A 56,265-nucleotide genomic window follows, 5' to 3' on the forward strand; every position below is an offset into this window, starting at 1 on the left:
CATCGCTCGAACGCTTCCGCCATCGCGGTCACCGAGGCGCCGCGATCGGCGCCGAACACGCCGGAGCCGCCGCGGCCGTGGTTCAGCGCGATCTCCTGCGCGGTGACGTCGCAGCTCGCCGCCTTGCCGCTGGTCGAGACGTCGACCAGCCGGGTGCGCAAGCCGCTACCCGCAATGATATCGCGGATGAATCGCAGCTCCGCGCCCTTGGTGTCGAGCGTGCCGACCACCAGCACGACGGGAGGCCCCGATGTCCTCGAGGTCGCCGGTTCGCGCCGCGTGCGGGTCGTCTCCTCGAGACGCGTGACGGCGGCGGATTGCGTCCGCGCCGCGGCCTCGATGCGGGCGATCGGTACCGGTTGCGACCAGCGCGTCGGCAGCACGGGATTGGAGACGTAAATGCGAGCCGGGCCCTTGCGCTCCGGCTGCGGCGTGCCGGCGGCTTCGGCTTTCGCCGGCGCCGCCTCGACGTCGGTCTCGTCCGAGCCGTGGGTGCCGACACCCAGCAACCGTTGCTGCAACTCGCGGTCGGTCGCAAGGCGCGCGGAGTCGATGATGCGGTTGATGCGGCCGTTGACCATGATGGCGACGTTGCGCGACACCGCCGTTGCCACGCCGATATTCTGCTCGATGACCAGTACGGACATGTCGGCTTCGTCGCCGAGGCGCAGCAGCATGTCCTCGACTTGCGCGACAATCACGGGCGCAAGGCCCTCGGTCGGCTCGTCCATGATCAGCAGATGCGGATTGGTCAACAGGGCGCGCGAGATCGCGAGCATCTGCTGCTCGCCGCCGGAAAGTTGGTTACCGCCATTGTTCTTGCGCTCGGCGAGGCGCGGGAAGGTGTCGTAGATGCGCTCGATGGTCCAGGCGCCGCGGCGGAGGCCGCCGGCCAGCGCGAGATGTTCGTCGACGGTCAGTGAGCGCCACAGCCGCCGGCCTTGCGGCACGTAGCCGACGCCGAGCCGGGCAATCCGCGCCGGGTTCAGCCGCGTGACCTCCTCGCCGCGAATCCGGATCGAACCGCCGCTGGCGCGCACCAGGCCCATGATCGCCTTGCACAGCGTGGTCTTGCCCATGCCGTTGCGGCCCACCACCGAGAACACGCCGCTATCGAGCGTGAGATCGACGCCCTGCAGCGCATGCGAATGGCCGTAATAGACGTCGAGACCTTTCACCTCGAGTGCGGGCGCGGCCCGGCGGTCATTCATGGCCGCCTCCGAGATAGAGCTCCTGCACCTCGGGATCGGATTCGATCTCGCGCGGCAGGCCTTCCTTGAAGATGCGGCCGTTGTGCATCATCGTCACGCTCTCGACGACGCGCAGTGCGACGTCCATGTCGTGCTCGATGATGATGTAGCCGATATGGGCCGGCAGCGAGGTCAGGATCTCGATCAGCTCGCGCCGCTCGGTCGGCGACAGCCCGGCCGCCGGCTCGTCGAACAGGATGAAGCGCGGCGCGCCGGCCAGCGCCAGCGCGATCTCGAGCTGGCGCTGCTGGCCGTGCGCGAGCTCGGCGACGCGCTGGTCCTTCACGCCGGCAAGATGCACGGCCTGCACCAGCGTCTCGGTCGCGTGCATCAGCGCATCGTTCTGCCCCGGGCGCAGGAACGAGAACCGTCCGCGCGAGACGCCGCGGCAGGCGAGGTAGACGTTGTCCTGCACCGTGAGGCCGGGGAACAGTGCCGAGATCTGATAGGTGCGGCGCAAGCCCCGGCGGATGCGCTCATACGGCGGGAACTCGGTGATGTCCTCGCCGAAGAAGCGGATCGTGCCGGAGGAGGGCGGGAAGTCGCCGGTGATGCAATTGAACAGCGTGGTCTTGCCGGCGCCGTTCGAGCCGAGCACCGCGCGGCGCTCGCCCGGCCGCACGGTGATGGTGACGTCGGTCAGCGCCGCCAGTGCGCCGAACAGCCGCGTCACTCCGCGCAGCTCCAGCGCCGCGCCGGCGCCGACCACCGACAGGCGCTGCGCGACGCTATCCATGGCGGCCTCCGCCCGAACGTTGCGTCGAGGATGCGCTGCGGCGCCGCCAGCGTTCCCAGAGGCCGATCACGCCGTCGGACGACCAGAATACGATGGCGAGGAAGCCGAGCCCGATCAGCAGCCGGAAGCGGTTGCCGTCGAGCCCGAGCTTGATCAACACGTCGAGCGCGAAGGTACGCAGCAGCACGAAGATCAGCGCGCCGATGAACGGGCCGATCGGCCGCGTGATGCCGCCGACCACGGCGATGATCAGGACGTCGATGCAGGCCCCGACGCTGACCGAGCCCGGCGAGATCTGCCGGTAGTTCCAGACCTGCAGTACGCCGCCGAGCGCGGCTATGAAGGCGGCGAAGGCGTAGGCCGCGATGCGGTGGGCGTTGGGATTGAAGCCGAGCGCCGCCATGCGGCGGGGGTTGTCGCGGACGCCCTGCAGCGCGAGGCCGAACGGCGCGCGCGAGACATACTGGACGGCGAAGTAGCAGATCGCGGCGACGCCGAGCGTCACATAGTAGAAGGCGATATCGGAGCGCCAGTCGACGCCCCAGAAATGCGGCGTCGCCACGGTGTTGATGCCGGTATGGCCATTGAAGATCGCCCAGTTCTGGTTGGTGAAGTAGTAGAACGCCGCGCCGATCGCGAGCGTGATCATGATGGTGTAGATGCCCTCGGTGCGTACCGCGAGCGCGCCGCCGAGCGTGCCGAACAGCGTCGCCAACGCCAGCGCCATTGGGGTTGCGAGCCACCACGGCCAGCCGAGGCTGATATTGGCATTGCCGCTCATGCCGAACACCGCGACCATGTAGCCGGCGAAGCCCGCGATCGTCAGCTGCATCAGGCTGACCATGCCGCCATAGCCGGCGAGGAACATCAGGCTCAGCGCGATGATGCCGAGGATCAGCGTGGTGGCGAAGATCTCGATCAGGAAGAAGCCGTTGGCGATCAGCGGCATGATCACGAGGATCAGCGCGACCAGCCAAGCCGCCGGATTCTGGAATTCGGGCCAGGCACGGATCAGGGCGCGACGGGTCGGGCTGACGGATGGATCGGGGCGGAACTGGGTGCTCTGCAGCAACGACATCTCATCGCCTCGCGAGCAGGCCCTGCGGCCGCAGCGCCAGCACCAGCACCATGATCAGGAAGGTGACGACGATGGCGTAGGTCGGGATGTAGACCGAGCCGAGCTGCTCGGCGAGCCCGATGATGACGGCACCGAGCGCAGCGCCCGGGATCGAGCCCATGCCGCCGACGATCACGACCACGAGCGAGGCCAGCAGGAAGCGGGTGTCTTCGCCCGGCGACAGCGACTGGAAGGTGCCGCCGACGACGCCGGCGATGCCGGCAAGGCCTGCGCCGAGCGCGAACACCAGCACGAACACGAGTTGGATCCGCACCCCGGTCGCGGCGAGGATGTCGCGGTCGTCGACCCCCGCGCGCACGATCATGCCGATCCGCGTGCGGTTGAGCGCGAGCCACATCGCGATGCCGATCACGACGGAGGCCGCGAAGATCACGAGCCGCACCAGCGGATATTGCAGATAGACCGGCTCGCCCGATGATTTGATCGCGGTGAGCAGCGGCAGCTGTACCGGGCCGATCAGCCAGCTCGGGGTCTGGACCTGGTAGAAGTCGCCGCCGAACACCCAGAGCATCAGATCGGCGAACACGATCGAGAGCCCGATCGTCACCATCGTTTGCCTGAGGTCCTGACCCTCCATGCGACGGAACACGGCGAGTTGCAGGATCACGCCGACCATCGCCACCGCGATGAAGGCGACGATGAAGGAGAGGATCCACGACCCGGTCCAGGCGCTGATGGCGTAGCCGATATAGCCGCCGAACAGATAGAGCGAGCCGTGCGCGAGGTTGACGTTGCGCATCAGGCCGAAGATCAGCGTGAAGCCGCTGGCCACCAGGAAATACAGCCCGCCGAGCGTGATGCCGTTCAGCACGGCGTTGAGGAACACGCGCTTGCGGCCGATCGCGGCCTCCAGCCCCGGCGGCCAGATCGCGAACACCAGCCACGCGAGCACCGCGACCGCGATGATCACGATCAGCGCCCAGGCCGGATGGCGTTCGATGAACCTGGCCATCTCCGTCGCGTTCCCTCAGTAGTCGCGACCGTCTGCTGGGCCGCGTGTGCAATATCCTACCGAGGGCGAAGGCGTCGGATTTGATCGAGAGTATCTTTTATCGTTTCAGGTGGAACCTTCGTTACGGCCGCAACACCTTGGCGGCACGGCGATAGTCGGTCGGGGCCATGCCGACATTTGCGGCGAAGAAGCGGGTGAAACCGCTCTGCGAGGAGAAGCCGAGATCGAAGCCGATATCGGCGATCGGCGCTTCGGTCGCCACCAGCGCATCCAGCGCCTGCTCCATGATCAGCGTATTCATGTAGAGGTGAGGGGTGACGCCGGTCTGGGTACGGAACAGCCGGTAGAAATGCGGCCGCGACAGGCCCGCTTCGCGCGCGATCGCGTCGAGCTCGATCTCGGCGCCGGGGCTTTCCGACATCAGCTTGATGGATTTGCGGACCCGGAAATCGGTCACCGCGGCGGCGGCGCGCGCATCCTGCGCCGCCTGCCAGCTCTCCTCGTAGCAGGAGTCGATCAATTGCCTGAGCTCGCAGTCGAGGCTGCGCAGCGACGGCGCGCCGCACACCAGTGCTGCGGTGCGGCGGATCAGCCGGTCGAGCGCCTCGGTGCGCGGAAAGAAGGTGCGGCCGAACCGCAGGCCCTGTGCGCTTGCGGGCTGCGGCGCAAACCATTCGGCATTGACGTAGAGCACGAAGAAGATCGCACCGTGGTCCATGTCGGTCGGCAGGAAATTGTGCGGTTCCCACGGATTGACCGCAACGACGGTGTCGTCCTTGAGCAGCAGCCGCTGCTCCGAGACGTCGATCTGCGCCGGCGTGCCGCCGACATGAAAGATCAGGTGCCCTTCGCGGTGCGCATGCACGTTGAAGGGGCGGTTCAACTGATAGACCGTCGCGCGACCGAACCGGCCGTGGAAGACGGCAAGCGCCCTGCTCATGCCTCCCCTCCCGCGGGATGTTCTTGTCTTTTCGACAAGCGTTCATCATCCGCCCGCGGAAAGCAAGGGCGAGCAGGGCTCCTGATGCAACCGCGCGCCATGTCGCGGCCGTTCTGCCTGCACTGCAACAAATACGTCAGTACTTCTTGCACTCCGGAACCGTGCGGCTCGGCAGGCCGATCTTGGCGAACACCGCCGGATCGTAGCCCAACGTCTGGTTGACGTTCGGGATCACCTTCACGACCTTGCTGAACAGCGCGCCCTTGCCGTCATCGACCACCTCGGTGACGAAGTTGGTGCCGATGGCCTGGCGATTGGCGTCGAGCTTGATCTTGCCGTTCGGGGCGTCGATCTCGATCTTGGCAAGCGCGTCCTTCAGCTTGGCCTGATTGTTGGAGAGATCGCCATTGACCTGCCGCAGCGCCAGGATCAGCGCCATGGTCGAGCCGTAATAATTGGTGGCGAGCAGCGACGGGCTCGGGAAGCGTTTGCTCTCCGGGAACGAGTCCTGATAGGCCTTCACGAATTTCTGCCAGCCCGGATCCTCCCAGGTATCGGCCTGGCCGCTCGCCGCGATGGTGCCGATCAGCGCGTTCTTGGCGCTGCCCTTCGACGACAGGATGGTCTGGTCGATCATGATCGAGCCGCCCATCAGATGCGCCTTGCCGCCGGCCTGCTGATACTGGTTGAGGAAGTTGACGGCGTCGGCGCCGCCGAGGCCGAGATAGATCGCGTCGACATCGTCGGGCAGCGCGGCGATCACCGAGGCGAAGTCCTTGGTGCCGAGCGGCACCCATTGCCGGTTGGTGACCTGGCCGCCGGCGCCGCAGAATTCCAGCACCAGGCCGAACACCTGGGTATAGATGAAGGAGTAGTCCTCGCCGACGGTCGCGATCTTGCGATAGCCCTTGGTCTCATAGGCGTATTTGCCGAGGCCGACCTGCCACTGCGCGCCGTCCATGTTGTAGCGGAAGAAGTTCGGCGCCGGATCGACATAGGTCGTCTCCTGCGCGCCGGAGGCGGCGTTGACGAAGGTCAGCTCCGGATGGGTTTTTGCAAAGTTCTTCACCGCGATGCCTTCGTCGCCGGACAGCGGCGACAGCAGGATCTGCACCTTGTCTTGCTCGATCAGCTTACGCACCGCGCGCACCGCGGAATCGGGCGTCGCGTCGGTCGAGGCGACGATGAATTCGAGCTCCTTGTCGCCGATCTTCTTGCCGAGCACGTTGAGCGCGGTCTGGTGGCCGCGCATGCCGTCCTCGCCGAGCACCGTATAGGTGCCCTCGAGCGTTGCGGTGACACCGACCTTGATCTTCTCCTGGGCGAACGCCGTGCCCGAAAGCAACAGGCTGCTCAACGCAATCAGTCCCAAACGGCCTTTCAACATCGCTCTCCTCCCTCTGTGTTGTCGCCGGCGTCCACATGGCCCGACGAAGGCGGATGGGCGTCCGGTTGTTGCCGGCAAAGCTAGCCGAAGGCAGGCGCGGCGCAGATGTCGTCGCCGCTTGGGTGCTTAACGGGCAGTCTCATTTTGATTGTTGCGCCGCAACGAGCTTCGCGGTGCAATGTCGCGGGGTTCGGCAAATGCCGACGTCGTCTCTTTTCGCAGGGACCACGATGAGGATGGGGTGCGTTTCAAGATTTCAGGCAACGCGGTGTCATCACCCGCGAAAGCGGGTGATCCAGTATTCCAGAGACAGCTGTGCTTGAGCCGAGGAGCCGCGGCGTACTGGATCGCCCGGTCGAGCCGGGCGATGACAGTTTTGATGGGGCCTTGCTACGGCATATGGTGGCCGGCGGCCTGTCCGCCGTCGACGTGGAGCACTTCTCCGGTTACGAAGCTGGCGCCATCGAGATAAAGCACGGCGTCGACGATGTCGGGGATCTCACCCATCCTGCCGATCGGGTGAAGCGCCGCCAGCGCCGGATGCGCCTCCGCCGGGTGCATCGGGGTCTTGATGATTCCGGGCGACACCGCGTTGACGCGGATTCCGCTTCTTGCATATTCGATGGCGAGCGCGCGGGTTGCGGCGTTCAAGGCGCCCTTGGTCAATGAGGCGAGGGCGGCGGGAACGCTGCTCATCGGCTGGTCGACGAGACTTGTCGTGATGGTGACGACGTGACCGTGGCCCTGCTTGCTCATCAGCTCCAGCGCGCGTTGGGTCATGTTGAAAAAGCCGGTCACGTTGGTCGAGATGTAGCTGGCGTAGTCATTCTGGGTGTAGGCCGTGAAGGGCTTCGCCATGAAGATGCCGGCGTTGTTGACCAGCGTGTCGACGCGGCCGAAGCGTTCCAGCGCCGCCTTGAACACATCCTCCGCCGTACCGGCTGCGCCGACATCGCCCGCCACCGTGACGATATCCGCATCAGTGGCCGGCTTGATCGAGCGCGACGTCGCAACGACGCTGCAGTTGCGATCCCTGAAGGCCTGAACGATGCCGGCGCCGATCCCCTGCGATGCGCCGGTCACCACTGCGACTTTCCGCTCCGTGCTCATGATTGCGCTCCTTGAGAATGCTACGCCGCACCGCTCGCGGCGAGCGGGCTGTAATCGCGGCTCTTGAACGTCGTGTGCAGTTGCCGCCGCCGGATGCCGAGATTGCCGCCGTCGAAGATCGGCAGCGCGAGCGCGTCCTGGAGCAGGCCGCCGAACGGGGCCTCATGATCGTAGCTATCGATGCCGACCACCCGCATCAGGTCGGTGATGACGCGCACGGCAGCTTCCGAGCCGAAGATCTTGGCCTGCACCGAAAGCTCCTCGGCCGCCGGCGACTGGGTGTCGAGTGCATGGCAGGCGCGCCAGCTGAGATAGCGTGCCGCCTCGATCGTGGTCTTGGCGTCGGCGAGCGCGTAGCCGACCGCCTGATGCTCGATGATGGGGTGGACGCCGCCGCGTTTTTCGCTGCGGGCAAAATCCAGCGCGAACGCGAAGGCTGCCCGCATCAGCGCGACGCCGAAGATTCCGACCAGCGCCGCGGTGCCGGTGAACGCCGCCGCGGTCAGCGCCAGACCAGCACCTTGCTGTCCGAGCAGATTGTGCTGCGGCGCCGCGACGTTCTGAAAGCCGAACTGCGGCACGAGATGCGCGCGATGACCGATGCTGTCGATGGCGCGTTCGAACACCAGACCGTTCACCGGTCCCTGCACGGCGATGATCGAGATGGCCGCATCGGGCGCTGCCGCCGGATCGGTGCGGCACACGATGGTCAGGAGATCGGCGCCCTCGCGATTCCAGCCGGTGGCCGAGGACACCCATTTCTTGCGGCCGTTGATCAGCCAATTGTCGCCCTCGCGCCGGGCTGTGGTGCGGACGCCCTGGCCGGGCGGTGGTGAGGCGGCGTTGGCGCTGCCGCCCGGTTCGCTGGAGCAGAACGCGGCGAGCGGCGCGCCGCTCGTCTTCAGGAACGGCGCGAGCAGGCGCTGGCACTGCTCCAGCGTGCCGCCGAGCAGCAGCGGCAGCAAGCCGAGCACGCTGCCGAGCATGGTGAGCGTCACGCTGGGGTTCACGCTGTAGAATTCCTCGGCCAGGATCGCCATGTCGATCATGCCGGCATTATCGCCGCCCGCCGGCGCCGGAATGCACTTGCGCAAATAGCCGGCCGCAACCATCGCCTCGTAGGTCGGTTTGGTGGCGAGAAAGCGCTGCTCCGGCGTTGCCAGCAGTTCGGCCGTCCTGGCCTCGGCCAGCACCTCCCTGGCGAATTTGCGGGACGTGAGTTGCAGTTCGCGCTGCTGCGCCGTGAGCGTGAAATCGATCGCCATGCCAATGCCCTCCGTGTCGGCCGTCTGGGCAATGGCTATCCCGCTGCGGTCGGGAAATCTTGGACGGCAGCGCCAGATTTCTTGGCGCCGAGTGAACCGCAGCGCCGAACAAGTGGAGTGCAGCTCTAACTGAGACACCAGGCGCGAGGCCCTAATTCATCGCAGCATGTGAAGTTAGCCGACAAGCGAAGGAGACAGGGCATTCCGGCGTTGAAGCAGATGCATTTCGCGAATTCAGATTTTCACTATCAGGCTGGGACCACGCCACGAACTACACGGAACATCATCGGAAATGACCGAGGTCCATCGGGCAAGCCAGCTAGATACCCGGATCGAACATGTCGCTCGATCGAACCTCGGACTTCGGTCGACAGCGTCATTAAAGCGCCCGAGATGATCCCTTGGCCGCTGGTGAAGGTCGCCCAATAATCTGCAAATGATGGGTACTCGCAATCCACGACGACAGGATTCTCGGTCACATCGGTAAGGCCAATCTTCCGCCACAGCAAGGATTGGCCGCCAGGCCAGAAGTGCTGGCGCCCGGCCCGCCTGGATCTCAGACTATCGAAGCCGGCGTCGAGCACGGCAGCGGTGTGAATGACGAGGTCAAATGCGGGCATACCGCCAAAAAACTGATGAATACCGGATGCGACCACTCCGCCAGGACGGGTCACGCGCTTCATCTCGGCAACTACTTGCTCGACCTCCGGGATAACGTCCAGGGCCAGCGTTGAAACGGACGCGTCGAACTCACCATCACCGAACCGCATGCGCCGCATATCGCCGAGTTCATATGAGATGTTCGGGTGGGACCGGCCGCGGCGGGCGCCTTCCAGATAGCCCTCCGATGCATCAATTCCGATCACATGCGCGCCCGTCTCGGCGAACGCCTTCGTCAATACACCAGTTCCGCAGCCCACATCGAGCACGCGGCTACCCGGAGTTACATTGGCCAGAGTAGGAAATCGGTTTGCCAGATGCGCACTCCAGCGCCCCATAAAGGCCTCGTAGGCGTCGGGATCAGACCAGTTGTATTGTGCCCCTGTATTTTGCATGGCATCCAGACTCCCCACAGGTGGATGGTTCAGTGTGCGGCGGTGCGACGGAATTCGCGCGGGGCGAGGCCATTGTGGCGCTTGAACAGGCGGTTGAAATGCGAGATGTCGCGGAAGCCTGCGGCAAAGGCGATCTCGGCAATGGTCTTGCGAGCTGAGGTGTGATCGAGCAGGGCGCGTGTGCAGGCGGCGATCCGCTGCTCGTTGACGTGTTCGCCCACGGAACGGCCGGTGCTCGCAAACAGGCGGTGCACGTAGCGCTCGGAGCAGCGGAATTTTTTCGCCAACGCCGGGGCGCCGAGCTCGGGGTCGTCGCTGTGGCGGGCGATATGGTCAAGCATGACAGACAGCAGCACGGGCGTGTGAACTTGCTCCGCCGAGATGTCGGCAAGGATATCGGGCGCATGCGCGATCAGCTCGGCGATGTGTGCTCCGATCATCGCCGAGGTCTTTCCGAGTTGGCGGCCACCCAGGCAGATCTCGGCGTAGCTCGCCAGCGTCCGCGACAGCGCGCGGCCGGTTTCGGTCGCAGACAGGCCAAGTCGCGGGCGATCAAACAGCGTGTCCGGCAACAGACGCCGCGGCACGGCAAAGCAAATCAGCCTGAAGGCGTGGCGGTGAGCGATCTCGAACGGCTGCGTCGTATCGGCAACTGCGAGATCGCCGGGCGCACTGATCTGCTCATGGCCGCGCTGCGAGGTGCGTCCCAGCCCTTCGAGCTGGAGGTTGACGAAGCAGAGGTCGTCGGTGCTTGCAGCGATGTGCGAGGCGAGCCGGTGCACGATGTGCCCGCTCGCCGTGACCCGCGATATCTGCAGCGGCGCGGCGTCGACCTTGCAGATCGCACCCGCAAACGATTCCTCGGCAATCCTGCGTGGCTCGAGGCGCACGAAGGCGGCTGCGAGGTCGTCTGCCCAACTGCCGAAGGGCTGATCCGGACGGGCCGGCCTGGTCGACCATTCCATGTGCGCCTCGAATAGACCGTCACTGCGAAGGGCCCAGCGGCGCGAAAGATATCGCCGGCCCAACCGGCGGTCAAATTCCGCCGGCTGACCGTTTCCCCTGCAAGGAATGGCGCGACATGGAGAGCACGTGGCTCACTTCGTGGTGTAGCCGCCGTTGACGAGGATTGTCTGGCCGGTCATCCACCAGCCCTCCGAGACCAGCAGACGAATCCAGGGCACGATATCCTTGATGTCGGTGAGCCCGGTCTTCGAGAAGCCGGACAGCGCCGCTGCCGATCTGTGATAAGCGACCGCATCGGCGCCCTCGGCCGGATAGAAGAACGGCGTGTCCATCGGGCCCGGGCCGATCGCCGTGACCGAGATGCCGCGCGCGCCGAATTCCTTCGATGCTGCGCGCGTAAAGTGCTCGACCGGCGCCTTGGTGCCGGCATAGGCGGCATAGAACGGCGTGTAGGCGCCGAGCAGCGACGTCACCAAGGTGCAGATCTTGCCGTTGTCGTTGACGTGACGGCCGGCCTCCTTGAGGAAGAAGAACGCGGACTTGGCGTTGACCGCGCTCATCGCGTCGTATTCGGCCTCGGAGATCTCGACCATCGGCTTCTTCAGCACCTTGCCGACGCTGTTGATCGCGATGTCGGGACGGCCGACCGCGGCGACGGCGTCGGTGAACAATTTTTCCATCGCGCCCGATGTCGTGAGGTTGGCCTGGAAGGCGACCGCGTTGGCGCCGGCAGTCTTGATCGCGGCGACAGTCGCGTCGGCGTCGGCCTTGGTCGCGGCGCTGTTGTAGTGGATCGCGATCGCCTTCGCGCCATGGGCCGCGAGGTCGCGCGCGATCAGGCCGCCGAGGTTCTTGGCGCCGCCGGCGATGATGACGGTCTTGTCCTTGATGCTGTGGTCGGTCATGGCGTTCGCTTCTCCAGGTCTCGCGGCCGCGCCCTGCGGCCGCTTTCTGAGGGAAACGATATCGTCTAGGATTTGCCGATAAAGCCGTGCATTCTGACCTCACTTGTCAGAATTGGCGAACAATCGGGGCCCGATCGTGGACCGCATCGATCTCTTCCGCATCTTCGCCCGCGTCGTCGAGTGCGCGAGTTTCACGCGGGCGGCCGACACGCTGGGTCTGCCGCGCTCGTCGGTCTCGTCGACGGTCGCCGAGCTGGAGCAGCGCATCGGCGCGCGGCTATTGCACCGAACGACGCGAAAGGTGTCGCCGACCCATGATGGTGCGGCGTTCTACGAACGGGCCTTGCGCGTCGTCGCCGATGTCGAGGAGGCCGAGACCTTGTTCCGCCAGGCCGGCGCCGAGCCGTCGGGGCGGCTCAGGGTCGACGTGCCCGGGCGGATCGGCCGCCTGATCATCGCGCCGGCGCTGCCGGCTTTCCTCGATCGCTATCCGCAGATCGACATCGACCTCGGCGTCACCGACCGCGCCATCGACCTGATCGCGGACTCCACGGATTGCGTCGTGCGCGTCGGCCCGCTCGGCGATTCCGGTCTGATCGCGCGGCCGCTCGGCAATCTCGTGCTGATCAATGTCGCGAGCGCGGGATATCTCGCGCGCCACGGCACGCCGCAGACGCCGGACGATCTCGGCGCACATTGGGCGGTCAACTACGCCTCGCCGTCCACTGGCCGCATCGAGGAATGGGAATGGTGCAAGCAGGGCGCCTCGCGCACCATCGCGATGCGCGGCCGCGTCACCGTCAACAGTGCGGAAGCCTATATCGCCTGCTGTCTTGCCGGTCTCGGCCTGATCCAGATTCCAGCCTACGACGTGAAGCGGCACCTCGATGCCGGAGAGCTCGTCGAGCTGATGCCGCGGCATCGCGCCACGCCGATGCCGATGACCTTGCTCTATCCGCACCGCCAGCATCTGTCGCGGCGGCTGCAGGTGTTCGCCGACTGGCTGACGGCGCTGTTGAAAGAGAAGCTGCTTGTCGTGGGCTAAGGCTTCTGCGCGATGCCGGCGCAGGAGCTGCGACGCCTTATCGCCTGCTGGCGCGAGCCGAGGCCGTGGCGCGCTTCGCCTCTGCCTTGGGTTGGAAAAACAGGCGGGGCATCACCGAGACCAGTCCGAAGGTCATTCCGAGGAATGCCAGGAACGTATCGAGATAATTCATCTCCATTTCAGTTATCTCCATTCAGCTTGCACCGGGCTGACCCGGTGCAATGCGTTCGATGAACCTAGATATGGTCCGGTACATTGCTCGGTACAATAGAAACATTGATCTCGGAGCAATACTTTCAATGCTTCGCGTCAGGCAGCAATCCGGCCCTGCGGGTGCCGCTGCTCGATGGCTTTGACAGAGTTTTCGAATGCCTTTTCCAGCACGCCTCTGCCGATCGACCCGAGCACGAGACCGAGGAGCCATCCCTTGAGGTTCTTGCCCTCGCGCACCACGATCACGTCAATGTCGGTCGTGCCATCGGACCGCCGCGCGAAGTTGTAGGTGTGACCCGACCTGCCGCCCCACACATTGGAGTCGGTCGTCGTCAACACGACATGGTCGGGGTCGGACCAGTCGTAGTGCAGGCGTTCCCAGATGCCGTTCGAGCCCTCCGTCACGTCAGCATGCGAGGGGCCGCGGTCATGCACCTTGAGGTAGGCGTCGGCGCTGTTGCCGAATAGTTTGGAGCGGCCAGGCCCGAAGTCGGTGAGACCGCTGACATACTGCTCGGGTGTCAACCTAGTCGTTCGATGAAGGTGGATCGTCGACATCTGTGGCTCCTGCACCAGTCATGAAGCACTGACCGCTGTGGGGACTAGTTGGAGAGTGCACCCGACGTGCGGACAGTCACGCTGTCGCCGTTCCGGCTGATCTCCAGTGCGCCTGCCTGGTTCGGCGTCGAGAGCAGGGCGCGCTGACCGGGCGCCAGCACCGAGACGAAGCGGACCGGCGTTCCGGCTTCGCCCTGCGCGAGCGTGGTCACGACGCGATATCCGTTGGGCTCGACGGTGTAGTAGGCAACGCCGGACACGTTGCCGAGATGAATGCTTTGGGCCTCGATCGGCCTGAGCCCGCGCGCCTGTGCGGCGCCAAGCGAGACTCCAAGCGAGACCAGGGTGAAGGCGGCGGCGAGAACTGTGCTGCGGATCGACATGGGATCCTCCATTGGCTTGAGTGTCGGAACCTGGGCGGCGGGCGATTGCCCGTCTGCTCCCTTGCCAGAGCACATGGTGAGGCTATGCTCATCGATCAAACAGATAGGATCGATAATGGCCATCGATGCCGTCAATTTAGGTCGGGTCGACCTGAATCTGCTGGTTCATCTCGACGTGCTACTGACCGAGCGGAGCGTGACCCGAGCGGCGGCCCGGGTCGGCATTGGCCAGTCCGCGATGAGTCACAATCTCGCCCGCCTGCGCGAGTTGTTCGATGACGAACTGCTCACGCGAGGGGCCGATGGCATGCGCCTCACCCCGCGCGCGATGACCCTGGTCGATCCGGTGCGGACCGCGCTCGCGCAGGTCGAGACGGTGCTGCTGCGCGACCAATCCTTCGATCCGGCGACGGCGGTGCGGACCTTCAGGCTCGGCCTGTCGGACAGCATGGAAATCCTGATCGTGCCGCGCCTGCTGGCGCGCATGCGCGAGATCGCGCCGGGCATTCACCTGCGGCTCTATAATGTCGATACGTCCCGGCTGCTCGACGACCTCGACGCCGACGAGGTGGATCTCGCGCTCTCCTACGGGCCGATCCAGCAGGGCCAATTGCATCACAAGCAGCGCCTGCTGTTCACCGAGAGCTTCCTGTGCATGTTCAATGCCGAGAAGACGGGCATCACGCCGCCGATCTCGCTCGAGGACTACATCCGGCTTCCGCATGTGCTGACCAGCCTGCGGCCGGGGCGCACCGTGCGCGGCTTCGTCGATGAAGCGCTCGAAGAGCTCGGCCTGCAGCGTTCCGTTGCGCTGACCACGCCGCGTTTCCTCACCGTGCCGTATCTGGTGGCGCAGGCGCCCGTGATCGTCACCATGGGCGCACGGCTGGCGCGCCGCTTCGCCGCCGAGCTCGGGCTCAGCCTCAGTCCGCCGCCGGTGAGGGTGAAAGACATCACGGTGTCCTTGCTGTGGCATGCGTCCTACCAGCACGACCCGGCCCATGTCTGGTTGCGGGACCAACTGGTCCAACTGATCGCAGAACTGTGAGCCGGCACGGCGGGCGCGCCTGGTGCGGCGATCGTAGGGTGCTGAACGCGAAGTTCGCGCGATTTTCGTGGCAGCCGCTTTCACTAACTTCGCATTCAATCCGCATTGCTCGTTGACGTGATCAATTTCCAGGCGATCGGACGCTTTTGCAACATCGTGATGCCGGCAATGGGGGCCGGCTCGCGCCGGCCCCCATCCCTCATTCCACGATCGCGGTGACCACGCCGGCACCGACGGTGCGGTTGCCCTCACGGATCGCAAAGCGCGACCGCGCCTCGAGCGCGATCGGCTTGTTGAGCTCGATCGTGAACTCGGCGCTGTCGCCCGGCATCACCATCTCGGCGCCGCCAGCGAGCTGGACGATGCCGGTGACGTCGGCGGTCCGGAAGTAGAACTGCGGACGATAGTTGGCGAAGAACGGCGTGTGCCGGCCGCCTTCGTCCTTCGTCAGCACGTACACTTCCGCGCGGAAGGTCCGGTGCGGCGACGCACCACCGGGATGCGACAGCACCTGACCCCGCTGCACGAGTGCCTTGTCGATCCCGCGCAGCAGGCAGCCGACATTGTCGCCGGCCTGCCCCTGATCGAGGATCTTCCGGTAGCTCTCGATGCTGGTCACGACCGACTTGCGGGTCTCGCCGAGGCCGACGATCTCGACCTCGTCGCCGATCCTGATCGTGCCGCGCTCGACGAGCCCGGTCACGACCGTGCCGCGCCCCGCGATCGACTGCACGCCTTCGATCGGCATCAGGAACGGACGATCCCTCGGCCGCTCGGGCAACTCGATAAAGCTGTCGAGTGCCTCGAACAGTTCGAGGATCGCCTGATCCGCCAGCGGACCGTGCTCGCCGCGCAGCGCGGCCATCGCAGCCCCGCGCACGACCGGCGCGTTGTCGCCGTCGTACTGGTACTTCGACAACAGGTCGCGCACCTCGATCTCGACGAGATCGACCAGTTCCGGATCGTCGGCGACATCGCACTTGTTCAGGAACACCACGATGCGCGGCACGCCGATCTGGCGCGCGAGCAGGATGTGCTCGCGCGTCTGCGGCATCGGTCCGTCGACGGCGGAGACGACGAGGATCGCGCCGTCCATCTGCGCCGCGCCCGTGATCATGTTCTTCACATAATCGGCGTGGCCCGGGCAGTCGACGTGCGAGTAATGGCGCGCCGCCGTCGAGAACTCGACGTGGCTCGTCGCGATGGTCAGGATCTTCGAATCGTCACGCGTACCTTGCGCTGCCGACGCCTTGGCAACGTCCTGGTAGGAGACGAATGCGCCCCAGCCGTGATCGGCTGAAACCTTCGTCATCGCTGCCGTCAGCGTCGTCTTGCCATGATCCACGTGGCCGATCGTGCCAACATTGCAGTTGGGCTTGAGGCGGATGAACTTCTCTTTGGCCATGGGACACCTGTGGTGTTCGAGCTCCCGTGCTGGGTTTGCACGACTCGAGGCACCGCGAGAGCCCGTTCGGCACCAGGAGCCGCTTCCGCTCCGGGCTGCCTTCCAATGTCAGGTGTGACGTAAGGTCAGGTCCAAAGCAGAATGGCGGCGGACGAGGGCACTAGCCCTCCCGTCATCAGCACTGATGCTCGCTGTGACTGCCGCATGTTGGAAACCTGGATCGCTCGCCCTAGAAAAGGAGGCGTGTACATAAGGGGTGACCGCGCGGTTGGCAAGAGGCGCGGCCGTCGCGCCGAAGCGCCGCGCTGGCGTTGTGGACCTCCGCAGCGTATAGTTTGCGGGCACAGGTGACGGTCCTTCGAATGTCGATCTTTTCAAGCAAAACCGGTCTCGCAATCATCGCCGCAGTGCTCTGTCTCGGCGCCCAGCAGGCCCATGCCCAGGCCGGCCCGGTGCGCTACTGGACGCCGGGCTCGCTGTTCGGCTTCGGCGGCAGCCTGGCCGATGGCCAGAAGGTCGACACTTACGGCAACTTTCCGGGCTTTGACGCCACCGCGCCGCAAGGCGGCGACTTCTCGTATCTGAACGGCCGCCCGGACGGCTGGTTTGTCGGCAGCGAAGGCGGCCGCGCCGGCTGGGGCGCGATCGGCCAATCGGCGGCATTCGGCTCGCTGGACTATCAGGGTGCGCAGGTCGGCTACAATTTCAAGGGCGTCGGCAATACACCCGTGACCTTCTTCGCTGGCTTCGACTCCTTGAAATACAATCCGCCCGGCGCCGGTGGCCCGCTGGCGCCGTTCAGCGGCAATCCCGGCGTCAATGCCGGCTATTCGGCGCGCGCGGGCGTCGAGTTCCGCCCGACCTCGAATCTCAGCCTCTCATTCGGAGCGAGCTTCACCCAGCAAGGGGCGGAGCGCATGGACAGCGACATTCATTCGCAGCTGCTGCCCGGCCAGTCTCCGGTGCTGTTCGGCGGCCGCTAGGCGACACGAACATAGCGCGTCAGCGCAAGACCGCAGCGCTGCGCTCCTGATTCAACCAGAGTTTCAGCTGGAACCAAGAAGGCTCGCGCTCACGGGCACAGTCAGGATTGAAACATGGACATGCAAGGCAAGATCGCACTCGTTACCGCAGCAGCGTCGGGCGCCGGTCGCGCCGGCGCGCTCATCCTCGCGCGCGAAGGCGCGGCGGTTGCGGTGGTCGACCAGAACGAGGCCGGCGCGAAGGCGGTGGTCGACCAGATCAAGAACGGCGGCGGACGCGCGCTGGCGCTGGCCGGCGATCTCCGCGACGAGAAGTTTTCGCGTGACATCGTCACCGCGACGGTGAAGGAATTCGGCGCGCTCGATTGCGTGTGGAATCATCTCGGCATTCCCGGTCCGTCCGTGATCGACGATCTCGAAGGCTGGGATCTCAGCGTCGATCTCAATCTGCGCTCGCAGCTGATCACCACCAACGCGGCGCTCGGGCAGATGACGGCGCGGCGCAAGGGCAGCATCCTGTTCACCGCATCGACCTCGGGCCTTGTCGGTTCGCCGTGGAGCCCGACCTATTCGGCGGCCAAGGCCGGCGTCATTGGTCTGGCGCGGGCGCTTGCCAAACGTCACGCCAAGGACGGCGTGCGCGTCAACGCGATCTGTCCCGGCGCGATCGACACGCCGATGCTGCGGGTGTTCGTCAACCGGCCGGACCAGCCCGGTCACAACGAGGCGGACCCCGAAGAATTGATCAAGGCCGCGGTGACCCGCAATCCGATGGGCCGTGCCGCGCGCCCGGAGGAGATCGCCGAGGTCGCGGTGTTCCTGCTGTCGGACAAGGCCTCGTTCGTCACCGGCATCGCGATGCCGGTCGATGGCGGGACGGTGGCGTAGTCGTTTGATGGATTGAAGTCGAGCTGTATCCTCGAAGGGAACTGCGCTCCCTCTCCCGCTTGCGGGGGAGGGTTGGGGTGGGGGTATCTCCGCGAGTCACATTGTGGAAAGAGTCCCCATCGCATCTTCGATGCGATGGAACCTCCCCCGCAAGCGGAAGGGTGCAGCGAGTCTATCGCTGGACAAACTAGCGAACGAGATTTCCCTAGAACTAAAATCTCGCCCTGATGCCGGCATAGGCGGCGAGCGGCATGCCGGGCACGAAGGTGCGGGGGTCGCTCAGCTGTGCCATCAGGTTGGGTAGACCGCCCGCGCTGGTAAAGCCGCCCGTTTGGTAGAACGCGCCGCTCAGATAGTAATGCTGGTTGAACACATTGTTGATCAGGCCGAACACCTCGATGTTCTTCGTGACCTGGTATGACGTGTGCAGATTGACGACGGAATAAGCCGGCACCTTCGGGCTCTGGTTGGTATAGTCATGGATCAGCCACTGGCTGCCCACGACGTTGAGGTCGGCGCCGACCTTCCAGGCATCCGTGACGTTGTAGTCGACGCCGGCCTTGAAGCGATGCGCGGGAATGCCCGGGATGTGGTCGCCCGGCGTCACGTTGACGAATTGCGCGCCGGCCTCGTTGGTCAGGGCATTCGGATTGTTCGGTGAGGACAGCGTGACCGCGCTTTGATAGGTCGCGTTGACATAGGTGTAATTGGCGTAGGCGTTCCATCGATCGATGCGATAGTCGAGCTTGGCCTCGATGCCCTGCCGCAAGGTCTGTCCGGCGTTCTGGAAGTATCCGAAATTGTTGACGCCGAGTGGGCTTGCCACCTGGATGATGTCGTCGTCGGACAGGGTGCGGAACGCGCCCAACCCCCAGCTCAGCACGCCCGTCCTGGCGTCGCGGCCCCAGCCACCGCGGAGGCCCGCCTCGACGGTATGCGACACCACCTGCTTGAGCGGTGGGTCGGCCACCAGGAAGGTGTCGATCATGCAGGGATGGTTGGGATCGGAGCAGCCGAGCTCCAGCGGCGTCGGTGTACGGTTGGCTTCCGAATAGCCGGCATAGGCGGTGAGGTTCGGGGTGATCTTGAAGGTGCCGCCGATCACCGGGTTGAATCGCTGGAAGCGATTGCTGCTGTTGAGCAGGTCGTTGGTCCCGGTCTGGTCTTTCAGATCGATCTGGGCGTAGTTGAATCGTCCGCCTGCAGTGACCGAAAACCTGTTCGTCACATCGAATGTATCGGTGAGGTAGACGCCGGTGTACGTGTTGGTGGCGCGCAGATCGACCGGGCTCAGACCGGCGTCAGGCTGGTTGATGAAGACACCGGTGCCCGTCACGAACAGGTTGCTGGGATCGACTGCACCGAGTTCGCTGGTCGCCGTGAATTTCGTGTTGCCGTGATCGACACTGACACCCATCACGACGTGGTTGTCGTGCCCGAACAGTTTGTCCGAATTGGTCAACTGGGCGGTGCCGCCGAAACTGTTGGTCGCAGCCCGGTTACGATCAAGTTCGCCAAGGAAGGCGTTGCCCAGCGTGTTCGGAGTCGCGGGACCGTCCGCCGGACCGAAAACCGGAAGGCCGTCGCCGATGCACAAGGTGGTCGGATCGTCGCACGGCGCAACGTCGGTGCCATTGCCGTCGGCATGGCTCTGCCGGAAGCCACGGAAATAGGCGTTGCCCTGGAATGACCAGGTGTCCGAGAAATTATGGCTCAGCGTGGCGTTGACGAAGGCAAGCTGCAGCAGCGTCGATTGCGGCCAGGTGTAGACGCTCGACCAGCGCTGGTTGAGCAGCTCGACCGGCGTTGCCGCGACGTTGCCGAGCAGGTTGCTGGCGCCGGTGAAGTTGACGTGGAATTCGGTGTCATCATTGCGCGCGCCGACGTCGACATACATTCGGTTGATGTGCGAGGAGTTCGCATGGTCGCGCCAGCCGCGATCGTAGGCGGATTCGAACGCCGCATAGGCGGAGATGTTGTCCCTCTGGCCGCCGGCTTGCACGCTGCCCTGCACGCGCCCGTAAGAACCGCCGAACAGTTCCGCCTCGGAGCCCTGATAGGTGAAGCCGTTCTTCATCTGGATGCTGAGCGCGCCCCCGATCGCATTCAGGCCGAAGATCGGGTTATTGGGCACCAGCGAAACCCGGTCGATGGCCTTTTCCGGGATGAAATCCCAGTTGACCACGTCGCCCCAGGATTCGTTGATGCGCACGCCGTTCTGATAGACCGCGATGCCCTGCGGCGTTCCCTGCACCGGCGAGGCGACGAAGCCGCGGTAGTCGAGATTGCGCTGGAACGGGTTGCCGGTCTGGTCGGTGAGCGTGACGCCGGGCAGCTTGCGGTTCACCGAGTCGAGAAAGTTGGTCGAATAGTTGCGGCTGAAATCCGCCGAGGTCAGCACCTCGGTGTTGGACGGGATCTTGTCGCGGTCGAGCAGGCTCGAACCGCGCTCGGACGGGCCGGGGACACCGGCGCCGCCCTCGGGCGCCGCCGCCGTTTGCGCCGGCGCGGCCCGGGTTCGGGCGGTTCGCGAGGTCCGCACCACCGGCCGGGCGGCGGGCTTGATGCTGCGCGTGCCTGACAGCGGCGAGGGGGCAATCACGTTGACCGGCGGCAGTTCGGCCGGGGCGGGCGTCTGGGCTCGCGCCATCGTCAGCGGCGCTGCGGCTCCGATGGCGGTGAGCACGGCCGCAGCGCCGCGCGTATAGACCGAACCAGACAAAAATCGTGTTGCCGTACGCAACAACGTACCAGCCATGACGCCCACCCTGTTGTCACGGTTCGGCTTTTATCCCCGACGAACCCTGGCTTCGAGACTGCTGGAGCGCTTCAGCTTTGGCAAACAAGATGTGTCCCGGAGGTCCGGGATTCTTTTCCGTCCATAATCGGGAAAAATTCCCGATGCCGGTCGACGGACCCGCCAACCGACTGCGCGGCGGCGATTCTTGCCGATTTTGCGCAAGATTTATGCCCAAGAGACAGGCATCCCGCCTCCTGGGCAGCGAGCTGGTCAGTTCTTGAACTCGCAGCCGAGGCGGTGCAGCGCCTCATCGACCCAGCGGCGGTCGCTGGTGCCGGTGAGGATCTGCTGGATGGCTTTCTCTTCGGTCGCTTTCTTGGCCTCGGTCAATTTGCAGATGGCCTCGGCCTCGTCATGGGGCACACAGAGCACGCCGTCATCGTCGGCCACGATGAGATCGCCGGGCTCGACGATCATGCCGTCGATCGAGATCGCGCAGTTGATCTCACCCGGTCCGTCCTTGTAGGGGCCGCGATGGGCGACGCCGGCTGCGAACACCGGGAACGATCCGGCGCGGATCGCGCCGGCATCGCGGATCGAGCCGTCGATCACGAAGCCCGCGACGCCCTTCTTCTCCGCCAACGTCGACATGATCTCGCCGATGATGGCATTGACCAGGACGCCGCCGGCATCGACCACGATCACGTCGCCGGGCTGGGCGAGGTCGATCGCCTTGTGCACCATCAGATTGTCGCCGGGCCGGGTCTTCACGGTCAGCGCCGGGCCGCCGAGCCAGCCGCCCTTATGCATCGGCCGCAGCCGGTTGGTGCCCGCGATCCGCGACATCACATCGCTGATATTGGCGACCGGCAGCGTGCGGTAGCGCGCGACCAGGTCAGGCGACACTTTCCGCTTCGCCTTGTGAATTGCAAATCCTATGGCCATCGGTGTTCTCCGGGGTGTTGTCGGCGCGGCCGGTTAATGCGCGCGGCGCTCGAGATGGGCGTTGAGGCGGGGATAGACGCGGCGGGCATTGCCTTCGAAGATCTTGGCCTTGTCCTCCGCGCTCAGGGGCAGCGCATCGATGTAGCGGCGGGTGTCGTCGAAGTGATGGCCGGTTTCGGGATCGATGCCGCGGACCGCACCGACCATCTCCGACGCAAACAGGATGTTCTCGACCGGAATTACCCTGGTCAACAGCTCGATGCCTGGGAGGTGATAGACGCAGGTGTCGAAGAACACGTTCTTCAGCAGATGCTCGGACAGCGGCGGCAGCTTCATGTCCTGCGCGAGGCCGCGGTAGCGGCCCCAGTGATAGGGCACCGCGCCGCCGCCATGCGGGATGATGAACCGCAGGGTGGGGAAGCGCTTGAACAAGTCCGAGGTCAGGAACTGCATGAAGGCGGTGGTGTCGCCGTTGAGGTAATGCGCGCCGGTGCCGTGGAAGCACGGATTGCAGGACGAGGAGACATGGACCATGGCCGGCACGTCGAGCTCGACCATCTTCTCATAGAGCGGATACCACCATTCGTCCGTCAACGGCGGGTCGCACCAATAGCCGCCGGCGGGATCGGGATTGAGGTTGCAGCCGACGAAACCGAGCTGCGTCACGCAGCGCTCCAGCTCCTCGATGCAGTTTTTGGGCTGCACGCCCGGGCTCTGCGGAAGCTGGCACACGGGGACGAAATTCTGCGGGAACAGGGTGCAGACCCGGTGCACGAGGTCGTTGCAGATCGTGGTCCATTCACGGCTGGTCGCTTCCTTGCCGACATGGTGGGCCATGCCGGCGGCACGCGGCGAGAAGATGGTGACGTCGGTGCCGCGTTCCCGCTGCAGGCGGAGCTGCGCGCCCTCGACGCTGCTGCGGATCTCGTCGTCGGTGATTCCGAGATTGGTGGTGAGCGGCCGGCGCGATCTGTCGGCGAGGCCGGCGAGCTGCTTGTCGCGGAAGATCTGCAGCTTGGCCGGCTCGGTGGTGTAGTGGCCGTGACAATCGATAATCATGGTTGCTTCCTTGTTGTCCCCTTGGCAGGGTTGTCAGCGTGCGACGGATGACGGGATCGCACCCGTTAGTTCTGTCTCGCGCGGTTTGACGCGCATGGTGGCGGCGATGGCGGATGCGACGAACAGAAAGCCGGCGATGCCGACCAGCGCCCAGGAGAAGCTTCCGGTCGAGTCCTTGATCAGGCCGATGCACCACGGGCCGATCAGCCCGCCGAACTGCGCCAGCGTGTTGACCATGGCGATCGCGGCGGCACCGGCTGCGCCGGTCAGCAACGAGGCGTTGATGCTCCAGAACAACGGATTGCCGGCGTTCAGGCTGAAGCCGACGATGCACAGGAACACGAAGGCCAGCACCGGGCTTGCGACATAGGCGCTGCCGAGCATCGCGATCGCGGCGAGCAGATAGACCGCCGCAAGATGAAACTTGCGATCGCCTGTCTTGTCCGAGCTGCGGCTGACCACGATGGTGCCGACGACGCCGAGCAGCGGCGGGATCGCTGAGAGAAAGCCGACCTCGATGTTGCTGAGATCGCCCATGCCCTTGATGATCTGCGGCAGCCACAACAAGAGGCCATAGATGCCGACCAGCGCGCAGCCGAACAGCGCCGCCAACAGCCAGACCCTGATATCGAGCACGCATTCGATCAACCTGTGCTGTCCCTGTTGTTCGATCTCGGCCCGCTCGGCGGCCAGCTCGCCCTCCAGCCAGGCCGCTTGCTCCTTGGTCAGCCAGCTCGCCTTGGCTGGGCGGTCGGTCAGATAATAGAGCGTGAACAGGCCGAGCAGAATGGTCGGCACACCCTCGGCGATGAACATCCATTGCCAGCCGTGCAGGCCGGCGGCGCCGTCGAGGAAGGTCATGATGCTGGTCGAGATCGGCCCGCCGAGCACCGCGGAAAACGAGCCGGCGATGATGTAGCCGGCCACCGCGCGGGCGCGGTAGCGTGAGGGGAACCAGTAGGTGAGGTAGAGCACCACGCCCGGCATGAAGCCGGCTTCCGCGACGCCGAGGCCGAACCGCATCACGTAGAGGCTGAGCGGATTCCAGACGAAGGCGGTGAGCGTGGCGACGAGGCCCCAGGTAATCAGGATGCGTGCCAGCCAGATCCGCGCCCCGAGCCAGTGCAGCATCAAATTGCTCGGCACCTCGAGCACCATGTAGCCGAGGAAGAAGATGCTGGCGGCAAAGCCGAAGATCGCGGGGCTGAGGCCGAGATCCTTGTTCATCGTCAGCCCGGCATAGCCGAGATTGATGCGGTCGAGATAGTTGAAGAACATCATGGCGAAGAGGATCGGGATCAGCCGCCAATAGACCCGGCGGATGGTTTTCTGTTCGAGCTCGCTGACGGACGTTTGGCCCATTGGAATCCTCCCTTGTTTCTTGTTGTCGCGCCTGTGATCCGAACCGGGCGGAGCGCCTGTTATTTGCGGCGATTTCGCATGGCTGACCGGCTGCGCGTGTTGCCCCTTGGAGCATCCGCGTTTTGGCGCCAAGATCGGAAAACGGTCCTGGGAGGTCAAATACCGCTTTGACCCGTCACTTATAGGGAAACGGAATAAGCGATGGATTACAGGCAGCTTCGCTACTTCATCGCGGTCGCGGAAGAACTCAGCTTCAGCCGCGCCGCCAAGCGGCTGCATGTCAGCCAGCCGCCGCTGAGCACGCAGATCAAGGCGATGGAGGAGGAGCTCGGCACGAAGCTGCTGTCGCGGACACGACGTGCGGTCGAACTCACCCAGGCCGGCCAGTTGCTGCTGGAACACGCACGGCGTGCCGTCAGCGAGCTCGACCTCGCATCGGAGACCGTGCGCCGCGCCGCGCGCGGTGAAGCCGGCGCGGTCCGTGTCGGCTTTACCGACTCGGTTCCGATGCTCGACATGTTCGCCGAACTGTTCCGCAGCTTCCGCGGCAGCTATCCGCGGGTGAAGATCGAGCTCAGGCACATGTCGACGGCAAAGCAGCTGCAGGCGCTCGCCGACGCCGAACTCGACGTCGCGATCATGCGGCCGCCGCTGGATTTCCGGCCCGCGGCCGATCTGCAAGTTCATGTCGTCTGGCGCGACCGCTTGATGGTGTTCCTGCCGATCGATCATCCGCTCGCCTCAGCGCCCGGCAAGCTCAGCGTTGCCGATCTTTCCGAGCACGAATTCGTCGGCATGGCCGAAAGCGGCTGCGGCGTCGGCGACCAGGCGGCGATGCTGTGCCGGCGCGCCGGCTTTGCGCCGCGGATCGCGCAGGAGGCGCACGAGCTGCGCACGGTGCTCAGCCTGGTTGCCGCCGGGATCGGGCTTTCGATCCTGCCGTCCTGCTACCAGCAGGCTGGCGTCATGAGCGTCGTCGCGAAGGCGCTGGACACACCGGATGCGGAGAGCCGCATGCTGGTGGCGATGCGCTCGAACGCCTCGCTGCTGCCGCGCCGGTTCGTCGAATGCGCGTTGCACGCCGCGTCGCGCAGCGCGCCGCCGCTGGTCCCCGAGGTCGCCGCGGCGCTCCGCTGATCGGATTGTGCCGGAGGCGCACGCGCCTGAGAGGTCGACTTGCCGTGCGCGCACGGCACGCGACGGTCCGCGCACCCCATACTTTCGTCGCCAGTAGTCTCCCGGAATGCAGTCTGGCGTCGCTCTTGCATAGCTGAATGCAAGGTGCTGGGGCGCCGATTCGTCGTGTTTCGCCTGTAACGGCGGCGTTGCCGGCGAACAGTAAGTGATGCGCGCCCGCAGCCGGATCGACACTTACGGAGACGACGACATGCACGTCATCACACGTGCGGTACTGCTGCTGGGGGCGTTGTGGCTGACATCGCCCACCCTGGCGCGCGACGACGGCCGCTACGCCAATTCACCACTGAAACCCTGGTTCGAAAGCCTGCACAGCGGTTACGGACAATGCTGCTCCGATGCCGACGGCTCCGTGGTCGCCGATCCCGATTGGGAATCGGACCACGGCCATTATCGCGTGCACATCGACGACGAATGGGTCGTGGTGCCGGACGAGGCCTTGATCACCGAGCCGAACAAGGTCGGGCGAACCATGGTGTGGAAGCACTATATCGACGGCCATCCGCGCGTGCGCTGCTTCATGCCGGGCAGCATGACCTGAGGCGCTATCCTAGGCAGGTGTGCGGCCGGTGAGGAAGCGTGTGACCACGCCGCCGAGCGTGGCGTGGTCGAGCTCCTCGGCGAGCGAAGCCTTGGCGGTGTCGACCAAGGCGTCGGGCGCAAGGCCGCGGCGCAGCTCGCACAGCGCGCCGGCGTAGTCGGCGGTGAATTCCGGATGCGGCTGCACCGACAGCGTGGTACCGTTGGCATAAAGCAGCCCGGCATGCGGCGTGAAGTCGGACGACATGATGGTGCGCGCGGAGGCTGGCGGGACGATCACCTGGTCCTGATGCGAGGCGGCCACCGCGATCGTCTCGCCGTCGAGCAGCCCGTTGTCCGGCACGAGCCGATAGACATGGCGGCCGATGCCCCAGCCCTTCTCGGACTTGCGCACGGTGCCACCGAGCGCCTGCGCGATCAGCTGGTGGCCGAAGCAGACGCCGACCATCGGAACGCGCTGGTCGTGGGCTGTGCGCACGAAGGCTTCGAGCGGCGCGATCCAGGCGACGTCGTCATAGACGCCGGCTGCCGATCCCGTGATCAGGATCGCGTCCAGTGTCATGGGATCCGGAAGTGGCTCACCGTTGGCGACGCTCACGACGTCGCAGCTCACCGATGCGTCGGCTGCCGCTACCATCCGTTGGAACATCTTCGGATAGCTGCCGTGGCGCTCGCGGAATTGCGGGCTGACGAGCCCGGTTTCGATGATGGTGATGCGGGGCATGGGACGCGTTGGCGGATGGGCGGAACGCCTCAGCGTTTACTCCGAAAACGCTGACGGCCACAAGCCGCGCGGCGCGGCCGCCGATCAATTCCGCGACGGTGAAGCCGCGTCGATCGTCGCGGTGTGCTGCGCTGCCGGCGTTGCGTTCGCGGTCGCCGGCGTCGTCACAATTGCCGGTGCCGTCGCGACAATCGCCGGCTCGGTCCGGTAGCGCGGCAGCTGATCCTCGAGCGAATATCCGACGCAGAGCGCGAGGCTCGACCACACCGCCATGCTGAAATACAGCGACATCCAGGCGATCTCCTCGCGCCACTCGGCGATGTCGTGGGTCACGACCCAGCGCCGGCTGACATCGCGCAGGCCGTCCAGCGGATGCAGCAAGGTGCCGCCGGCGGCGAGGTTGGCGCGCCAGCGGTTCAGATACATCGGGACGTCGACGGTCATCAGGAAGGCGAGGAAGGCGGCGATGCCGAGGATCGCGACGATGAAGGCCCAGCGCACCGGGCCATGAAACTCCGGCAGCAGCCGGCACAGCGCAATCCCGACCAGGAAGAACACCACGGCCCAGATCGAGTTCTCGATCGCGTTGCAGAGATAGTGGGTGGTCAGCACCGCATACCAGGAGAAGCATTCCGCGATCACGATCAGCGGCACGATGATCCAGGCGATGGTCAGGCTGGTCTCGGCACCGGTCATGGTGCCGAGCTGATGCAGGATGATCGCCCATTGCGCGGCGAAGCAGATCTCGGCGATCGTGGCGACGGTGCGGCCCACCATGACGCTCGACAGCCAGTGGTCGAACAGGCAGATGCGCTGCACGTCGGCGCGCGGCAGCACCGAACGGAACGCGCAGCCGAACACATAGGCCGCGCACAGCAGCAGCATCAGGCCGATGCCGGTGGTGTTGCTGAAGCTGCCATTGGCCTGCTCATGGAACTGGCGGTAGAGCGCGAACCACACCGCGATGTTGGCGGCGCTGACGAGACTCAGGAAGCCCCACCACCGGACCACTGGATTTGACCAAGCCAGCGTAACCGGCCGCGCCCGCCACTCCATGCTCATTCACCGCTCCGCGTGTAACCGAATTGATATTGAACTGTAGTAATTCTGTCATAGAAGCTGACGAATCACGACTAAAAAATGCGTGTGGCGCGGGGCCGGGCGGCTCCGATTGTGACAGCGTTTGTGACAGCGAGCGCGGTTTGTGACAGTGAGCGCGTGGCGCGCCGTTCGTCGTTCCGGGGCGAGCGGTACTTCCTTCGCCATTCCGGGATGCGCCGAAGGCGCAGGCCCGGAATCCATCGGGCCGCCATGTTGCTGTTGAATGGATTCCGGGCTCGCGTGGAGCCTGTCATCGGGCCGCGCTCTGCGCGGACCCGTTGGCGTGCCCCGGAATGACGAGGGGAAGCACCGACCCTCCAGCCTTCGCGATCGTGATCGCAGCTGACGCCGGCGTCGGTAGGCAGGCTTCGCGCGATCATCTATTGAACGGCTTCCATTTTCAGGCCGAACCCGCACGGGCTGGCTTCAAGCGAAGGCGCCTTGTGACGACGGACATCACGGCCAGCTACGATCCGCTGCTCCGCCGGATTCACTGGGCGACGGCGGTGCTGTTCATCGCGGCCATGCTGATCGGGCTCTATTGCGGGCTGCAGCCGGCGGGGACGTCGCCGCGGCGCGAGCTGCTCGAGGTGCACAAGTCACTCGGCGTCACGCTGTTCTTCCTGGCGATCCTGCGGCTGATGGTGCGGGCCGTGACCACTGCGCCGCCGGAGCCGGGGTCGTTCTCGCCGCTGGTCAGGATCGCAGCAAGGCTCAATCACTGGGCGCTCTACGCCATCCTGTTCGTGATGCCGGTGACCGGCTACATGTTCTCGTCGGCCGGCGGCTATTCGCTGCGTTATTTCTGGACCTTCAGCTGGCCGCGCCTGTTCGCCGACAACAAGGCGGTGGCGGAGGCGGGCGAGCTGGCTCACGGCCTGCTTGCGTGGTTCGTCTATGCCGTGGTCGCGCTGCATATCGCCGCGACGCTGTGGCATGTCGTGGTGAAGAAGGACGAGACGCTGGCGCGGATGTGGCCGCGCGCGAGCCGCAACACATCCTGATTCATATTTGACGCGTTTTCTTCACGCGACCCGGTGTCCACTTCGCTCGAAAACGCTCTGGCCGTCAGCCGCGCAGCGCGGTCTCCGGAATGGTGCGGCGAACCACCTCGCGCATCGCGAAGCTGGAGTGGATGCGGGCGACGCCCGGCATCCGCGACAGATGCTGCTTGTGGATGCGCTCGAAGTCGGCGATGTCGCGGGCGATCACCTGCAGATGATAGTCGTCGCTGCCCGACATCAGATGGCAGGACACGACGTCGGGGCAGCGCGCGATCGCCGCCTCGAAGGCTGCGAGATAATCCTCGCTCTGCTTCTCCAGCGTGATGGTGACGACGACGGTGGTCACGAGGCCGAGCGCACTCGGCTCGAGGTCGACGCGGTAGCCGCGGATCACGCCGATCTCCTCGAGATGGCGGATGCGCCGCGCGCAGGCGGTCGGCGACAGCCCGACCTTCTCGGCAAGCTCGATCTGGCTCGCGCGAGCATCAGTGACCAGCTCGGCAAGGATTCTGAGATCGATACGATCGAGACCGTCCACGCAGTTTTCCTTCAAGAGCTGAATTTGAAACGAAGGATATGAGCGTATTTCGATGTGGGCAAGCCGGAATTCGCTGAGAAACGCCATGTGACGGGGAATAGCCTTGGGCGAGGCGGAAACGAATCCAATGCTTCAAGGAGCAGACCATGCGCATCGGCGTGCCCAAGGAGATCAAGGTCGAGGAATATCGGGTCGGGCTGACGCCTGCCTCGGTGCGGGAATATGTGGCGCACGGCCACGAGGTCGTGGTCCAGCGCGGCGCCGGTGACGGCATCGGTGCCGGCGATGACGTCTACACCCAGGCCGGCGCACGGATCGCCAACACCGCCGAAGAGGTGTTCTCGGTCGCCGAGATGATCGTGAAGGTGAAGGAGCCGCAGCCGTCGGAATGGATCAGGCTGCGCGAGGGCCAGATCCTGTTCACCTATCTGCATCTCGCGCCCGACGTGCCGCAGACCGCGGGGCTCGTCGCCTCCGGCTGCACGGCGGTCGCCTATGAGACCGTGACCGACGCGCATGGCGGGCTGCCGCTGCTCGCGCCGATGAGCGAAGTCGCCGGCCGGCTGGCGATCGAGGCCGCGGGCGCCGCGTTGCGCAAATCAGCCGACGGCATGGGCAAGCTGCTCGGCGGCGTGCCGGGCGTTCCGCCGGCGCGCGTTGCGATCATCGGCGGCGGCGTGGTCGGCACCCATGCAGCGCGGATGGCGGCCGGGCTCGGCAGCGACGTCACCATCCTCGACCGCTCATTGCCGCGGCTTCGCGCGCTCGACGACCTCTTCCTCGGCCGCGTTCGCACCCGTTACGCCACGCTGGAGGCGATCGAGCAGGAAGTCTTCGCAGCCGACGTCGTGATCGGCGCGGTGCTGGTGCCCGGCGCCAGCGCGCCAAAGCTGGTGTCGCGCGCGCAGCTTGCCGGCATGAAACGTCGCGCGGTGCTGGTCGACGTCGCGATCGATCAGGGCGGCTGCTTCGAGACCTCGAAGCCGACCACGCACCAGGCGCCGACCTATCTGGTCGACGACATCGTGCATTACTGCGTCGCCAACATGCCGGGCGCGGTGCCGGTCACCTCGAGCCATGCGCTCAACCACGCCACCTTGCCGTTCGGCCTGGCGCTGGCCTCGAAGGGGCTGCGCGCGCTGGTTGAGGATCCGCATCTGCGTGCCGGCCTCAACGTCCATCGCGGCCGCATCACCAACCGCGCCGTCGCCGAGAGCCAGCATCTGTCGGCCGTGATGCCGGAGGAAGCGCTGGCGTCGTAAGGCGAAATCCGGAAGGTCTAATTGCCGCGCGGCTTTAACCTCCCCTTGAAAAGGGGAGGTCGCTTTGCTCGCCAGAGCAAAGCGGGTGGGGGTCTTCTCTCTCCACATAGAGCGTCGCCTGCGGCGGACCCCCATCCCGACCTTCCCCCTTTCAGGGGGAAGGAGAGGATCGACCTTTCGCGCCGATGCTTCCCCGGATTTCGCTTTCGCTCCATCCGGGCTACGGAGCTGCGTCTGTCAGTTCTTTCAGCCGGCTCTGCATGACTTCGATGATGTGCGCGCGCTTTGCCGCGATGCGCTCGATCGGGCCGCCGATGCCGATCGCGAGCGGAGCGCGTCGCTTCGGCAGAGGAATCAGCATGCCTATTGTGTTTGCGCCCGGCGTCGTGCGGCCGCCTGTCTCGGAAAAGCCGCGGCGGCGAATGCGCTCGACCTCCTCGAGAAAGGCCGATTCGCGAACCCGCGCCGACTGAATCGGCTCCTCGGCGTTGTTGCGCCGGATAATGCCGCGAATTGTGGTGTTCGGCATCTGGCTCAGCAGCACGTGTCCGAGTGCGGTCCGAACCATCGGTCGTACCTGACCGGCTTGGGCGGTGTACTGAAGCTGGGAGCCGCCAGGGACAACGTGCAGATACTGCATCCCGGCGGCGCCGGCCTGTTGTCCAAGCATGACGGTTTCGCCGCCGGTCGCGGTCCAGAGTTCCTCCATCAGATCGGTGAGCTTTTTATCGCGGAACGGAGAACGACGGATCCAGTCACCGAGCAGATTGACCCGGTAGCTCGGGATGAAAAGCCGGCTCTTTCGCTCGTATTCAAGGTAGTTCAATTCAACGAGACAGCGAAGCAACACCGACGTGCTCGATTGGGGCATCTCCAGCGCGAAAGCTATTTCGGTCACGGAAGCCGCTCGCTTCGTTTTCCGAAAGAACTCCAGAACTGCAAACGTCCGCATGGCCGATTTGATGATGGCCGTCTTATTCGGATTCGGCATGGCTGGCTCCTCGGCGGGTCAAGTACCGCGCCTCCATCACATATGTGATGTTAGGGCAAAACTGCTTCACTTGACGACAACTTTGGCACAGATTGGCGCCCAACAAGACCAAGCCATGGAAACGCAGAGAGCAGGGGAAGGCGGATGTCCGGCCGAAGTTTGCTCGAGAAGATCTGGGATCAGCATGTCATTGCCCGTTTGAGCGAGGACACTGATCTGCTTCATATCGACCGCCATCTGCTGCATGATCTCGGCGGCTCGCGCGGCCTGCTCGATCTCAAGAGCCGTGGTCTCAAGGTTCACAATCCCGAGCTGACATTCGCAACGCCGGATCACGCGCTGTCCACGGCGCCCGGCCGCGCCGGAACCAGCAAGATCGGATTGGAATTGCTGGCTGCGCTGCGGGTCGAGACGGCGGCGAGTGGCATCACGCTGTTCGATGTCGATCAGCCCGGCCAGGGCATCGTCCACGTCATCGGGCCGGAGCTCGGCCTGAGCCTGCCGGGCGCGACGATCGTCTGCGGCGACAGCCACACCTGCACCCATGGCGGCTTAGGGGCGCTCGCCTTCGGCATCGGGTCGAGCGAGCTCGCCCATGTGCTGGCGACGCAGGCGTTGATCCAGAAGCGTCCGAAGACGCTGCGGGCGCGCTTCGAGGGCAAGCTGCCGCTCGGCGTCACCGCCAAGGACATGATCCTGGCGCTGATCGGGCAAATCGGTGCCGCCGGCGGCACCGGCTATGCGGTCGAATATGCCGGGAGCGCGATCCGCGAACTGCCGATCGAGGGACGGCTGACGATCTGCAACCTCTCGATCGAGCTCGGCGCCAAGATGGGCATGGTGGCGCCGGACGAGAAGACCTTCGAATTCCTGCGCGGCCGTCCCTATGCGCCGCAAGGCGAGATGTGGGATCTCGCAGTCAAGGCGTGGCGCGAATTGCCGAGCGACCCCGACGCGGTGTTCGACCGCGAGGTCGTGATCGACGTCGAGAAGATCATCCCGCAGGTGACCTGGGGCATCAGCCCCGAGCATGTCGTCGGCGTCGACGGCGTCATTCCCGATCCGAAGGCGGTCGACGATCCCGCACGTCGCGCCGCGATCGAGACCGCGCTCGAGTATATGGGTCTGCAGGGCGGTGCGCCGATCGCCGGCACGCCGGTCGATTGGGTGTTCATCGGCTCCTGCACCAACAGTCGCTTAAGCGATCTGCGCGCCGCGGCCGAGGTCGCGCGTGGCCGCAAGGTCGCTGCCGGGGTCCGCGCCTGGGTGGTGCCGGGCTCGGAGAACGTCAAGCGCGAGGCGATGGCCGAAGGGCTCGACAAGATCTTCATCGATGCCGGCTTCGAATGGCGCGAGCCGGGCTGCTCGATGTGCCTTGCCGCCAATGGCGAGGTGGTGGCGCCGGGGCAGCGCTCGGTCTCGACCTCGAACCGCAATTTCGTCGGCCGGCAGGGGCCGCGGGCGCGGACGCATCTGGCGAGCCCCGCGAGTGCGGCGGCCTCCGCCATCGCCGGCGCGATCGCCGATGTCAGGATGATGGGGCGCTAGACGATGCCAAAACCATTCGACAAGCTCACCGCGACCGCCGCGCCGATCATGCGCGCCAATATCGATACCGACGTGATCATCCGGATCGAGCGTCTGGTCGGCAATTCGATCCGCGGCACGCTCGGCAAATGGGCATTCGGCTCGCTGCGCTATCTGCCCGACGGCTCGGAGAATCCGGATTTCATCCTCAACCGCGAGCCGTATCGCGAGGCGGAGATTTTGGTGACCGGACCGAATTTCGGCTGCGGCTCCTCGCGCGAGGGCGCGGTATGGTCGCTGCAGGAGCGCGGCATCCGCGCCGTCATCGGCTCCGGTTTCGGCGACATCTTCTTTGCTAACTGCTTCCAGAACGGCATTCTGCCCGTCATCGTCGACAAGGCGGTGGTCGATCAGCTCGCCGCCGACATCGAGGCGACCCAGGGCGCTGGCAAGGTCTCGATCGACCTCGAGGCCCAGACCATCGTCTCGCCGTCGGGCGCGCGGCATTCCTTCGAGATCGACCCGCGACGGCGCGAAGGGCTATTGAAGGGGCTCGACGAGGTGGCGCTGACGCTGCGGCGCGACGACGAGATCCTCGCTTTCCAGGCTTCCGACCGCGCGGCGCGGCCCTGGATCCATTCGACAAGGATATCAGCATGAGCACGCAATCCAACATGGTCAAGGTTGCCGTCGTCGGCGGCGAGGGCATCGGCCCCGAGGTCACCGCGCAGTCGCGCCGCGTGCTCGACTGGTTCGCGGCCAAACGCAACGTACCGATGACCTTGCGCGAGGCGCAGTACGGCCTGATCCCGTATCTGGCGACCGGCAAGGTGCTGCCCGAGGACACCGCGGAGGCGATGGACGAGGCCGACGCCATCCTGTGGGGTGCGACCGGCGGACCCGAGACCACCGAAGTGCCGGTGGCTGCGCGCAAGGCCGGCAGTCTGCTGGGGCTGCGCAGCAAATACGATCTCTACGCCAATCTGCGTCCGATCGTGGCAAGCCCGGCGCTGTCGGCCTCCGCGCCGCTCAAGTCCGAGGTGCTCGACGGCGTCGATTTCGTCATCATCCGCGAATTGACCAGCGGCATCTATTTCGGCGAGCCGCGCGGCATCGAGACGCTGCCCGATGGCCAGCGCCGCGGCTTCAACACCGAGCAATACACCACCAACCAGATCCGCCGCGTGGCGCGCTCGGCGTTCGAGTTGGCGCGGACCCGGCGCAACAAGGTCTGCTCGGTCGACAAGGCCAACGTGCTGGAGACCAGCGTGGTCTGGCGCGAGGAGGTGATCAGGCTTCACAAGGAGGAGTTCTCCGACGTCGAACTCACCCATCTCTATGTCGACAATGCCGCGATGCAGATCGTGCGCGAGCCGCGGCAGTTCGACGTGATGGTGACCGGCAACATCTTTGGCGACATCCTGTCCGACTGCGCGGCGATGGCGTCGGGCTCGCTCGGCATGCTGCCGTCGGCCTCGCTCGGCCCGATCGATCGCTTCGGCCGGCGCAAGGCGCTGTATGAGCCGGTGCACGGCAGCGCACCTGATATCGCGGGCAAGGGCATTGCCAATCCGCTCGGCTCGATCCTCAGCGTCGCGATGCTGCTGCGCCTGACATTGAATCGCCCCGAGGATGCCGACCTCTTGGAGAAGGCGGTGCAGACCGCTCTGGCGTCAGGCGCACGAACGGCCGACATCGCCGAGGCCGGCGCGAAAAAGCTCTCGACCACCCAGATGGGTGATGCGGTGCTTAGCGCGCTCGACAAGATCTCGGCGAAGGAGCACGCGTGATGGCGCACCTCACCACGCCCCACCTTACGAGGCGATCGGCACTGACGGTGATCGCCTCGGGCGGCGCGGCGCTGGCGACCGGGCGTGGATGGGCGCAGGCGGCCACCGACCGCGTGATCTATCCGGTCGCGGTGCCGGTCTATCAGACGCAATTCGTGGCCGACCGCATCGGCTACTTCAAGGACGCCGGGCTCGACTGCAAGCTGGTGCAGGGCGGCAGCGGCGTGAAGACCCGCGAGATCATCGCCTCGTCGCAGGGCGATATCGGGATCGGCGACGTCACTCATCCGATGCAGCTGACCAATCACGGCCGCGCGGCGCGCGTGCTGCTGCCGGTCGACACACGGTCGAACTCGGTGATGTTCATCCTGCGCAAGGACCTCAAGGACCAGGGCATCAACTCGCTGGAGGCCTTCACGCAATGGAAGCGGCCCGATGGCCGCAAGCCGATCGTCTCGGTCTCCTCGCTCGGCGGCACCAACCATGTCTGGGCGTCCTACTACATGGAAACCATGGGGCTCGACGACAAGGTGACCTGGATCGGCACCGGCAATGTCGACACCATGCTGGGTTCGCTGAAATCGAAGCAGGTCGATATCTTGGTCTCTTCGCTGTCGCTGCTGAACGAGGCGCAGCAGCAGGGCTGGGGCGAATTGCTGTTCGACGGCACCGACGAGACGATCTGGAACAAGCATATCGGCGGCAAGGTGCCGGTGACCGCGCATTTCACGCTGCAGGCCACCATCGACAAGGATCCGGCCAAGATGCAGGCCTATGTCACCGCGCTGTGGCGCGCCTCGCAATGGATCAAGACCCACAAGGCGACCGAGGTTTACGACGCCATCGAGCCCTATGTCGGCAGCACCTCGCGCGATGCCAATCTGCTCGAGATATCAGCGATCCAGAAGGTCGCGGATTACGAGGGGACGGTCGACGCGGCGAGCTTCGCGCGCGGCGAGAAGGTCTGGTTCCGCGAGATGACCGGCATCAAGCCGCTCAAGATCGCCGACGTGGTCAACTCCAACCTGATCGAAGCGGCGCGAAAGGCCTATCCGGGTTGAGCGCGCTCGAGACGAGCGCAACCGTGTCGCCGCGCGACGTGGCCGAGCGCCGCGTCGAGGTCAAGGGCCTGAGCAAGTCGTTCCAGCTCGCCAAGACCACCATCGAGGCGGTGCGCGACGTCAGCTTCGATGTGCGCCGCGGCGAGTTCGTCGCGCTGCTCGGGCCGTCCGGCTCCGGCAAGAGCACCGTGCTCAACATGATTGCCTCGCTGATCCGCCCGACCGGCGGCGAGATCCTGATCGACGGCAAGCGCGTCGTGCCCGGCAAGGCGACACCTGATGTCGGCTATGTCTTCCAGCGCGACACGCTGTTTCCGTGGCGCACCGTCGCCGACAATATCGGCTATGGGCTGGAACTATCCGGCGTGCCCGCGTCGGAGCGGAAGGAGCGCATTGCGGAATGCGTCGCGCAGGCGGGCTTGAGGGGTTTCGAGAACGCCTATCCGTCGGCGCTGTCGGGCGGCATGCGGCAGCGTGCGGCGCTGATGCGGACTTTGATCGTCGAGCCGCAGATCCTGTTGATGGACGAGCCGTTCGGCGCGCTCGATACCCACACCAAGATCGACATGCACGAGGTGCTGCTCCGGATCTGGGAGCGCGAGCAGCAGACCGTGCTGTTCGTGACCCACGATCTCGGCGAGGCGCTGACCTTGGCCGACCGCATCATCCTGTTCTCGGCGCGGCCGGGCCGCATCAAGGACATGTTCGCGGTCGACTTCGCCCGCCCGCGCGATGCGGTGAAGGTGCGCGAGACTCCGCATTATGCCGAGCTGTTCCAGCACATCTGGCACTCGCTCGGAGAGGAATTCGTCAAGGGCCGCAGCGCATGAGGAGATACGGCACGCTCGGCACAATCGGCTGGCAGGTCCTGATCTGCGCCATCGTGCTGTCGGTCTGGCAGTGGGGCTACGATCTCCGCACCAGGCTGCCGTGGCTGGTGCCCGACCTGCTCGACCCGTATTTCATCTCGAAGCCGTCGATGATCTTCGACAACTTCCTGATTCAGAGCTGCCTGACTACCAAGCTCGGCGTCTTCAACGGCTGGTTCAACGGCGACTTCGCAAAGTGCCTGGCGCGCAACGAGAACAATCTCTGGGCCGCGACCGCGATCACGCTGAAGAACACCTTCTTCGGCTTCGTCACCGGCGTGGTCTCAGGCTTCGTCGCCGGGTTGATCCTCGGGCGCTCCGACCGTCTCAGTGCGATCTTCCAGCCCTTCATCACCGCGGTGAATTCGATCCCGCGGATCGCGTTGGCGCCGATCATCGTGCTGGCGTTCGGGATCGGCGACATGTCGAAGATCGTGACCTCCTGGATCGTCGTCGTGTTTCTGGTGTTCTTCAACACCTTCGAGGGCGCGCGCTCGATCGACGAGGGCTTTACCAACGCCGCGCGGCTGCTCGGCGCCAGCGAGTGGCAGATCACCCGCACCGTGGTGATCCCCTCGACCATGGCCTGGGTGTTCGCCTCGCTGACGCCCGCGATCTCCTTTGCGCTGATCGGCGTGATCGTCGGCGAATTCATCGGCGCCGAGCGCGGCATCGGCCGCCTCATCATCGAGTCCGAGGCGCGCGGCGAGGCCTCCGGCATGATGGTCGCGGTCGTGGTGCTGATGCTGGTCGGTGTCGTGCTGTCGGCGATCATCTGGCGGCTGCAGGCCTATCTGTTGCGCTGGCAGCGGCAGCGCAGCGCCGAATAGAGAGCGGCCCGCGGCGACATTCACCTGTCGCGCACGGGCCATCTTCCAACTTACGCGGCGGTTTCCGACGGCGAGGTCTTGCCGTCGAGCCAATCCTGCTCCTTGGCCAGCGCGCGCCAGGCCGCTTCCATGCGCTTGAAGCGGTTGTGGGTCGGCTCGTCATTGGCGCGCTCGGCAAGCTGCGCGCAGTTCTCCGCATTGTCGAGGAAGTGCTGCGATTGCTTCATGGAACGTCCTCCTGTTGATGGGGACGTGGGACATCAAATCAGGCTATTCAACGCATGGAACATGAGCATTTCGCCACACACGTGAATGCCTGTTCAGCGAAGTTCCCCGCGCGATATTCCGCATCAGCGCGCGAGGATCTGCATCATGATCGATATAGGAACGCTATGTCGCACCCGACGTTCCTCCCTCGCGTCGCAACTGGAGGAGAAGAGACGTCATGAGGAAGTACCTGTTCGCCGCGGCGATGGTAACCGCGATCGCCTCGCCTGTGCTCGCCGATGAAATCGGCGTTCGTGCCGGTCCCGTCGGCGCCGGCGTGACCGTCGGCCGGGCGCCCGAATATCGCGACCGCGATCGTGATCGCACCACCGTGATCAGGGAGCGTGAGCCGCGCCGTGACCGGACCACGGTGATCAAGAAGCAGGACGAATTCGGCAATCGCAGCAAGACCGTCATTCATCACGACGATGATGACTAACGACCGATCGTCTGTGTGATCCAAAGTCCGCCGCGGTCCCATCGCGGCGGACTTTTGCTTGTCGCTTGATCGCGACGGTGGATCCGTGGAGAGGCAATGGCCGCTGAAACAGAGCTCAAATTCCGTGTTCCGGCGCGCAAGCTAAAGGCGCTGGAGAAGCCACGGATCGCCGGCGGGAAGGGCGGCGTGCCGTCCGAGAGCGATTTGCTTTCGACTTATTTCGATACCGGGAAGCATAAGCTGAAGCGGCACGGAATCACGTTGCGTGTGCGCTGGGACGGCCACGGCCATGTTCAGACGATCAAATCCGACGCGGGACCAAGATTTGAACGGGGTGAATGGGAGACCAACCTCGCCGATGGTGCGCTCGATCTCGACAAGGCCGAAGGTACGCCGCTCGAGAGCCTCGCGTCAGGCAGGCTGCGCCGCAAGCTGAAGCCGGTGTTCGAGACGTCAGTGCGACGCATCACCGTGCCGCTGCGCACGAAGCGGAGCGAGATCGAGCTCGCGATCGATCGCGGGCGGGCCACGGCCGGCCATCGGTCCCGTCCGATCCAGGAGCTCGAGCTCGAACTGAAGCGTGGACGGCTGCTTGACCTATTTCGGATCGCCAGGGAGTTGGAGCGGCGGTCGGACGCCGAGCTCGACCTCTGCTCGAAGGCCGATCGCGGCTATGAACTTGCCGGCGCGGAGCAGCATATCGCGGTCTTCGCCAGAAGCATCGCGCTCGATCACGAGTGCACGGCAGGCGAGGCCTTTCGGGCGATCGCGCGCGCCACACTCCGTCACTTCTCCTCGAATGTCGACGCCGTTCGCGAGGGCGAGCCGGAAGGCATCCATCAGATGCGGGTTGGCCTGCGTCGGCTGCGGGCGGCGATCTCGCTGTTCTCCAAGATATTGTCCAGGGCTTCGACTGAAGACGTCAAGGCCGAGCTGAAGTGGCTTACCGGCGCACTTGCGCCGGCGCGCGAACTCGACGTCTTCGTCAAGGAAGAGATCGAGCCCGCAACGCATGATGTGCTGCTGCGGCGAGGCGGCCGCGCGATCCGGCAGGAGTTTTCAGGCCGCCGCGACCGGGCCTTCGCGCAGGCGCGGCGGGCGGTCGATTCGCCGCGCTACCGGAATTTGTTGATCGACACGTTGCAATGGATCGAGTCCGGCCAGACCGTCGCGGCGGCGGACGAGGGCGGTCCGATTGGCGGATTCGCAGCCGCGCTGCTGCATCGCCGCATCAAGAAGCTGCGCAAGGAGGGGCGGCGCCTCGACAAACTTTCCGTCCAGGAGCGGCACAAGGTTCGCATCAGGGCCAAGAAACTCAGATACGCGATCGACTTCTTCGAAAGCCTGTTTCCAGGTAAGCGCGAGCGGAAGCAACTCGCGCGGTTATCCAGGCATCTGAAGCGTGTTCAGGACGCGCTTGGCTCGCTCAATGATTTCGTCGCGCATCGCAAGCTGGCCGTCGACGCGGCGCTGAAGGCCCCGCATCGCAAGGAGCGCGCTCGTGCCTTTGCCTCGGGCGTTGTGCTGGGCCGCGAGGAACAGACGGTCAAGCCGTTGATGAAGATCGCCGCCAAGGAAGTGCGGGGACTGGAGAAGTGTTGACGGCCGCGTCTATGCCGTCGATTGCGCTTGCCGCTCGGCGGCTGCGATCTGGCGGCGGCATTCCTCCGCGTAGGCACGCAAACGCTCGACCGTCAGCGAGTCCATGCCGGTGCGCGCCAGTCGCTCGGCGCGGTCGGCCTGGTCCTGGAGATCGTGGGTTGTCCGGGTCACGGCTGCCCTCCATGGCCAGACAATTTGAATCGAATTGCGACGTTCCCCGGCCGGTGACGGCGTGGCTAACGGGTGGTTAAGATGGCGGAGATGCTCAAGTGACCGGCGCCGGGTTGAACAGCGTGAGATCGTTGTGGATGCCCCACTTGTCCGACCATGGCTTGGTCCGCCCGCTGGCGACGTCGAGGATCAGGCGGAACAGGTCCCAGCCGGTCTCTTCGATCGTCTTCTCGCCGGTCGCGATGCAGCCGGCGTCGAAATCGATCAGGTCCTTCCAGCGCCGTGCCAGCTCGCTGCGGGTCGCGACCTTGATGACGGGCGCGGCGGCGAGGCCATAGGGCGTGCCGCGGCCGGTGGTGAAGACCTGCAAGGTCATGCCGGAGGCGAGCTGCAGTGTACCGCAGATGAAATCGCTGGCCGGTGTCGCCGCAAACAGCATGCCCTTCTGCCGCGCCTTCTCGCCCGGCGACAGCACGCCCGCGATCGGGCCCGAGCCCGACTTGACGATCGAGCCCAGGGATTTCTCGACGATGTTGGCGAGCCCGCCCTTCTTGTTGCCCGGCGTCGTGTTGGCGCTGCGGTCGGCACCACCGCGGGCGAGATAGGCGTCATACCATGCCATCTCGCGGATCAGCGCGCGGCCGACATCCTCGCTCGCGGCGCGGCGGGTCAGAAGCTGGATCGCGTCGCGCACCTCGGTCACCTCGGAGAACATCACGGTCGCGCCGGCGCGCACCAGGAGGTCTGCCGCGAAGCCGACCGCGGGATTGGCGGTGACGCCGGAGAACGCATCGCTGCCGCCGCATTGCAGGCCGATCACGAGATCGGCGGCCGGGCAGGTCTCGCGCTTGCGGGCGTTGAGCACCTTCAGCCGCGCCTCAGCCTGAGTCATGATCGCATCGACGATGGCACCGAAACCGTCGAAGGCTTCGTCCTGCATCCGCACGATGGCATCGCTGATGCCTTCCGGCACCAGCCGTTCCGGCGCGAGCTTCTCGCAGCCGAGGCCGACGACGAGGATCTCGCCGCCGAAGTTCGGATTGAGCGCGAGGTTTTGAAGGGTGCGGATCGGCACCACGGCATCGGGCGCTGATATCGCGACGCCGCAGCCATAGGCGTGGGTCAGCGGCACGACGTCGTCGACATTGGGGTATTTTGGCAGCAGCTCGGCGCGGATGCGCTTGACCGCATATTCCATCGTGCCCTTGACGCATTGCACGGAGGAGGAGATGCCGAGGATGTTCTTGGTGCCGACCGAGCCGTCGGGATTGCGATAGCCCTCGAAGGTGAAACCTTCGAGCGGCGGCAGTGCCGGCGGCACCGCGGTCGCGATCTCGAGCTGATCGAGCGGCGGTGCGTCGGGCATGCGGATGCGCGCCTCGTCGACCCATTCGCCGGCCAGGATCGGCGACAGCGCATGGCCGATCACCTCGCCATAGCGGACGATCGGCGCGCCCTCGGCGATATCTTCCAGCGCGGTCTTGTGGCCCTGCGGCACGAAGGCGCGCAGCGTCAGGCCGCACGCGAAGCGCGAGCCGGCGGGCAGGCCGAAATCATTCACGACGATCGCGACATTGTCGCGCGCGTTGAGCTTGATGTAGCGGGGCTGCTCCTGCGCGCCGATCGACTGGTCCATGCCATATTCCTCCTGGCCTTGCTTCACCTCCCCCGCAAGCGGGGGAGGGGGCGCACTTCCCGTGCGGTAAGTCTCAACCCGGGAACGTATAGGCCGTCTTCACCGTGGTGTAGAATTCGCGGGCATAGGCGCCCTGTTCACGTGCGCCGTAGCTCGAGCCTTTGCGGCCGCCGAACGGCACGTGGTAGTCGACGCCGGCGGTCGGCAGGTTGACCATCACCATGCCGGCCTCGCTGTTGCGCTTGTAGTGCGAGGCGTATTTCAGGCTGGTCGTGCAGATGCCCGAGGCGAGGCCGAACTCGGTGTCGTTGGAGATCGCCAGCGCTTCCTCGTAATCCTTGGCGCGAATCACGCAGGCGACCGGGCCGAAGATCTCCTCGCGGGCGATCCGCATCTGGTTGGTCGTCTCGGTGAACAGCGCTGGCTGCAAATAGAAGCCAGGCGTCTCGCGGTTCAGCAGTTCGCCGCCCCAGTGCAGCCGAGCGCCTTCGTCCTGGCCGATCTTGATGTAGCGCAGGTCCTGGTCGAGCTGGCTCTGGTCGACCACAGGGCCGACATGCACGCCGCTCTTCAGCGCGTCGTCCACCGCAAGCCCCTTCATCCGCTCGGTCATCGCAGCGACGAAGCGGTCATGGATGCCCGCGGTGACGATCAGACGCGAGGACGCGGTGCAGCGCTGGCCGGTCGAGAAATAAGCGCCGTTGACGGCGACCTCGACCGCGACTTTCACGTCGGCGTCGTCGAGCACGACCAGCGGGTTCTTGCCGCCCATCTCGAGCTGGAACTTCTTCATGGGGTTGGAGAGCACGCAGGCCTGCGCGATCTTGCGGCCGGTCTGCACCGAGCCGGTGAAGGAGATCGCGGCGACGTCGGGATGATCGAGCAGGGTCTGACCGACCACCGAGCCCGAGCCGACCACGAGGTTGAACACGCCGGCCGGTATGCCGGAGCGTGCGATGATCTCGGACAGCGCGTGCGCGGAGCCCGGCACCAGCTCGGCCGGCTTGAACACGACAGTGTTGCCGTAGCAGAGCGCCGGCGCGATCTTCCAGGCCGGGATCGCGATCGGAAAGTTCCACGGCGTGATCATGCCGATGACGCCGACCGGCTCGCGGGTGATCTCGACGTCGAGACCGGGGCGCACCGACGCGCCCTTCTCGCCCATCAGCCGCAGCGCTTCGCCGGCGAAGAACGCGAATATCTGCCCGGCGCGCCCCACCTCGCCGATGCCCTCGGGGAGCGTCTTACCTTCCTCGCGCGCCAGCAGGCGGCCGAGCTCTTCCTTGCGGGCGAGGATCTCGACGGAGATTTTGGTCAGCGCGTCAAAGCGCTCCTGCGGCGTCGAGCGCGCCCAGGCCGGGAAAGCGGCCTTCGCGGCGGCGATTGCCTTTTCGGTCTGCGCCTTGTCGGCCTTGGCGTATTCGCCGACCACGTCCTTGGTGTTGGAGGGGTTGATGTCCCGCGTAATGCCCGTTCCGTCGACCCATTCGCCGGCGATGAAGTTCTTCTGGTGAGCGGTCATGTTTCCAACCTTTCTTGTTAGCGCACGAGGCAGGGACGCTTGTCGTCGAAGGTCCACCCCTGGATCAGGAACTGCATGGCCAGCGCGTCGTCGCGGGCGCCGAGGCCATGCTGCTTGTATAGCGCGTTCGCCGCCTCGATGGCACCGCGATCGAGCTCGATGCCGAGGCCCGGCCGATCCGGGATCGCGATCTTGCCGCCCTTGATCTGCAACGGCTCCCTGGTCAACGCCTGGCCATCCTGCCAGATCCAGTGGGTGTCGATCGCGGTCACCTTGCCGGGTGCGGCGGCGCCGACATGGGTGAACATCGCCAGCGAAATGTCGAAATGGTTGTTGGAGTGCGAGCCCCAGGTCAGGCCGTTGTCGCGGCAGGTCTGCGCCACCCGCACCGAGCCCTGCATGGTCCAGAAATGCGGGTCGGCGAGCGGAATGTCGACGGCCCCGAGCCGCAGCGCGTGCGAGAGCTGACGCCAGTCGGTCGCGATCATGTTGGTTGCGGTCGGCAGCCCGGTGGCGCGGCGGAACTCGGCCATGATCTCGCGGCCGGAGAAGCCGGCCTCGGCGCCGCAGGGATCCTCGGCATAGGCGAGCACGCCATGCATGTTGCTGCAAAGCCGGATCGCCTCGTCGAGTGACCAGGCACCGTTCGGGTCGAGCGTGACGCGCGCGTTCGGAAAGCGCTTTGCAATTGCGGTGACGGCCTCGATCTCCGCTTCGCCCGCGAGCACGCCGCCCTTGAGCTTGAAATCGGCGAAGCCGTAATGGGCCTGCGTCGCTTCAGCGAGCCGTACGATCGCCTCCGGCGTCATCGCCGCCTGATGACGCAGGTCGAACCAGTCCGGCTTGCCGGTCTCGCCCTCGACGTAAGGCAGGCTGGTCTTCCTGCGATCGCCGACGAAGAAGAGATAGCCGAGCGTCTCGACGCTCGCGCGCTGCTGGCCTTCGCCGAGCAGCGCTGCGACCGGGAGATTGAGATGCTGGCCGAGCAGATCGAGCAGCGCGGATTCCACCGCGGTCACCGCATGAATGGTGACGCGGAGGTCAAAGGTCTGCTTGCCGCGGCCGCCGGCGTCGCGATCGGCGAAGGCCTGGCGCATCGAGGCCAGGATGTTGTTGCAGGCGCCGATGGTCTGGCCGACGACCAGGTCGCGGGCGTCCTCCAGCGTCTTCCTGATCTTCTCGCCGCCCGGTACCTCGCCGACGCCGGTATGGCCGGAGTTGTCGGTGAGGATAACGAGGTTGCGGGTGAAGAACGGCGCATGCGCGCCGCTCAGATTGAGGAGCATGCCGTCGCGGCCGGCGACCGGGATCACCTCCATCGCCGTGACGACGGGGGCGCCGGCAAAGTCGGTGCGGATCGTGTCCTGAATCATCTGCTCCTCCCTTGGTCGTTGGCCGTTCGGTCTATTCCGCGGCCTGCTGGGTTGCAGCCTGCGGCAGTTTCGCCACCAGCGCCGCGAGCTCGGCGATCTCCTGCTCGGTGAGATCGGTGAGCGGCGGCCGCACCGGGCCGGAATCGCGGCCGATCACCTTCATGCCGGCCTTGATGATCGACACCGCATAACCCTTCTTGCGGTTGCGTATCGCGATCAGCGGCAGGATGAAATCCTTAAGTCCTGCATGGATGGTCTGATGATCGCGCCGGCGCACCGCGGCGTAGAACCTGGTGGCGAATTCCGGCACGAAGTTGAACACCGCCGACGAATAAGTGGTGACGCCCATGTCGAGATAGGGCAGCGCGAAGGTTTCCGCGGTCGGCAGGCCGCCGATATAGGTCAGGCGGTCGCCGAGCTTGGTGTAGACGCGGGTCATCAGCTCGATGTCGCCGATTCCGTCCTTGTAGCCGACGAGGTTCGGGCAGCGCTCGCAGAGCCGCGCCAGCGTGTCCGGCTGCAGGATCGCATTGTCGCGGTTGTAGACGATGACGCCGATCTTCACCGACGAACACACCGCCTCGACATGCGCGGCAAGGCCGTCCTGCTCGGCATGCGTGAGATAGGGCGGCAGCAGCAAGAGGCCGTCGGCGCCGGCCTTCTCGGCACCGATTGCGATCTCGCGCGCGATCGCCGTGCCGTAGCCGGTGCCGGCCAGCACGGGAACGCGACCCTTGGTCTCGTCGACCGCAACCTTCACGACATGGGGAACTTCAGACGGCGTCAGCGAGAAGAACTCGCCGGTGCCGCCGGCGGCGAACAGGCCGGCGACGTCATAGCCGCACAGCCAGTCCATGTTGGCGCGATAGGCCGCCTCGTCGAACGAATAGTCCGCTTTGAACGGGGTCACCGGAAAAGACAGGAGGCCGCCGCCGATTCTCGCAGCCATCTCCTGAGGGGTCATCTTGCTCATGGCGCCACTCCTCGAATGATATTGGGATAAGGGATGCGCGAGCAGCGCGCGTCCATGGCCGATTTCTTAAGGAATGCTTCGATGCGCGTCCAAGCCAAACGCTGTATCGAGCGATGCACAATCTGCATCAATCGCCGCGCAGATGCGGGGCCGCGATTTCGCTTGCGATCTCGATCAGGGACGGCAGCAGCTGGTTCTCCTGATCGCGCCGCCACACCATGAACAGCTCGACCGGCACCGGCGTGCGCAGCTTCAGCGGCTTCAGCCGGACGTCGGATATCTTCAGGCTGGCGGCGGCCTCCGGCACGATCGCGACGCCGAGCCCGGCGCGCACCATCGCGAGGATCGAGTGGATCTGGCTGAGATGCTGGACATAGCGCGGCAGCACGTCGGCGCGCGTGAACAGCGACACCAGTAGGTCGTGGAAGTAGCGCGCCTCATAGGGCGAATACATCACGAAGGGCTGGTCGTCGAAATCCTTGATGGTGACGGTCTCGGCCGAAGCCAGCGGATGCTTCTTCGGGATCGCGGCGAGCAGCGGTTCGGCGACGACGCGCCGGCTGGCGAATTCGGGCCGCGCGATCGGCGGGCGCAGCAGGCCGGCATCGATCTGGCCTGTGGTGAGCGCCTCGAACTGATCGCCGGAGACCATCTCCTTCAGGGAAAAATCGACTTCGGGCAGACGGGAGCGGGCGGCTGCGATCAAATCGGGCAGGAAGCCGTAGGCGGCGGCCGCCGTGAAGCCGATCTTGAGCGAGCCGGTCTTGCCGAGCGCGATGCGGCGGGCGACCTGCGAGGCGGACTCGGCCAGTTTGAGGATGCGCCGTGCCTCGGGCAGGAAACTGCGTCCCGCCGGGGTCAGCCGCACCGAACGGCTGGTGCGTTCCAAGAGCGGCGCGTCGATGATGTGCTCGAGCACCTGGATCTGCCGGCTCAGCGGCGGCTGCGTCATGTTGAGCCGCGCCGCGGCGCGGCCGAAGTGCAATTCCTCGGCCACCGTAACGAAACAGCGGAGCTGGTTCAGGTCGAACATCGATGCTAGCCTGGAATGGATCGATCGAGGATTTGTCCGTTCTAGCATCGATGCCTCCCACTGGCCAAGAAGACAAACAAGCAGACAAAGACGGCGGCCGAGGCCGCCGTTTGGTTGTTTGCTCCCTCTCCCCGTTCTTACGGGGAGAGGGTTGGGGTGAGGGGCTCTCTCTGCGCAACGGCCGCCTCAATTTACAGGCGCGATCCGAACGAGTCGGAAGGACTGTCTTTGCGGAGACGTGTTGCTTCGCCCCTCACCCGAAATTCGCTGTGCGAATTTCGACCTCTCCCCGCGGAAGGGCGGGGAGAGGTTAAGCGCGTTCAGGCCTGGCTCAGGCCGCCTTCAGCTGCACCCGCTTGATCTCGCCGACGATGAACAGATAGGCGATCGCCGCGACCAGCGCGTTGGCGCCGACGAACACCAGCGCGCCGTTGAACGAGCCGGTGGCGGCGAGGATGTAGCCGATGATGATCGGCGTGGTGATCGAGGACAGATTGCCGAAGGTGTTGAACAAGCCGCCGGAGACGCCGCCGGCTTCCTTCGGCGAGGTGTCGGAGACGACGGCCCAGCCGAGCGCGCCGATGCCCTTGCCGAAGAAGGCGAGCGCCATGAAGCCGACCACCAGCGCCTGGCCGTCGACGTAGTTGCAGGCGATGATCGCCATCGACAGCAGCATGCCGCCGACGATCGGGATCTTGCGCGCCAAGGTCAGCGAGCCGGTGCGGCGCAGCAGGTAGTCCGAGATCACGCCGCCAAGCACACCGCCGATGAAGCCGCACAGCGCCGGCAAGGTCGCGACGAAGCCGGCCTGCAGGATCGAGAGCCCGCGCTCCTTCACCAGGTAGACCGGGAACCAGGTCAGGAAGAAGTAGGTCAGGGTGTTGATGCAGTACTGGCCGATATAGACGCCGAGCATCATGCGGTTGGCGAGCAGCTGGCGGATATGGCCCCAGCCGGGGCCGCTGTCCTCCGTCTTGCCGGCCTTCGCGGCATCCATGTCGACCAGCGCGCCGCCCTGCTTGATGTAGTCGAACTCGGCCTCGTTGATTCCAGGATGGTCCTTCGGCTCGTAGATCGTCTTGATCCAGGCAATGCCCATGACGATGCCGAGCCCGCCCATCACGTAGAACACGTGGCGCCAGCCGTATTCGTGCGCGATCCAGCCCATCAGTGGGGCGAAGATCACTGTCGCGAAATACTGCCCGGAATTGAAGAACGCCGATGCGGTGCCGCGCTCATTGCCGGGGAACCAGGCCGCGACGATGCGGGCATTGGCCGGGAACGACGGCGCTTCGGCGAATCCGACCAGAAAGCGCAAGGCGAACAGCAGCACCACGGCTGCGCCTGCGGAGAGGAACCCGACCAGGCCCTGCATCGCGGTGAAGATCGACCAGACGATGATGCTGATCGCATAGACCCATTTGGAGCCGTAGCGGTCGAGCAGCCAGCCGCACGGCACCTGCGCGATCACGTAGGACCAACCGAACGCCGAGAACACGTAACCCATCGCGACGGGGTCGAGATGCAGTTCCTTGGAGAGGGCAGGGCCGGCGATCGAGAGCGTGGCGCGATCGGCGTAGTTCACGGTGGTGACGAGAAACAGCATCGTCACGATCAACAGCCGGACGCGGGATCGCCGCGCGTCCGTGGCGGACACAATTGCGCTCATTCGCGCCTCCTCGAATATTTCCTCGAGGTCTGTCCTAGAGAGATGACGGCAATCGGTCCAAGCCGAAACGGGTATTGATCCATACCGATTTTGAATGGATCGGCCCGGTGCGATGCCACCTTCGCCGGCGTGTGGACGCCAGCTACATACATCGACGTCATCCTGAGGTGCGAACCTTGCGATGCAGTCGCATCGCAAGGTGAAGCCTCGAAGGATGAGCCACGGGCGTTCGCGGCCCATCCTTCGAGGCTCGCTGCGCTCGCACCTCAGGATGACGCCTTGCCAAGATTGACAATTAATGTACTATAAGTACAGTTATTGAGGGCGCAGCGTTGCGCCCTGCCGATCGAGGTCGAATGCGCATGACCACGTCACGCGACTATGAGGTATTCGAGGCAGGCAGGGTGACCTTGCAAGGCGGCGCCGTGTTTCCGCAGCTTGCGCTCGCCTACAAGACCTACGGCACGCTGAACGCGGCCAGGGATAACGTCATCCTCTATCCGACGTCGTTCGCCGCGCAGCATTACGACATCGAATGGCTGGTGCAGCCGGGTGGGGCGCTCGATCCCGAGCGCTACTTCATCATCATCGCGAATCTGTTCGGCAACGGCCTGTCGTCCTCGCCGTCGAATTCGAGCGAGGTGCTCGGCGGCGCACCGTTTCCCGCCTTTACCTTTTATGATGCGATCGCCATCCAGCGGCGGTTGCTGGTCGAGCGGTTCGGCGTGACGAAGCTCGCGCTGGTCTATGGCTGGTCGATGGGCGGTATGCAGGCGTATCACTGGGCGGCACGCTACCCCGACATGGTGGAGCGTGCGGCCGTGGTCTGCGGCAGCGCAAGGTGCTCGCCGTACAACCATGTCTTCCTCGAAGGTGTGAAGGCCGCCCTGACCACCGATCCGGCCTACCAGGATGGCCGCTTCGTCACCAAGCCGACAGGGGGCCTTCGCGCGATGGGGCGCGTCTACGCCGGCTGGGCGATGTCGCACGAGTTCTTTCGTGAGGAAGCCTGGCGCGGGGCCGGCTTCAATTCGTTGGAGGATTATCTCGCGGGAACGTGGGACGGTGCCTTCGCGCGGCGCGATGCGAACAATCTGCTGGCGCAGATCGCGATCTGGCAGGCTGGCGACATCAGCCGTTGCGACGAATTCGGCGGCGACTTCGACCGGGCGCTGGCCGCGATCAAGGCGCACATCCTGCTGATGCCCGGTCGCACCGACCGATATTTCGATCAGCGCGACAACGCGGGCGAGCTTGGCCGCCTGGTCAATGCCCGCTCCGCGGCGCTGCACGCGATCCCCTCGATCCATGGGCACCGGGCCGGCAATCCCATCAACAACGCCGAAGACCGCGCCCTCATCAACGCCGAAATCTCGGCGCTCCTGCAACGCTGACAGGTGAGACGACCATGAGCACCGCGGAGACCAGTAATGCCGGACCTCGCCTGAAGCCGCTCAGCCCGCTGACCTTGCGCGACCTGTCGACCAAGTCGAATCTTGCCGGCGCGGTGCGCGCGGCAAGCCATTACGGGATGATCGTTGTGGTCGGCGCGCTGATCTGCTTGGTCGCGTCCCGCCATGGTCTCGTGTGGGCGCTGCCGCTGATTGCCATCCAGGGGTACTTCGTCGCGTTCCTGTTCATGGTGGTGCATGAGACCGCGCACAAGACGGCGTTCAGCAGTCATGCGCTCAATCTCGTCGTCGGCAATCTGTCCGCCTTCATGATCGGATTGCCGTACCAATATTACTGTCTGTTTCACTGGGACCATCACCGCTACACCCAGGATCCTGCGAGGGACCCGGAGCTGATCGTCGGTCCCAAGCCGGCGTCGGACACCCAGCTCGCGATTGCCTATTCGGGACTATTGCAGGTATTGGTCCGCATTCGGTTGATGTTCCGGCACGCACTCACCGGAACTGTGGTCGTGCCGTGGATTCCGGAGCACAAGCGCGCCGTGATCGTGCTGGAGGCAAGGCTCTATCTAGCCGGTTATCTGCTGTTGCTGGTGGCGTCGCTCGCGCTGCACAGTGCGATCCTGCTCTGGGTCTGGATCGTGCCGCTGCTCGCCGGTCAGCTCATCCTGCGCCCGTATCTTTACGCAGAGCACACCGGTTGCGAGCAGACGCGGAGTGCATTCGAGAACACGCGCACCACGATGACGGGCCGGATCATGAAATGGTTCGCCTGGAACATGCCCTATCATGTCGAGCACCATGCCTATCCGACGGTGCCGTTCCATGCGTTGCCAAAGCTGAACGCCATCGTCGATGGCCACATCGTGTATCGCGGCCGCAATTACCGCGCCGTGACGCGCGAGACCTGGGCCTGGTTCCGCCGTCAGCGGCAACACTCCGTTTGATGTTCACGCCTCCGCGTGCGGCCGCAGCACCAGATTGACGAGGTTGCGGGCATAGGCCGGCGTCAGCGGCTTGATGCCGAAGACATAGCGATAGAACAGGCTGCCGTAGATCGCGTCATAGATGTCGCCGGGCACGCCAGGTGCGCCGATGCTGCCGTCCTTCTGGCCGGCGGCGATGATCTCCAGCATCCTGGCGCGACGAAGGCCGAGGTAGCGCTCGTAGAACAATTCCGCCGTGCCGGTCTGCGAGATGCACTCCGAGATCACCGCGAGCTGCACCCGTCCGAACTCGCCCTGCAGCGCCTCGACATAGGTCGCGACATGGCGGCGGATGCGGGCCACCGGATTGCCCGCCTCGGGCAGCGGCACCGCCCGCGAGGCCTGGTCGAGGAAGGCATCGATCAACAGCGCCTCGCGCGATGGCCACCACTTGTAGATCGTCATCTTCGAGACGTTGGAGTGCTTGGCGATCGCGTCGATGGTGGTGGCGGCAAGGCCGGTGGTCGCCATCAGCGTATAGGCGCTGTGCAGGATTGCGGCCGTGGTCGCGGCAGAGCGTGGCCGGCCGCGCCGCCCGGTTGCCGTATCCTCCGTCTCCGCCTTGCCGCTCGCCATCGCCGGGTTTCGAATCCTGCGTACTTGAATCATTGCGCTGCCTGCGGACATAGCATGAAATCGTGTGTGGTTTCAGATCGTCGTCGCCGCTGATACGGTACACCCGCCAGCGAAGGCTCAGCTCAACTGCTCATCGAACAGGAGTATCCCGTGAAGGCCGTCTACAGTGATCTGCACCGCAGCCATGATCCGCAGTTCTTCCTGGTCCGCGGTGTGGTCCAGCGCACCACCGAGCAGCCAGAGCGCGCCGATCGCCTGCTGGCGGGCTTGAAGGCCGGCAAGCACACGCTGATCGAGCCGACCAAATTCGGGCAGGGTCCGCGGGCGCGGGTGCACAGTCCGGAATATCTGAGCTTCCTCGCCGATGCCTGGGACGAATGGACGGCGCTCGGCAATGCCGGGCCGGAGATGATCGCGAACATCCACCCGGTGCGTAACGCCGGCACCTATCCCACCCACATCGTAGGCAAGCTCGGCTGGCACACGGTCGACACCGCAGCGCCGATCGGACCCGGCACCTGGGCCGGCGCCTGCGCCTCCAGCGACGTCGCGGTCACCGCCGCGCAGATGGTGCTCGACGGCGAGGACGCCGTCTACGCGCTGTGCCGTCCGCCCGGCCATCACGCCTATCGCGATCTCGCCGGCGGCTTCTGCTTCCTGAACAACAGCGCGATCGCGGCCGAGCATCTGCGCCAGAAGCACGAACGCGTCGCGATCCTCGATGTCGACGTGCATCACGGCAACGGCACCCAGGGCATCTTCTACGAGCGGGGCGATGTCTTCACCGTCTCGATCCACGCCGATCCGTCGTTCTTCTATCCGTTCGTCTGGGGCTATGCGCATGAGCGCGGCGCCGGAGCAGGCCTCGGCACCAATCTCAACATTCCCCTCGCCAAGGGCACCGGCGACGACGACTACATCAAGGCGCTCGCGGCGGCCGAGAAGGCGATCCGTTCCTTTGCGCCGACCGCGCTCGTGGTCGCGCTCGGGCTCGACGCCTCCGAGAAGGACCCGCTCGCGGGCCTTGCCGTCACCACCGACGGCTTCCGCCGGATCGGAGAGGCGCTTGCCCGGTTCGGCCTGCCGACGGTGCTGGTGCAGGAGGGCGGCTATCTCTCCGACATCCTCGGTGCCAATCTGACGGCGGTGCTCGGCGGATTCGAAGCCGCGCGCTAGCGTGGCTTCGAATGAAATGGTGACCGGTCTGCGTGAGGAAAGCCTGTCAAAACAACGATCTGGAGCATCGGTTTTGATCGATCAGGACCGATGCCCCAGCCGTGCGCGGCACAACAAGGCGTCGTGGATTTGCGCCTTTGCAACCAAAGCCGGATCAAGCCGTTGGTATCCGGTGCTGGCTTATGATCCTGCCCGGCGGCATTGGCCGCCCGGGCAGGCTGCAACGCGAGGACGGCTATGAGCGATCTGCTTCGTATCGCCATCGTCGGGTTCGGGGAGATCGCGTGCCGGCAGCACGTGCCTGCGATCGCGAAGACATCAGGCGCCGCGCTGGTCGCGGTGGCCGATCCGGCCAAGAGCCCATCCGGCCTGCCGCATTTCCGCGACTTGCAGGAGTTGTTGCGCGACGGGCCGGAGATCGATGCCGTCGCGCTGTGCACACCGCCGCAGGCACGCCACGCGCAGGCCGCGGCGGCGCTCGCCGCCGGCAAGCATGTGCTGCTGGAGAAGCCGCCCGGGTCTACGGTCAGCGAGCTCACGCCGTTGATCGCGGCCGCGCAAGAGGCGGGCCGGACGTTGTTTGCGACATGGCACTCGCGCTACGCGCCCGCGGTTGGGCCGGCGCGGAAATTGCTCGCCGGCCGTACGATCAACAAGGTGACCATCGTCTGGAAGGAGGACGTCCGCGTCTGGCATCCCGGCCAGGCCTGGATATTCGAGGCCGGTGGCTTCGGCGTATTCGATCCCGGCATCAATGCGCTGTCGATCCTGACAGAAATTCTGCCGCGACCGATCTTTGTGAGGAGCGCGATGTTGGACGTTCCTTCCAACCGGGAGGCGCCAATTGCTGCAGCAGTCGAGCTGTCCGATGAGAACGGTCTGCAGATCCACGCCGAATTCGATTTTCGCCAGGCCGGGCCGCCGAGCTGGGATATCCTGTGCGAGACCGAGTCCGGGCCGGTGACCTTGTCGAAAGGCGGACGGCAGCTGCGCGACGGCAACAGGTTGGTGGTCGATGCCACGGATGAGGAATATCCCGCGCTGTACCGCCGCTTCGTCGCGCTGACGTCGGACGGAAAATCCGAGGTCGACCTTGCGCCCTTGCGGCTCGTCGCCGATAGCTTCATGCTGGGGCGACGACGCCTCGTCGAGGCGTTCGGGGACTGACAATGACATCAGCCAGCATTGCGCGCGCGCCCTTCGGCAGATTGCACGACGGCACAGTGATCGAGCGCGTGACGCTGCGCGGCGAACACGGCTTTGAGGCCAGCGTCCTTCCTTTCGGCGCCACGCTGCAGGCGCTGCTCGCGCCGGATCGCGGCGGGCAATGCGACGACGTTGTGCTTGGCCACGACGAATTCGACGGCTATCTCGCGCAGCGCAAATTCTTCGGCGCAACGATCGGGCGCTACGCCAACCGGATCGCCGCCGCGCGCTTCGTGCTCGATGGCGAGACGGTGAAACTCGACGCCAACAACGGCCCCAACGCGCTGCATGGCGGGCCACAGGGGTTTGATCGCAAGCTGTGGCGGGTTGTCGAGCTCACCGATGAACCGGGGCCGACGCTGGTGCTGGAGCGCGAAAGCCCGCATGGCGAAGAGGGCTATCCGGGCAATCTTCAGACCCGGGTGACCTATCGCCTGCGCGATCCGATGGAACTCGCGGTCACCTATGAGGCGACCACCGACCGGCCGACATACGTCAACCTCACCAATCACAGCTTCTTCAATCTCGACGGCGCGCGCTCGGGCAGGCAGATCCTCGATCATCGGCTCACGATCGCGTCCGACCATTTCCTCGCGGTCGACGCCACGGCGATCCCGTTGCCGGGCCCGCCGCAGCCGGTCGACGGCACGCCGTTCGACTTCCGCAAGCCCACCGCGATCGGCGCGCGGATCAGGATGAATGGCGAGCAGCTGCGGCTCGGGCGCGGCTATGATCACAATTTCTGCTTGGCCTCGGGGACCGGCGTTCGCTTCGCCGCGCGGCTCGAGGCGCCGCACAGCGGCCGCGTGATGGAGCTGTTCACCGATCAGCCGGGACTGCAATTCTATTCCGGCAATTTCCTCGACGGCTCGACCGCCGGCAAGGGCGATCGGCTGTATCGTCAATCCGACGCGCTCTGTCTCGAGCCGCATGCCTGGCCGGATACGCCGAACCGGCCCGACTTCCCGTCGGCGCGGCTCGATCCCGGGCAGGTCTATCGCCGCACCGCGATCTATTGCTTCTCGACCCTGTGAGTGATGCCATGACCGACCGTGCCGCCGAGCCGCTGATCGAACAGGTGCCGACATCGGTGCTGTCAGCCGAGCGCTGTCATCTCGGCGAGGGCCCGACCTATGACGCGGCGACCGACACCGCATGGTGGTTCGACATCCGCGAGCACCGGCTGTTCGAGCATCGTTTTGCAAGCGGCCGCACCGTCATTCACACGCTGCCGAAAATGGCGAGCGCGCTGGCGCGGATCGATGGCGAGCGGCAGCTGATCCTGACCGAGGACGGGCTTTACGTCAGGCAGGTCGCCGGCGGAGGCCTGGAGCGGTTCGCCGCACTCGAAGCCGACAATCCGGCGACGCGCTCCAACGATGCGCGCGTGCATCCGTCCGGCACCTTCTGGCTCGGCACGATGGGGCGTCAGGCCGAGCAGGGCGCCGGCGCGATCTACGCGCTGCACCGCGGCCGCATCACGCGGCTCTATCCCGGAATCACGATCCCGAATGCGATCTGCTTTTCGCCCGCCGGCGACGTTGGCTATTTTGCCGATACCGCAGCCAATGTGCTGCATCGCGTGCCGCTCGATCCATCGACCGGACTGCCGACCGGCGAGCCGATCGACTTGATCAGACATCAAGGCCCCGGCGGGATCGACGGCGCGGTCGTCGATGCCGATGGACTGATCTGGAACGCGCGTTGGGGCGCTGGCTGCGTCGATGTCTACGATCCCAGCGGCCGACATTTGCGCTCGCTGAAGGTTCCGGCGAAGCAATCGAGCTGCCCGGCGTTTGTCGGCCGCGATTTCTCGCGCGTGCTGGTCACCTCGGCCTGGCAGGACATGGACGAGGCGCAACGCGCGGCCGATCCCGGCCATGGTCAAACCTTTCTGCTCGATGCTGCGGCGCGCGGCCGTGCCGAGCCTGACGTGAAACTGTCCTGATCCAGGCTTGCCGGCGCCTTGTTGACGTGACCTGAATATTTGGACGATAGTACAAATATGGTCCGCAAGCCCGCGAAGTCCGACGTGAAGGCCGACGCCAAGGTCGCCAGCACCCGCAAGCCGAACATGCGCGAGGCGATCCTCGCCGCGGCGGAGGAGCTGTTCTCGACCTACGGCTTCAACGCCGTCTCGGTCCGCGACATCGCGCAGGCAGCCGGCGCCAATCCCGGCAGCGTGACCTATCACTTCAAGACCAAGGACGGCCTGCTGCTGGAGATCTATCGGCGGCATTGCGGCCCGATGAACCGGCGGCGCTCGGAGCTGTTGGCGGCGGCGCGGCGGGTGCGCGATCTGCAGGACCGGCTCGAGGCGATCGTGCGCGCCTATGTGCTGCCGGCCTTCACCTCGGGCAGCGATCTCGCCGGCGGCGGAACGCGGTTCACGCGGCTGCGCGCGATCATGTCGGCCGAAGGCAACGAGGTCGTGCGCAAGATCATCGCGCAGACGTT

55 protein-coding genes (2 of these 55 running past the window's edge) are annotated in these 56,265 nt (G+C 65.3%); 23 read left to right on the plus strand and 32 right to left on the minus strand.

Translation table 11 applies throughout. The annotated features are described in order from the left end of the window. The 11 genes from XH92_RS09375 to XH92_RS09425 form a co-directional block, all read right to left on the minus strand. Positions 1-1,211, minus strand: the 5' portion of a protein-coding gene (locus XH92_RS09375; protein WP_194458959.1) for an ABC transporter permease. It extends 1,000 nt beyond the left edge of the window; 1,211 of the gene's 2,211 nt are visible here — the first part of the coding sequence; the start codon lies at positions 1,209-1,211; the stop codon falls past the left edge of the window. Further along, on the minus strand, positions 1,204-1,986 hold the full coding sequence (locus XH92_RS09380; protein WP_194458960.1) for an ABC transporter ATP-binding protein: 783 nt from the start codon (positions 1,984-1,986) through the stop codon (positions 1,204-1,206). The genes XH92_RS09375 and XH92_RS09380 overlap by 8 nt, the downstream gene beginning before the upstream one ends. Beyond that, positions 1,979-3,064: a branched-chain amino acid ABC transporter permease gene (locus XH92_RS09385; RefSeq protein WP_194458961.1), complete on the minus strand. Its 1,086-nt coding sequence runs from the start codon at positions 3,062-3,064 to the stop codon at positions 1,979-1,981. The genes XH92_RS09380 and XH92_RS09385 overlap by 8 nt, the downstream gene beginning before the upstream one ends. A gap of 1 nt (position 3,065) precedes the next feature. Next, positions 3,066-4,076: a branched-chain amino acid ABC transporter permease gene (locus tag XH92_RS09390; RefSeq protein ID WP_194458962.1), complete on the minus strand. Its 1,011-nt coding sequence runs from the start codon at positions 4,074-4,076 to the stop codon at positions 3,066-3,068. Between the two features lie 121 nt (positions 4,077-4,197). Next, positions 4,198-5,016 (minus strand): helix-turn-helix transcriptional regulator, encoded by an 819-nt coding sequence (locus XH92_RS09395; RefSeq protein ID WP_194458963.1) that lies wholly within the window; start codon positions 5,014-5,016, stop codon positions 4,198-4,200. Between the two features lie 136 nt (positions 5,017-5,152). Next, on the minus strand, positions 5,153-6,403 hold the full coding sequence (locus XH92_RS09400) for an ABC transporter substrate-binding protein (protein ID WP_194458964.1): 1,251 nt from the start codon (positions 6,401-6,403) through the stop codon (positions 5,153-5,155). Positions 6,404-6,793: 390 nt separating this feature from the next. Next, on the minus strand, positions 6,794-7,513 hold the full coding sequence (locus XH92_RS09405) for an SDR family NAD(P)-dependent oxidoreductase (RefSeq protein WP_194458965.1): 720 nt from the start codon (positions 7,511-7,513) through the stop codon (positions 6,794-6,796). 20 nt (positions 7,514-7,533) lie between these two features. Further along, on the minus strand, positions 7,534-8,778 hold the full coding sequence (locus tag XH92_RS09410) for an acyl-CoA dehydrogenase family protein (protein ID WP_194458966.1): 1,245 nt from the start codon (positions 8,776-8,778) through the stop codon (positions 7,534-7,536). A gap of 248 nt (positions 8,779-9,026) precedes the next feature. Beyond that, positions 9,027-9,833 (minus strand): class I SAM-dependent methyltransferase, encoded by an 807-nt coding sequence (locus XH92_RS09415; protein ID WP_194458967.1) that lies wholly within the window; start codon positions 9,831-9,833, stop codon positions 9,027-9,029. A gap of 29 nt (positions 9,834-9,862) precedes the next feature. After that, entirely contained in the window at positions 9,863-10,798 is a 936-nt protein-coding gene (locus tag XH92_RS09420; protein ID WP_194458968.1) for a helix-turn-helix domain-containing protein, read from the minus strand. 132 nt (positions 10,799-10,930) lie between these two features. Beyond that, entirely contained in the window at positions 10,931-11,704 is a 774-nt protein-coding gene (locus tag XH92_RS09425; RefSeq protein WP_194458969.1) for an SDR family oxidoreductase, read from the minus strand. A 136-nt stretch (positions 11,705-11,840) separates the two neighbouring features. Here XH92_RS09425 and XH92_RS09430 point away from each other — a divergent pair, with 136 nt between their 5' ends. Beyond that, positions 11,841-12,749: a LysR family transcriptional regulator gene (locus XH92_RS09430; protein ID WP_194458970.1), complete on the plus strand. Its 909-nt coding sequence runs from the start codon at positions 11,841-11,843 to the stop codon at positions 12,747-12,749. 37 nt (positions 12,750-12,786) lie between these two features. Here the strand turns inward: XH92_RS09430 and XH92_RS43590 are convergent, their stop codons facing one another. From XH92_RS43590 to XH92_RS09440, 3 genes are all read right to left on the minus strand, one after another. Then, positions 12,787-12,921 carry a hypothetical protein gene (locus tag XH92_RS43590; RefSeq protein ID WP_256437614.1) on the minus strand — a complete coding sequence of 45 codons (135 nt, stop codon included), beginning with the start codon at positions 12,919-12,921 and terminating at the stop codon, positions 12,787-12,789. Positions 12,922-13,058: 137 nt separating this feature from the next. Then, entirely contained in the window at positions 13,059-13,520 is a 462-nt protein-coding gene (locus XH92_RS09435; RefSeq protein WP_194458971.1) for a hypothetical protein, read from the minus strand. Between the two features lie 44 nt (positions 13,521-13,564). Continuing rightward, a complete protein-coding gene (locus XH92_RS09440; RefSeq protein ID WP_194458972.1) occupies positions 13,565-13,903 on the minus strand; it encodes a hypothetical protein in 339 nt (112 codons plus the stop codon). Positions 13,904-14,018: 115 nt separating this feature from the next. Between XH92_RS09440 and XH92_RS09445 the strand changes: the two genes are divergently transcribed. Next, positions 14,019-14,951, plus strand: coding sequence for a LysR family transcriptional regulator (locus XH92_RS09445; RefSeq protein ID WP_194461188.1), 933 nt, complete (start codon positions 14,019-14,021; stop codon positions 14,949-14,951). A 199-nt stretch (positions 14,952-15,150) separates the two neighbouring features. Here XH92_RS09445 and tuf read toward each other — a convergent pair whose 3' ends face one another. Continuing rightward, a complete protein-coding gene (gene tuf, locus XH92_RS09450; RefSeq protein WP_194458973.1) occupies positions 15,151-16,356 on the minus strand; it encodes an elongation factor Tu in 1,206 nt (401 codons plus the stop codon). A 362-nt stretch (positions 16,357-16,718) separates the two neighbouring features. Between tuf and XH92_RS09455 the strand changes: the two genes are divergently transcribed. Next, positions 16,719-17,339, plus strand: a complete 621-nt coding sequence (locus tag XH92_RS09455) for a hypothetical protein (RefSeq protein ID WP_194458974.1) — start codon at positions 16,719-16,721, stop codon at positions 17,337-17,339. Positions 17,340-17,453: 114 nt separating this feature from the next. Further along, entirely contained in the window at positions 17,454-18,227 is a 774-nt protein-coding gene (locus XH92_RS09460; RefSeq protein WP_194458975.1) for an SDR family NAD(P)-dependent oxidoreductase, read from the plus strand. 211 nt (positions 18,228-18,438) lie between these two features. Here XH92_RS09460 and XH92_RS09465 read toward each other — a convergent pair whose 3' ends face one another. The 4 genes from XH92_RS09465 to XH92_RS09480 form a co-directional block, all read right to left on the minus strand. Beyond that, entirely contained in the window at positions 18,439-20,625 is a 2,187-nt protein-coding gene (locus tag XH92_RS09465; RefSeq protein WP_246788537.1) for a TonB-dependent receptor, read from the minus strand. 612 nt (positions 20,626-21,237) lie between these two features. Next, on the minus strand, positions 21,238-21,912 hold the full coding sequence (locus tag XH92_RS09470) for an RraA family protein (RefSeq protein ID WP_194458976.1): 675 nt from the start codon (positions 21,910-21,912) through the stop codon (positions 21,238-21,240). A gap of 33 nt (positions 21,913-21,945) precedes the next feature. Then, positions 21,946-22,971: an amidohydrolase family protein gene (locus tag XH92_RS09475; RefSeq protein ID WP_194458977.1), complete on the minus strand. Its 1,026-nt coding sequence runs from the start codon at positions 22,969-22,971 to the stop codon at positions 21,946-21,948. 33 nt (positions 22,972-23,004) lie between these two features. Beyond that, positions 23,005-24,333 (minus strand): MFS transporter, encoded by a 1,329-nt coding sequence (locus XH92_RS09480; RefSeq protein WP_194458978.1) that lies wholly within the window; start codon positions 24,331-24,333, stop codon positions 23,005-23,007. A gap of 201 nt (positions 24,334-24,534) precedes the next feature. On the opposite strand from XH92_RS09480, the gene XH92_RS09485 reads away from it, so the two are divergent. Together XH92_RS09485 and XH92_RS09490 are read left to right on the plus strand one after the other, a co-directional pair. Next, on the plus strand, positions 24,535-25,470 hold the full coding sequence (locus XH92_RS09485) for a LysR substrate-binding domain-containing protein (protein ID WP_194458979.1): 936 nt from the start codon (positions 24,535-24,537) through the stop codon (positions 25,468-25,470). 250 nt (positions 25,471-25,720) lie between these two features. Continuing rightward, on the plus strand, positions 25,721-26,071 hold the full coding sequence (locus XH92_RS09490) for a hypothetical protein (protein WP_194458980.1): 351 nt from the start codon (positions 25,721-25,723) through the stop codon (positions 26,069-26,071). 9 nt (positions 26,072-26,080) lie between these two features. Here XH92_RS09490 and XH92_RS09495 read toward each other — a convergent pair whose 3' ends face one another. Beyond that, complete coding sequence (locus XH92_RS09495; protein WP_194458981.1) at positions 26,081-26,794, minus strand: type 1 glutamine amidotransferase; 714 nt, start codon at positions 26,792-26,794, stop codon at positions 26,081-26,083. An 84-nt stretch (positions 26,795-26,878) separates the two neighbouring features. Beyond that, the gene (locus tag XH92_RS09500; RefSeq protein ID WP_246788538.1) at positions 26,879-27,850 is read right to left on the minus strand and encodes a hypothetical protein; all 972 of its coding nucleotides are present in this window, start codon (positions 27,848-27,850) and stop codon (positions 26,879-26,881) included. 488 nt (positions 27,851-28,338) lie between these two features. Here XH92_RS09500 and XH92_RS09505 point away from each other — a divergent pair, with 488 nt between their 5' ends. Continuing rightward, positions 28,339-28,899, plus strand: a complete 561-nt coding sequence (locus XH92_RS09505; RefSeq protein ID WP_246788352.1) for a cytochrome b — start codon at positions 28,339-28,341, stop codon at positions 28,897-28,899. A 64-nt stretch (positions 28,900-28,963) separates the two neighbouring features. Here XH92_RS09505 and XH92_RS09510 read toward each other — a convergent pair whose 3' ends face one another. Further along, on the minus strand, positions 28,964-29,452 hold the full coding sequence (locus XH92_RS09510; protein ID WP_050627110.1) for an Lrp/AsnC family transcriptional regulator: 489 nt from the start codon (positions 29,450-29,452) through the stop codon (positions 28,964-28,966). Positions 29,453-29,583: 131 nt separating this feature from the next. Between XH92_RS09510 and ald the strand changes: the two genes are divergently transcribed. Beyond that, positions 29,584-30,699 carry an alanine dehydrogenase gene (ald, locus tag XH92_RS09515; protein ID WP_194458983.1) on the plus strand — a complete coding sequence of 372 codons (1,116 nt, stop codon included), beginning with the start codon at positions 29,584-29,586 and terminating at the stop codon, positions 30,697-30,699. A 220-nt stretch (positions 30,700-30,919) separates the two neighbouring features. Here the strand turns inward: ald and XH92_RS09520 are convergent, their stop codons facing one another. Continuing rightward, positions 30,920-31,690, minus strand: coding sequence for an IclR family transcriptional regulator (locus XH92_RS09520; RefSeq protein ID WP_194458984.1), 771 nt, complete (start codon positions 31,688-31,690; stop codon positions 30,920-30,922). A 144-nt stretch (positions 31,691-31,834) separates the two neighbouring features. Here XH92_RS09520 and leuC point away from each other — a divergent pair, with 144 nt between their 5' ends. From leuC to XH92_RS09550, 6 genes are read left to right on the plus strand one after another with little or no spacing between them, the layout of a single operon-like run. Continuing rightward, positions 31,835-33,238 carry a 3-isopropylmalate dehydratase large subunit gene (gene leuC / locus XH92_RS09525; RefSeq protein ID WP_194458985.1) on the plus strand — a complete coding sequence of 468 codons (1,404 nt, stop codon included), beginning with the start codon at positions 31,835-31,837 and terminating at the stop codon, positions 33,236-33,238. 3 nt (positions 33,239-33,241) lie between these two features. Continuing rightward, complete coding sequence (leuD, locus tag XH92_RS09530) at positions 33,242-33,877, plus strand: 3-isopropylmalate dehydratase small subunit (RefSeq protein WP_194458986.1); 636 nt, start codon at positions 33,242-33,244, stop codon at positions 33,875-33,877. After that, positions 33,874-35,007 carry a 3-isopropylmalate dehydrogenase gene (leuB, locus tag XH92_RS09535; RefSeq protein ID WP_194458987.1) on the plus strand — a complete coding sequence of 378 codons (1,134 nt, stop codon included), beginning with the start codon at positions 33,874-33,876 and terminating at the stop codon, positions 35,005-35,007. The genes leuD and leuB overlap by 4 nt, the downstream gene beginning before the upstream one ends. Further along, the gene (locus XH92_RS09540) at positions 35,007-36,068 is read left to right on the plus strand and encodes an ABC transporter substrate-binding protein (protein ID WP_194458988.1); all 1,062 of its coding nucleotides are present in this window, start codon (positions 35,007-35,009) and stop codon (positions 36,066-36,068) included. Before leuB ends, XH92_RS09540 begins: the two co-directional genes overlap by 1 nt. Then, a complete protein-coding gene (locus XH92_RS09545) occupies positions 36,065-36,898 on the plus strand; it encodes an ABC transporter ATP-binding protein (RefSeq protein ID WP_194458989.1) in 834 nt (277 codons plus the stop codon). Before XH92_RS09540 ends, XH92_RS09545 begins: the two co-directional genes overlap by 4 nt. Then, positions 36,895-37,767: an ABC transporter permease gene (locus XH92_RS09550; RefSeq protein WP_194458990.1), complete on the plus strand. Its 873-nt coding sequence runs from the start codon at positions 36,895-36,897 to the stop codon at positions 37,765-37,767. Before XH92_RS09545 ends, XH92_RS09550 begins: the two co-directional genes overlap by 4 nt. Positions 37,768-37,817: 50 nt before the next feature. On the opposite strand, the gene XH92_RS09555 is transcribed toward XH92_RS09550, so the two are convergent. After that, positions 37,818-37,994 (minus strand): hypothetical protein, encoded by a 177-nt coding sequence (locus XH92_RS09555; RefSeq protein ID WP_194458991.1) that lies wholly within the window; start codon positions 37,992-37,994, stop codon positions 37,818-37,820. 218 nt (positions 37,995-38,212) lie between these two features. Between XH92_RS09555 and XH92_RS09560 the strand changes: the two genes are divergently transcribed. Further along, positions 38,213-38,473 carry a hypothetical protein gene (locus XH92_RS09560; protein ID WP_194458992.1) on the plus strand — a complete coding sequence of 87 codons (261 nt, stop codon included), beginning with the start codon at positions 38,213-38,215 and terminating at the stop codon, positions 38,471-38,473. 96 nt (positions 38,474-38,569) lie between these two features. Further along, a complete protein-coding gene (locus XH92_RS09565; protein ID WP_194458993.1) occupies positions 38,570-40,075 on the plus strand; it encodes a CYTH and CHAD domain-containing protein in 1,506 nt (501 codons plus the stop codon). Between the two features lie 9 nt (positions 40,076-40,084). Here XH92_RS09565 and XH92_RS09570 read toward each other — a convergent pair whose 3' ends face one another. The 7 genes from XH92_RS09570 to XH92_RS09600 form a co-directional block, all read right to left on the minus strand. Then, the gene (locus tag XH92_RS09570) at positions 40,085-40,246 is read right to left on the minus strand and encodes a hypothetical protein (RefSeq protein WP_194458994.1); all 162 of its coding nucleotides are present in this window, start codon (positions 40,244-40,246) and stop codon (positions 40,085-40,087) included. 94 nt (positions 40,247-40,340) lie between these two features. Beyond that, positions 40,341-41,882 carry a galactarate dehydratase gene (gene garD / locus XH92_RS09575; RefSeq protein WP_194458995.1) on the minus strand — a complete coding sequence of 514 codons (1,542 nt, stop codon included), beginning with the start codon at positions 41,880-41,882 and terminating at the stop codon, positions 40,341-40,343. A gap of 73 nt (positions 41,883-41,955) precedes the next feature. Further along, complete coding sequence (locus tag XH92_RS09580) at positions 41,956-43,404, minus strand: aldehyde dehydrogenase family protein (RefSeq protein WP_194458996.1); 1,449 nt, start codon at positions 43,402-43,404, stop codon at positions 41,956-41,958. 17 nt (positions 43,405-43,421) lie between these two features. Then, positions 43,422-44,777, minus strand: a complete 1,356-nt coding sequence (gene gudD / locus XH92_RS09585; RefSeq protein ID WP_194458997.1) for a glucarate dehydratase — start codon at positions 44,775-44,777, stop codon at positions 43,422-43,424. A 31-nt stretch (positions 44,778-44,808) separates the two neighbouring features. Then, complete coding sequence (gene kdgD / locus XH92_RS09590) at positions 44,809-45,750, minus strand: 5-dehydro-4-deoxyglucarate dehydratase (protein ID WP_194458998.1); 942 nt, start codon at positions 45,748-45,750, stop codon at positions 44,809-44,811. 127 nt (positions 45,751-45,877) lie between these two features. Beyond that, the gene (locus tag XH92_RS09595; protein ID WP_194458999.1) at positions 45,878-46,783 is read right to left on the minus strand and encodes a LysR substrate-binding domain-containing protein; all 906 of its coding nucleotides are present in this window, start codon (positions 46,781-46,783) and stop codon (positions 45,878-45,880) included. 331 nt (positions 46,784-47,114) lie between these two features. Next, the gene (locus XH92_RS09600; RefSeq protein WP_194459000.1) at positions 47,115-48,452 is read right to left on the minus strand and encodes an MFS transporter; all 1,338 of its coding nucleotides are present in this window, start codon (positions 48,450-48,452) and stop codon (positions 47,115-47,117) included. Positions 48,453-48,814: 362 nt separating this feature from the next. Here XH92_RS09600 and XH92_RS09605 point away from each other — a divergent pair, with 362 nt between their 5' ends. Continuing rightward, complete coding sequence (locus XH92_RS09605) at positions 48,815-49,846, plus strand: alpha/beta fold hydrolase (protein WP_194459001.1); 1,032 nt, start codon at positions 48,815-48,817, stop codon at positions 49,844-49,846. Positions 49,847-49,860: 14 nt separating this feature from the next. Beyond that, entirely contained in the window at positions 49,861-50,811 is a 951-nt protein-coding gene (locus XH92_RS09610) for a fatty acid desaturase (RefSeq protein WP_194459002.1), read from the plus strand. Between the two features lie 3 nt (positions 50,812-50,814). Here XH92_RS09610 and XH92_RS09615 read toward each other — a convergent pair whose 3' ends face one another. Beyond that, positions 50,815-51,426 (minus strand): TetR/AcrR family transcriptional regulator, encoded by a 612-nt coding sequence (locus XH92_RS09615; RefSeq protein ID WP_194459003.1) that lies wholly within the window; start codon positions 51,424-51,426, stop codon positions 50,815-50,817. Between the two features lie 150 nt (positions 51,427-51,576). Between XH92_RS09615 and XH92_RS09620 the strand changes: the two genes are divergently transcribed. The 5 genes from XH92_RS09620 to XH92_RS09640 form a co-directional block, all read left to right on the plus strand. Further along, entirely contained in the window at positions 51,577-52,602 is a 1,026-nt protein-coding gene (locus XH92_RS09620) for a histone deacetylase family protein (protein WP_194459004.1), read from the plus strand. A gap of 237 nt (positions 52,603-52,839) precedes the next feature. Further along, positions 52,840-53,769, plus strand: a complete 930-nt coding sequence (locus tag XH92_RS09625) for a Gfo/Idh/MocA family protein (protein WP_194459005.1) — start codon at positions 52,840-52,842, stop codon at positions 53,767-53,769. A 2-nt stretch (positions 53,770-53,771) separates the two neighbouring features. Continuing rightward, a complete protein-coding gene (locus XH92_RS09630; RefSeq protein WP_194459006.1) occupies positions 53,772-54,842 on the plus strand; it encodes an aldose epimerase family protein in 1,071 nt (356 codons plus the stop codon). Between the two features lie 35 nt (positions 54,843-54,877). Further along, a complete protein-coding gene (locus tag XH92_RS09635) occupies positions 54,878-55,756 on the plus strand; it encodes an SMP-30/gluconolactonase/LRE family protein (protein WP_194461191.1) in 879 nt (292 codons plus the stop codon). A gap of 57 nt (positions 55,757-55,813) precedes the next feature. Beyond that, positions 55,814-56,265, plus strand: partial view of a TetR/AcrR family transcriptional regulator gene (locus XH92_RS09640; RefSeq protein WP_194459007.1) — the 5' portion only. Its footprint extends 295 nt past the window's final position; only the first 452 of its 747 coding nucleotides appear in the window; its start codon is at positions 55,814-55,816; the stop codon falls past the right edge of the window.

Source organism: Bradyrhizobium sp. CCBAU 53421 (assembly GCF_015291625.1).
Lineage (GTDB): Bacteria > Pseudomonadota > Alphaproteobacteria > Rhizobiales > Xanthobacteraceae > Bradyrhizobium.

Excerpts from the sequence above, each read along its gene's own strand:
- ald (WP_194458983.1), top strand. The coding sequence starts at position 29,584 with ATGCGCATCGGCGTGCCCAAGGAGATCAAGGTCGAGGAATATCGGGTC.
- XH92_RS09390 (WP_194458962.1), bottom strand. The coding sequence starts at position 4,076 with ATGGCCAGGTTCATCGAACGCCATCCGGCCTGGGCGCTGATCGTGATC.
- XH92_RS09420 (WP_194458968.1), bottom strand. The coding sequence starts at position 10,798 with ATGGAATGGTCGACCAGGCCGGCCCGTCCGGATCAGCCCTTCGGCAGT.
- XH92_RS09445 (WP_194461188.1), top strand. The coding sequence starts at position 14,019 with ATGGCCATCGATGCCGTCAATTTAGGTCGGGTCGACCTGAATCTGCTG.
- XH92_RS09540 (WP_194458988.1), top strand. The coding sequence starts at position 35,007 with ATGGCGCACCTCACCACGCCCCACCTTACGAGGCGATCGGCACTGACG.
- XH92_RS09470 (WP_194458976.1), bottom strand. The coding sequence starts at position 21,912 with ATGGCCATAGGATTTGCAATTCACAAGGCGAAGCGGAAAGTGTCGCCT.
- gudD (WP_194458997.1), bottom strand. The coding sequence starts at position 44,777 with ATGATTCAGGACACGATCCGCACCGACTTTGCCGGCGCCCCCGTCGTC.
- XH92_RS09625 (WP_194459005.1), top strand. The coding sequence starts at position 52,840 with ATGAGCGATCTGCTTCGTATCGCCATCGTCGGGTTCGGGGAGATCGCG.
- kdgD (WP_194458998.1), bottom strand. The coding sequence starts at position 45,750 with ATGAGCAAGATGACCCCTCAGGAGATGGCTGCGAGAATCGGCGGCGGC.
- XH92_RS09615 (WP_194459003.1), bottom strand. The coding sequence starts at position 51,426 with ATGGCGAGCGGCAAGGCGGAGACGGAGGATACGGCAACCGGGCGGCGC.
- tuf (WP_194458973.1), bottom strand. The coding sequence starts at position 16,356 with ATGGCCAAAGAGAAGTTCATCCGCCTCAAGCCCAACTGCAATGTTGGC.
- XH92_RS09385 (WP_194458961.1), bottom strand. The coding sequence starts at position 3,064 with ATGTCGTTGCTGCAGAGCACCCAGTTCCGCCCCGATCCATCCGTCAGC.
- XH92_RS09605 (WP_194459001.1), top strand. The coding sequence starts at position 48,815 with ATGACCACGTCACGCGACTATGAGGTATTCGAGGCAGGCAGGGTGACC.
- XH92_RS09595 (WP_194458999.1), bottom strand. The coding sequence starts at position 46,783 with ATGTTCGACCTGAACCAGCTCCGCTGTTTCGTTACGGTGGCCGAGGAA.
- XH92_RS09435 (WP_194458971.1), bottom strand. The coding sequence starts at position 13,520 with ATGTCGACGATCCACCTTCATCGAACGACTAGGTTGACACCCGAGCAG.
- XH92_RS09495 (WP_194458981.1), bottom strand. The coding sequence starts at position 26,794 with ATGCCCCGCATCACCATCATCGAAACCGGGCTCGTCAGCCCGCAATTC.
- XH92_RS09560 (WP_194458992.1), top strand. The coding sequence starts at position 38,213 with ATGAGGAAGTACCTGTTCGCCGCGGCGATGGTAACCGCGATCGCCTCG.
- XH92_RS09405 (WP_194458965.1), bottom strand. The coding sequence starts at position 7,513 with ATGAGCACGGAGCGGAAAGTCGCAGTGGTGACCGGCGCATCGCAGGGG.
- XH92_RS09455 (WP_194458974.1), top strand. The coding sequence starts at position 16,719 with ATGTCGATCTTTTCAAGCAAAACCGGTCTCGCAATCATCGCCGCAGTG.
- XH92_RS09440 (WP_194458972.1), bottom strand. The coding sequence starts at position 13,903 with ATGTCGATCCGCAGCACAGTTCTCGCCGCCGCCTTCACCCTGGTCTCG.
- XH92_RS09520 (WP_194458984.1), bottom strand. The coding sequence starts at position 31,690 with ATGCCGAATCCGAATAAGACGGCCATCATCAAATCGGCCATGCGGACG.
- XH92_RS09400 (WP_194458964.1), bottom strand. The coding sequence starts at position 6,403 with ATGTTGAAAGGCCGTTTGGGACTGATTGCGTTGAGCAGCCTGTTGCTT.
- leuC (WP_194458985.1), top strand. The coding sequence starts at position 31,835 with ATGTCCGGCCGAAGTTTGCTCGAGAAGATCTGGGATCAGCATGTCATT.
- leuD (WP_194458986.1), top strand. The coding sequence starts at position 33,242 with ATGCCAAAACCATTCGACAAGCTCACCGCGACCGCCGCGCCGATCATG.
- XH92_RS09485 (WP_194458979.1), top strand. The coding sequence starts at position 24,535 with ATGGATTACAGGCAGCTTCGCTACTTCATCGCGGTCGCGGAAGAACTC.
- XH92_RS09475 (WP_194458977.1), bottom strand. The coding sequence starts at position 22,971 with ATGATTATCGATTGTCACGGCCACTACACCACCGAGCCGGCCAAGCTG.
- XH92_RS09500 (WP_246788538.1), bottom strand. The coding sequence starts at position 27,850 with ATGGAGTGGCGGGCGCGGCCGGTTACGCTGGCTTGGTCAAATCCAGTG.
- XH92_RS09490 (WP_194458980.1), top strand. The coding sequence starts at position 25,721 with ATGCACGTCATCACACGTGCGGTACTGCTGCTGGGGGCGTTGTGGCTG.
- XH92_RS09410 (WP_194458966.1), bottom strand. The coding sequence starts at position 8,778 with ATGGCGATCGATTTCACGCTCACGGCGCAGCAGCGCGAACTGCAACTC.
- XH92_RS09610 (WP_194459002.1), top strand. The coding sequence starts at position 49,861 with ATGAGCACCGCGGAGACCAGTAATGCCGGACCTCGCCTGAAGCCGCTC.
- XH92_RS09555 (WP_194458991.1), bottom strand. The coding sequence starts at position 37,994 with ATGAAGCAATCGCAGCACTTCCTCGACAATGCGGAGAACTGCGCGCAG.
- XH92_RS09395 (WP_194458963.1), bottom strand. The coding sequence starts at position 5,016 with ATGAGCAGGGCGCTTGCCGTCTTCCACGGCCGGTTCGGTCGCGCGACG.
- garD (WP_194458995.1), bottom strand. The coding sequence starts at position 41,882 with ATGGACCAGTCGATCGGCGCGCAGGAGCAGCCCCGCTACATCAAGCTC.
- XH92_RS09565 (WP_194458993.1), top strand. The coding sequence starts at position 38,570 with ATGGCCGCTGAAACAGAGCTCAAATTCCGTGTTCCGGCGCGCAAGCTA.
- XH92_RS09460 (WP_194458975.1), top strand. The coding sequence starts at position 17,454 with ATGGACATGCAAGGCAAGATCGCACTCGTTACCGCAGCAGCGTCGGGC.
- XH92_RS09630 (WP_194459006.1), top strand. The coding sequence starts at position 53,772 with ATGACATCAGCCAGCATTGCGCGCGCGCCCTTCGGCAGATTGCACGAC.
- XH92_RS09480 (WP_194458978.1), bottom strand. The coding sequence starts at position 24,333 with ATGGGCCAAACGTCCGTCAGCGAGCTCGAACAGAAAACCATCCGCCGG.
- XH92_RS09580 (WP_194458996.1), bottom strand. The coding sequence starts at position 43,404 with ATGACCGCTCACCAGAAGAACTTCATCGCCGGCGAATGGGTCGACGGA.
- XH92_RS09550 (WP_194458990.1), top strand. The coding sequence starts at position 36,895 with ATGAGGAGATACGGCACGCTCGGCACAATCGGCTGGCAGGTCCTGATC.
- XH92_RS09425 (WP_194458969.1), bottom strand. The coding sequence starts at position 11,704 with ATGACCGACCACAGCATCAAGGACAAGACCGTCATCATCGCCGGCGGC.
- XH92_RS09380 (WP_194458960.1), bottom strand. The coding sequence starts at position 1,986 with ATGGATAGCGTCGCGCAGCGCCTGTCGGTGGTCGGCGCCGGCGCGGCG.
- leuB (WP_194458987.1), top strand. The coding sequence starts at position 33,874 with ATGAGCACGCAATCCAACATGGTCAAGGTTGCCGTCGTCGGCGGCGAG.
- XH92_RS09600 (WP_194459000.1), bottom strand. The coding sequence starts at position 48,452 with ATGAGCGCAATTGTGTCCGCCACGGACGCGCGGCGATCCCGCGTCCGG.
- XH92_RS09415 (WP_194458967.1), bottom strand. The coding sequence starts at position 9,833 with ATGCAAAATACAGGGGCACAATACAACTGGTCTGATCCCGACGCCTAC.
- XH92_RS43590 (WP_256437614.1), bottom strand. The coding sequence starts at position 12,921 with ATGAATTATCTCGATACGTTCCTGGCATTCCTCGGAATGACCTTCGGA.